The organism is Pseudoalteromonas sp. S2893 (assembly GCF_005887105.1).
Taxonomy (GTDB): Bacteria; Pseudomonadota; Gammaproteobacteria; order Enterobacterales; family Alteromonadaceae; genus Pseudoalteromonas; species Pseudoalteromonas atlantica.
The window spans coordinates 1-57,671 of record NZ_PNCY01000015.1 but is presented as its reverse complement, the minus strand read 5'-3'; the positions used below and the strand labels follow the sequence as shown (position 1 = coordinate 57,671).

The 57,671-nt window shown below is 41.3% G+C and carries 47 protein-coding genes and 3 pseudogenes (1 of these 50 running past the window's edge); 28 read left to right on the top strand and 22 right to left on the bottom strand.

All coding sequences use genetic code 11. From position 1 onward, the window contains the following. Positions 1 to 533, top strand: the end of a protein-coding gene (locus CWC04_RS09345; RefSeq protein WP_138685242.1) for a M20/M25/M40 family metallo-hydrolase. It extends 781 nt beyond the left edge of the window; only the last 533 of its 1,314 coding nucleotides appear in the window; its start codon lies beyond the left edge, outside the window; its stop codon occupies positions 531 to 533. A gap of 15 nt (positions 534 to 548) precedes the next feature. Here the strand turns inward: CWC04_RS09345 and CWC04_RS09340 are convergent, their stop codons facing one another. After that, complete coding sequence (locus tag CWC04_RS09340) at positions 549 to 1,481, bottom strand: LysR family transcriptional regulator ArgP (RefSeq protein ID WP_249326092.1); 933 nt, start codon at positions 1,479 to 1,481, stop codon at positions 549 to 551. A gap of 72 nt (positions 1,482 to 1,553) precedes the next feature. Between CWC04_RS09340 and CWC04_RS09335 the strand changes: the two genes are divergently transcribed. Continuing rightward, positions 1,554 to 2,156, top strand: coding sequence for a LysE/ArgO family amino acid transporter (locus CWC04_RS09335; RefSeq protein WP_138685241.1), 603 nt, complete (start codon positions 1,554 to 1,556; stop codon positions 2,154 to 2,156). A gap of 59 nt (positions 2,157 to 2,215) precedes the next feature. Here CWC04_RS09335 and CWC04_RS09330 read toward each other — a convergent pair whose 3' ends face one another. The 3 genes from CWC04_RS09330 to CWC04_RS09320 all read right to left on the bottom strand — a co-directional run bounded on the left by CWC04_RS09330 (position 2,216) and on the right by CWC04_RS09320 (position 4,864). Further along, positions 2,216 to 3,013, bottom strand: a complete 798-nt coding sequence (locus tag CWC04_RS09330) for a response regulator (RefSeq protein ID WP_138685240.1) — start codon at positions 3,011 to 3,013, stop codon at positions 2,216 to 2,218. Positions 3,014 to 3,134: 121 nt separating this feature from the next. After that, a complete protein-coding gene (locus tag CWC04_RS09325) occupies positions 3,135 to 3,851 on the bottom strand; it encodes an SIR2 family NAD-dependent protein deacylase (protein WP_138685239.1) in 717 nt (238 codons plus the stop codon). Continuing rightward, on the bottom strand, positions 3,848 to 4,864 hold the full coding sequence (locus CWC04_RS09320) for a Kelch repeat-containing protein (RefSeq protein ID WP_138685238.1): 1,017 nt from the start codon (positions 4,862 to 4,864) through the stop codon (positions 3,848 to 3,850). Before CWC04_RS09320 ends, CWC04_RS09325 begins: the two co-directional genes overlap by 4 nt. 427 nt (positions 4,865 to 5,291) lie before the next feature. Here CWC04_RS09320 and CWC04_RS09315 point away from each other — a divergent pair, with 427 nt between their 5' ends. The 3 genes from CWC04_RS09315 to CWC04_RS09305 are packed head-to-tail and all read left to right on the top strand — an operon-like array spanning position 5,292 to position 9,931. Beyond that, positions 5,292 to 7,352: a TonB-dependent receptor plug domain-containing protein gene (locus tag CWC04_RS09315; protein WP_138685237.1), complete on the top strand. Its 2,061-nt coding sequence runs from the start codon at positions 5,292 to 5,294 to the stop codon at positions 7,350 to 7,352. An 8-nt stretch (positions 7,353 to 7,360) separates the two neighbouring features. Beyond that, positions 7,361 to 7,894, top strand: coding sequence for a YfiR family protein (locus tag CWC04_RS09310; RefSeq protein ID WP_126009467.1), 534 nt, complete (start codon positions 7,361 to 7,363; stop codon positions 7,892 to 7,894). A gap of 3 nt (positions 7,895 to 7,897) precedes the next feature. Beyond that, positions 7,898 to 9,931, top strand: coding sequence for a putative bifunctional diguanylate cyclase/phosphodiesterase (locus CWC04_RS09305; protein ID WP_138685236.1), 2,034 nt, complete (start codon positions 7,898 to 7,900; stop codon positions 9,929 to 9,931). A 1-nt stretch (position 9,932) separates the two neighbouring features. Here the strand turns inward: CWC04_RS09305 and CWC04_RS09300 are convergent, their stop codons facing one another. The 5 genes and pseudogenes from CWC04_RS09300 to trhP form a co-directional block, all read right to left on the bottom strand. Beyond that, complete coding sequence (locus tag CWC04_RS09300; protein WP_121638275.1) at positions 9,933 to 10,568, bottom strand: methyltransferase family protein; 636 nt, start codon at positions 10,566 to 10,568, stop codon at positions 9,933 to 9,935. Between the two features lie 98 nt (positions 10,569 to 10,666). Continuing rightward, positions 10,667 to 13,594, bottom strand: a complete 2,928-nt coding sequence (locus CWC04_RS09295; protein ID WP_138685235.1) for a TonB-dependent receptor — start codon at positions 13,592 to 13,594, stop codon at positions 10,667 to 10,669. A gap of 470 nt (positions 13,595 to 14,064) precedes the next feature. Beyond that, entirely contained in the window at positions 14,065 to 15,390 is a 1,326-nt protein-coding gene (locus CWC04_RS09290) for a methyl-accepting chemotaxis protein (protein ID WP_004586999.1), read from the bottom strand. Positions 15,391 to 15,511: 121 nt separating this feature from the next. Continuing rightward, positions 15,512 to 15,766: a YfhL family 4Fe-4S dicluster ferredoxin gene (locus CWC04_RS09285; RefSeq protein WP_138685234.1), complete on the bottom strand. Its 255-nt coding sequence runs from the start codon at positions 15,764 to 15,766 to the stop codon at positions 15,512 to 15,514. 8 nt (positions 15,767 to 15,774) lie between these two features. Next, a pseudogene (gene trhP, locus CWC04_RS09280) lies at positions 15,775 to 17,166 on the bottom strand (prephenate-dependent tRNA uridine(34) hydroxylase TrhP). A gap of 217 nt (positions 17,167 to 17,383) precedes the next feature. Between trhP and ndk the strand changes: the two are divergent. The 9 genes from ndk (at position 17,384) to der (ending at position 28,193) form a co-directional block, all read left to right on the top strand. Further along, on the top strand, positions 17,384 to 17,815 hold the full coding sequence (ndk, locus tag CWC04_RS09275; protein ID WP_004586996.1) for a nucleoside-diphosphate kinase: 432 nt from the start codon (positions 17,384 to 17,386) through the stop codon (positions 17,813 to 17,815). Between the two features lie 184 nt (positions 17,816 to 17,999). After that, entirely contained in the window at positions 18,000 to 19,130 is a 1,131-nt protein-coding gene (rlmN, locus tag CWC04_RS09270) for a dual-specificity RNA methyltransferase RlmN (RefSeq protein ID WP_004586995.1), read from the top strand. A 126-nt stretch (positions 19,131 to 19,256) separates the two neighbouring features. After that, on the top strand, positions 19,257 to 21,128 hold the full coding sequence (pilW, locus tag CWC04_RS09265; protein WP_138685233.1) for a type IV pilus biogenesis/stability protein PilW: 1,872 nt from the start codon (positions 19,257 to 19,259) through the stop codon (positions 21,126 to 21,128). Further along, the gene (locus CWC04_RS09260; protein ID WP_138685232.1) at positions 21,125 to 22,021 is read left to right on the top strand and encodes a RodZ domain-containing protein; all 897 of its coding nucleotides are present in this window, start codon (positions 21,125 to 21,127) and stop codon (positions 22,019 to 22,021) included. The genes pilW and CWC04_RS09260 overlap by 4 nt, the downstream gene beginning before the upstream one ends. Positions 22,022 to 22,026: 5 nt before the next feature. Then, complete coding sequence (gene ispG / locus CWC04_RS09255; RefSeq protein ID WP_004586992.1) at positions 22,027 to 23,145, top strand: flavodoxin-dependent (E)-4-hydroxy-3-methylbut-2-enyl-diphosphate synthase; 1,119 nt, start codon at positions 22,027 to 22,029, stop codon at positions 23,143 to 23,145. 397 nt (positions 23,146 to 23,542) lie between these two features. Further along, positions 23,543 to 24,823 (top strand): histidine--tRNA ligase, encoded by a 1,281-nt coding sequence (hisS, locus tag CWC04_RS09250; RefSeq protein ID WP_004586991.1) that lies wholly within the window; start codon positions 23,543 to 23,545, stop codon positions 24,821 to 24,823. 19 nt (positions 24,824 to 24,842) lie between these two features. After that, entirely contained in the window at positions 24,843 to 25,463 is a 621-nt protein-coding gene (locus tag CWC04_RS09245; RefSeq protein ID WP_096042705.1) for a YfgM family protein, read from the top strand. Between the two features lie 10 nt (positions 25,464 to 25,473). Further along, complete coding sequence (gene bamB, locus CWC04_RS09240; RefSeq protein ID WP_004586989.1) at positions 25,474 to 26,652, top strand: outer membrane protein assembly factor BamB; 1,179 nt, start codon at positions 25,474 to 25,476, stop codon at positions 26,650 to 26,652. A 74-nt stretch (positions 26,653 to 26,726) separates the two neighbouring features. After that, complete coding sequence (gene der, locus CWC04_RS09235; RefSeq protein WP_004586988.1) at positions 26,727 to 28,193, top strand: ribosome biogenesis GTPase Der; 1,467 nt, start codon at positions 26,727 to 26,729, stop codon at positions 28,191 to 28,193. A 109-nt stretch (positions 28,194 to 28,302) separates the two neighbouring features. On the opposite strand, the pseudogene CWC04_RS09230 reads toward der, so the two are convergent. From CWC04_RS09230 to CWC04_RS09220, 3 genes and pseudogenes are all read right to left on the bottom strand, one after another. Further along, positions 28,303 to 28,581 (bottom strand): annotated as a pseudogene (locus CWC04_RS09230) (TFIIB-type zinc ribbon-containing protein); the annotation flags it as partial. 272 nt (positions 28,582 to 28,853) lie between these two features. Further along, positions 28,854 to 29,069: pseudogene (locus tag CWC04_RS09225) on the bottom strand (zf-TFIIB domain-containing protein); the annotation flags it as partial. Between the two features lie 31 nt (positions 29,070 to 29,100). Then, on the bottom strand, positions 29,101 to 29,688 hold the full coding sequence (locus tag CWC04_RS09220; RefSeq protein ID WP_138685231.1) for a DUF4202 domain-containing protein: 588 nt from the start codon (positions 29,686 to 29,688) through the stop codon (positions 29,101 to 29,103). A gap of 218 nt (positions 29,689 to 29,906) precedes the next feature. On the opposite strand from CWC04_RS09220, the gene CWC04_RS09215 reads away from it, so the two are divergent. After that, positions 29,907 to 31,634 (top strand): DUF885 domain-containing protein, encoded by a 1,728-nt coding sequence (locus CWC04_RS09215; RefSeq protein ID WP_138685230.1) that lies wholly within the window; start codon positions 29,907 to 29,909, stop codon positions 31,632 to 31,634. 130 nt (positions 31,635 to 31,764) lie between these two features. Next, positions 31,765 to 33,072: a DASH family cryptochrome gene (locus tag CWC04_RS09210; protein ID WP_138685229.1), complete on the top strand. Its 1,308-nt coding sequence runs from the start codon at positions 31,765 to 31,767 to the stop codon at positions 33,070 to 33,072. Between the two features lie 27 nt (positions 33,073 to 33,099). On the opposite strand, the gene CWC04_RS09205 is transcribed toward CWC04_RS09210, so the two are convergent. Beyond that, the gene (locus CWC04_RS09205; RefSeq protein ID WP_138685228.1) at positions 33,100 to 34,176 is read right to left on the bottom strand and encodes a YeiH family protein; all 1,077 of its coding nucleotides are present in this window, start codon (positions 34,174 to 34,176) and stop codon (positions 33,100 to 33,102) included. 137 nt (positions 34,177 to 34,313) lie between these two features. On the opposite strand from CWC04_RS09205, the gene CWC04_RS09200 reads away from it, so the two are divergent. Beyond that, complete coding sequence (locus CWC04_RS09200) at positions 34,314 to 35,207, top strand: LysR family transcriptional regulator (RefSeq protein ID WP_138685227.1); 894 nt, start codon at positions 34,314 to 34,316, stop codon at positions 35,205 to 35,207. A gap of 93 nt (positions 35,208 to 35,300) precedes the next feature. Here the strand turns inward: CWC04_RS09200 and CWC04_RS09195 are convergent, their stop codons facing one another. Next, complete coding sequence (locus tag CWC04_RS09195; RefSeq protein ID WP_126009495.1) at positions 35,301 to 35,645, bottom strand: hypothetical protein; 345 nt, start codon at positions 35,643 to 35,645, stop codon at positions 35,301 to 35,303. A gap of 140 nt (positions 35,646 to 35,785) precedes the next feature. Further along, complete coding sequence (locus CWC04_RS09190; protein ID WP_138685322.1) at positions 35,786 to 36,244, bottom strand: TlpA family protein disulfide reductase; 459 nt, start codon at positions 36,242 to 36,244, stop codon at positions 35,786 to 35,788. Between the two features lie 128 nt (positions 36,245 to 36,372). Between CWC04_RS09190 and CWC04_RS09185 the strand changes: the two genes are divergently transcribed. The 4 genes from CWC04_RS09185 (at position 36,373) to CWC04_RS09170 (ending at position 41,590) form a co-directional block, all read left to right on the top strand. Then, on the top strand, positions 36,373 to 38,928 hold the full coding sequence (locus CWC04_RS09185; protein WP_138685226.1) for a CotH kinase family protein: 2,556 nt from the start codon (positions 36,373 to 36,375) through the stop codon (positions 38,926 to 38,928). 77 nt (positions 38,929 to 39,005) lie between these two features. Further along, entirely contained in the window at positions 39,006 to 39,923 is a 918-nt protein-coding gene (locus CWC04_RS09180; RefSeq protein WP_138685225.1) for a polyphosphate polymerase domain-containing protein, read from the top strand. A gap of 1 nt (position 39,924) precedes the next feature. Then, complete coding sequence (locus CWC04_RS09175; RefSeq protein ID WP_029772252.1) at positions 39,925 to 40,512, top strand: DUF4956 domain-containing protein; 588 nt, start codon at positions 39,925 to 39,927, stop codon at positions 40,510 to 40,512. Between the two features lies 1 nt (position 40,513). Beyond that, positions 40,514 to 41,590, top strand: coding sequence for an OprO/OprP family phosphate-selective porin (locus CWC04_RS09170; protein ID WP_138685224.1), 1,077 nt, complete (start codon positions 40,514 to 40,516; stop codon positions 41,588 to 41,590). Between the two features lie 118 nt (positions 41,591 to 41,708). On the opposite strand, the gene CWC04_RS09165 is transcribed toward CWC04_RS09170, so the two are convergent. From CWC04_RS09165 to CWC04_RS09150, 4 genes are all read right to left on the bottom strand, one after another. Next, positions 41,709 to 42,194 carry a hypothetical protein gene (locus CWC04_RS09165; protein WP_138685223.1) on the bottom strand — a complete coding sequence of 162 codons (486 nt, stop codon included), beginning with the start codon at positions 42,192 to 42,194 and terminating at the stop codon, positions 41,709 to 41,711. 435 nt (positions 42,195 to 42,629) lie between these two features. Further along, positions 42,630 to 43,076, bottom strand: coding sequence for a hypothetical protein (locus CWC04_RS09160; protein ID WP_138685222.1), 447 nt, complete (start codon positions 43,074 to 43,076; stop codon positions 42,630 to 42,632). A gap of 170 nt (positions 43,077 to 43,246) precedes the next feature. Beyond that, positions 43,247 to 43,780: a hypothetical protein gene (locus CWC04_RS09155; RefSeq protein WP_138685221.1), complete on the bottom strand. Its 534-nt coding sequence runs from the start codon at positions 43,778 to 43,780 to the stop codon at positions 43,247 to 43,249. A 163-nt stretch (positions 43,781 to 43,943) separates the two neighbouring features. After that, positions 43,944 to 44,441, bottom strand: a complete 498-nt coding sequence (locus tag CWC04_RS09150; RefSeq protein ID WP_002962781.1) for a GNAT family N-acetyltransferase — start codon at positions 44,439 to 44,441, stop codon at positions 43,944 to 43,946. Positions 44,442 to 45,158: 717 nt separating this feature from the next. Between CWC04_RS09150 and CWC04_RS09145 the strand changes: the two genes are divergently transcribed. Beyond that, positions 45,159 to 45,644, top strand: a complete 486-nt coding sequence (locus tag CWC04_RS09145) for a hypothetical protein (RefSeq protein WP_171038569.1) — start codon at positions 45,159 to 45,161, stop codon at positions 45,642 to 45,644. A gap of 27 nt (positions 45,645 to 45,671) precedes the next feature. Here CWC04_RS09145 and CWC04_RS09140 read toward each other — a convergent pair whose 3' ends face one another. After that, complete coding sequence (locus CWC04_RS09140) at positions 45,672 to 46,877, bottom strand: anhydro-N-acetylmuramic acid kinase (protein WP_138685219.1); 1,206 nt, start codon at positions 46,875 to 46,877, stop codon at positions 45,672 to 45,674. 147 nt (positions 46,878 to 47,024) lie between these two features. On the opposite strand from CWC04_RS09140, the gene CWC04_RS09135 reads away from it, so the two are divergent. The 3 genes from CWC04_RS09135 (at position 47,025) to CWC04_RS09125 (ending at position 49,385) form a co-directional block, all read left to right on the top strand. Next, on the top strand, positions 47,025 to 47,513 hold the full coding sequence (locus CWC04_RS09135) for a GNAT family N-acetyltransferase (RefSeq protein ID WP_138685218.1): 489 nt from the start codon (positions 47,025 to 47,027) through the stop codon (positions 47,511 to 47,513). A gap of 177 nt (positions 47,514 to 47,690) precedes the next feature. Next, the gene (gene curA, locus CWC04_RS09130) at positions 47,691 to 48,719 is read left to right on the top strand and encodes an NADPH-dependent curcumin/dihydrocurcumin reductase (protein ID WP_055255619.1); all 1,029 of its coding nucleotides are present in this window, start codon (positions 47,691 to 47,693) and stop codon (positions 48,717 to 48,719) included. 48 nt (positions 48,720 to 48,767) lie between these two features. Beyond that, positions 48,768 to 49,385: a glutathione S-transferase family protein gene (locus tag CWC04_RS09125; protein WP_096042688.1), complete on the top strand. Its 618-nt coding sequence runs from the start codon at positions 48,768 to 48,770 to the stop codon at positions 49,383 to 49,385. A 70-nt stretch (positions 49,386 to 49,455) separates the two neighbouring features. On the opposite strand, the gene CWC04_RS09120 is transcribed toward CWC04_RS09125, so the two are convergent. Both CWC04_RS09120 and CWC04_RS09115 read right to left on the bottom strand, forming a co-directional pair. Next, the gene (locus CWC04_RS09120) at positions 49,456 to 49,764 is read right to left on the bottom strand and encodes a YkgJ family cysteine cluster protein (RefSeq protein ID WP_004586962.1); all 309 of its coding nucleotides are present in this window, start codon (positions 49,762 to 49,764) and stop codon (positions 49,456 to 49,458) included. A gap of 45 nt (positions 49,765 to 49,809) precedes the next feature. Next, positions 49,810 to 51,738: a RecQ family ATP-dependent DNA helicase gene (locus tag CWC04_RS09115; RefSeq protein WP_138685217.1), complete on the bottom strand. Its 1,929-nt coding sequence runs from the start codon at positions 51,736 to 51,738 to the stop codon at positions 49,810 to 49,812. Positions 51,739 to 52,241: 503 nt separating this feature from the next. On the opposite strand from CWC04_RS09115, the gene CWC04_RS09110 reads away from it, so the two are divergent. The 3 genes from CWC04_RS09110 to CWC04_RS09100 all read left to right on the top strand — a co-directional run bounded on the left by CWC04_RS09110 (position 52,242) and on the right by CWC04_RS09100 (position 57,383). Continuing rightward, a complete protein-coding gene (locus CWC04_RS09110) occupies positions 52,242 to 53,546 on the top strand; it encodes an NAD(P)/FAD-dependent oxidoreductase (protein WP_138685216.1) in 1,305 nt (434 codons plus the stop codon). Positions 53,547 to 53,681: 135 nt separating this feature from the next. Beyond that, positions 53,682 to 55,772, top strand: a complete 2,091-nt coding sequence (locus tag CWC04_RS09105; protein WP_138685215.1) for a cupric reductase — start codon at positions 53,682 to 53,684, stop codon at positions 55,770 to 55,772. A 111-nt stretch (positions 55,773 to 55,883) separates the two neighbouring features. After that, complete coding sequence (locus tag CWC04_RS09100) at positions 55,884 to 57,383, top strand: phospholipase effector Tle1 domain-containing protein (RefSeq protein ID WP_138685214.1); 1,500 nt, start codon at positions 55,884 to 55,886, stop codon at positions 57,381 to 57,383. Positions 57,384 to 57,671: the final 288 nt, after the last annotated feature.

Sequence of the window (57,671 nt, the reverse complement as noted above, 5' to 3'; positions counted from 1 at the left end):
AGCAACTAGCTACACAACCTAATTTAACCTTTAACCCGGGGCTTATTGTGGGCGGCACAAATGCCAATTACGACAGTGCTAACTCGTCAGCCACGGCGTTTGGTAAAAGTAACGTAATTGCGCAAACCGTGCATGTAGCGGGTGATTTACGGGCGCTTTCGCCAAAGCAGGTAGAAGGCGCTAAAAAAGTGATGCAGCAAATAGTGGCTAAAAGCTTAAATGGCAGCCACGCTGAGCTTATTTTTGAAGACGGCTACCCACCAATGGGGCTCACCAAGGGTAATAAAAAGCTGCTTGCACTGTATAGCCAAGCAAGCCAAGACTTAGGCTATAACAAAGTGGAGGCTGCAAACCCACGTAATGCCGGTGCGGCCGATATTTCGTTTGCTGCAAACCATGTTGATATGGCGCTTGATGGCCTAGGCCTAATGGGCAGTGGCGCACACACTAAAAACGAAACCGCCGATTTAACCTCACTTAATAAAAACACCGCTAAAACAGCACTGCTTATTTACAGATTAGGGCAGTTATAAACACAGGCTTAGCCTTTATGGGTTAATAGGCTCTAACCGTTTGCCTGCTACTTGCAATGCAAACTTACGCAACGTTTTAAGCTGCGGGCTTTCGGTTTGCCAATAGTGCCAGTATAAAGGTGTATCAATATAATATTCTGGGAATAAATCGACTAACTCGCCTTTTATCAGCGAGTCTCCTAGCTGTAAGGTAGGTAATAGCCCATAACCTAGGCCTGCTATCATGGCTTGTTTAAATCCCTCTGACGAAGGGTAAATATGGGTAAACAGTGGGGCTGAGCCATTAATATCTTCTAAAAACTGGTGTTGTAGCTTGTCATACTCACTAAATACCAAGCACGGTAAATGCGCTAATTGCGAAAGCTCAGTAAGCTTATGTTGTTTTATAAAATCGGGGCTTGCAATGGCTTTGTAGCGTATGGCGCCAAGTGGGCTAACTAGGCCGCCATTAACGGGCTCGGGGGATGAGCTAATACACACCATAACCTCGCCGTCTTTCATTCTTTTATGGGCAATGGATTGATCTTCGCTAATGACTTCAAAGCGTAATTTGCACGCAAGCTCTGTATCTAATACGGCGAGTGCTTCGGGCAGCCAGGTGGCAAGCGAATCCGCATTAGCAGCAAGCTTTACGCTAAGCGGGGTGTTTAAATCTGTGTGTTCGTTAAGTGCCTCTACATTAAGGGCCACTTCTAGCTGCAATACTTGCTGTAAATGGTTAAGTAAACGTTTACCAAGTGCCGTGGGCGTTGGCGGCTGGGTTCTTATTAATACGGGCTCGCCTAGTTTGGCCTCAAGCTGATGAATACGCCTGCTCACTGCCGATTGGGTAATAAATAATTTTTTTGAGGCCTTTTCAAATCCGCCTTCACTTATAACGGCACTAAGCGCATTGAGTAACTGGTAATCAATCATGAGTTTTACGCATATAACAATAAATATATTCATTGGATTTGTAACAGAATCCCCCCTACCCTGCAAGGCATTGGGTAACAGGTTTTATTTGAGTGGAATAGAAATATGTCGTTTTTGTCGGGTGTGATGTTAGGGCTAAGTTTAATTATTGCCATTGGGGCGCAAAATATTTGGATTTTAAGCCAATGTATGGCGGGCGCTAACCGTTTTGTTTTAGCCGCGGTTTGTATACTTTGCGACGCCACATTAATTATTGTAGGTGTATTTGCCGCTAATGAGTTAAAGCTATGGCTGCCGGGGTTATTACCGTGGTTAACGTGGGGCGGTATAGCTATGTTACTTTACTTAGCATTTGGCTCTGCGCGCAGCGCAATTAAAGGCACATCGGGGTTAAAAGTAACTCAGGTAATAAAAGTGAGCTGGTGGAAAACGGCCCTTGCGGCCTTTGCTATAAGCTTACTAAATCCACATGTTTATTTAGACACCGTATTACTGCTTGGCAGCATTGGCGCATTACAACCCGCGCCTATTCACTTTGCTATTGGTGCTTGTGTGGCCTCTGTTATTTGGTTTAGTAGCTTAGTGTTGTTTGCGCCAAAATTAAAAAAGGTTTTAAGCTCCCCATTTAGATGGCGCGTATTTGATAGCTGTATTGCGGTTATTTTATGTTTTGTGGCGTTTCAGTTATATAACGTGCCAAGCCAATAAGCCAAAACAGCGGTAGTTATGTATTTAATTACCGCTGTTGTTAGCCGTTTTTTAAAAGACTAAGACATTATTTTATAAAGTAATTCTCGCACTGTGGCCGGTTCAAACGGTTTATCACAAATAGCATCAACTCCTGCTTGCGCAATATTAGCTAGGTGAGTGTCGTTTGCCTCTGAGCTCACCATTAAAATAGGAATATGCGAGTAAGCATTTGAGCCACGTACAGTTTCGGTTAGTTCGCGACCATCCATTTCTGGCATGTTGTAATCGGTAACGATTAAATCGAACGATTGCTCACTAAGGTGCGCTATGGCTTCTTTTCCGTTTTCGGCTTCTACCGGTTCGGGGATCCCCATGCCAGCAAGTACGCGTATTATGTGTTTACGAGCAAAGCGGCTGTCGTCTACTACAAGTACGCGAAGTAGCGTTACATCAAAATGATCAAGATCTACTTCTTCTTCGCTTATTATATCGAGCGTTGCTTTGAGTGCGCGAGTAATGGCTTTTGCGCTAAAAGGTTTAGGTAAAATAGCCAACACACCCGACTGGCGTAGTTGCTCAAGGTACTTTTTATTACGCTCGCTCGATATAAGCATAAAGGGTTGATATTCAGTAGCGGGGTTAAGTCTTATTTTTTGCAATAATGAGTCGGCGGTGCCGTCTGATAAGTACATCGAGCTTATTACTAGGTCTGGGTGGTAACTCTCAAGTAACGATAAAACCTGCGCTTGAGTAGCCGCAGTTTCTACTTGTTTAACACCACTTTCTGCAAGCGATTTTATTATTATTTTTTGCTGAACCTCTGAAGGCTCTACAAGTAAAATGGACAAGTTTGCTATTGCAGTTAGGTCGCTCATTCAAGTCTCTTTAGTATTGTTATAATAAGGATAATAATAACATTGTTGACTCGTTAATATTATATAAAGAGATTGTAATATTTAAGAAAACATTAGCAATCTCTTCAAAATATAGCACTTTCTAATTAGATTGGATGTATTCTAATGCATTCATTTTTTTGTACGTTACATTGCTGTGCATTATGTGAACAGGGTTAGGGTCTACCACTTCTACAGGTATGTCGTAATTACGGGCTACTTCTAATGCCATTTGGGTGATATTTACACTAAACGAGGTGCCCATAAATACAATTTTATCGGCGTTGAGCATACGCTGTTGTGCTTCGGTTATTCTGTAAAGCTCAGTGTAAAATTCATCGAACAACAACACAAAAGGCTTAAACGAATGATTAAGCTCAGGTGTTTGGTTTTGAATATTAAATAGCTCAAAAAGAGACTCTTGCAGGCGACTTTCATCTACACTATCCCACGGAGTCATAAGCGGTTTAACGGCTTCGCCTTGCTCATGAAATAACGTCATTTGATCGAGCCTGCCGTGTATAGCAATGTAATTTTTATTACCGGCTTTGCCATCAAGGCCATCTATATTTTGGGTTATTAAGTTTTTATCGCTCAGCCAATGGTGTACTTCATTCGGGCCATGGTTACGATAAGCAGCAAAACGATTGTAATACCAAGCTAAAAACTCGCGTGGATTATTTTGATACATAGCACGCGTGGCCATTTCCATGGGCGTATAATTTTTACTGCCTATAGTCCAAAAGCCATCTTCGCCTCTAAATGTAGGTATGCCACTAGCAGCACTTACCCCTGCACCGGTAATATAAAGTGTATTCACTGTGCTACCTCGTAACCTGTTACATCGCTTATTACTTGTTGTTGGTTGTTCATACCGCCAATACGATATAAAAAACCATTGTGCTCAAGTAGGCCGCGGTGATCCATACTGCCAACAGCTACATTAGGTAATACCTGCCACGTGTTTTGCTTTATATTAAAACGCCACACGTGTTTACTTGCCGGGGCGGGCTGTTTATTGTAGCCAATCCCATCGTAGTTATAGGGGTTATTAGAGCCGCCAATCATGTAAATATTGTTATTGTAGCTAGTAGCAGCCATACGGTAATGCGACTCCCCTGTAGGGTGGGGCAAAGTACGCCAATCTATTTTTAGTGGATTGTTGGCATTTATTGTGCCTTTTAAACACTGAGCAACACCTGCAAACGAGCGGCGAGAATCTGGATTTGCTTGGGTTTTAACGCCATCGCAAATAACAATAGTATTACCACTAATAGCAGCCGCTTGGCCAAATACTGGCTCACCTAAAAAAGGCGACGCCTGCTGCCATGTATTGTTTTTAGTATCGTACACTTGTACTAAATTTACGTTGCCATCGTTATGCCAGCCGCTAATAAGGTATATGTAACGCTCTTTGTAGCTTAGCGCTACGCTGTCATCAACCGGTACAGGCATACTTGCAAGGTGTTTATACGTGTTGCTTTTTATATCGAAACGGTACACATCGGGGCTTGAAATTTCAGTATGATCGCTATCTACCGTGTAGCCACCAAATATATAAGCGTATTCACCTAAGCCCACTGCAGTACTGGCTAAGCGCCCCGTTAATGGCAAACTTGAAGGCACACTCGCTTGTTGCTGCCATGCGCTGTCGCCCAGTTTTAGCGAAAATACCTTATTGTGTACATCGCTATGTTGTTTGTTTTTACCAAGCCCCATAAAACTCAAAAAATAGCGTTGGTTTTCAACAGTAACCTTAGCTACGGCATTGTTTGCAACGGGTTCGGGTAAAGCAGGAAGGCTTGCTAACGCAATAGAAAAAAGAAAGCTCATAAAAACAAATAATATAAAAGTGACTAATACACTTAGGGTAAATTATTTTACCTGTATGAACCAGCTAACTATAAGTAATTTACCTTATTAATGCGTGTGTTTAGGTGTGCTGCGTTTTACATACCATCTAATAATTAATGATATAGCCAGCGGGCTAAATTAGATAAGCGAATTTACAAGCAGCGCCTAATGTACACTGCCTTATTACTTGATTTTGAGGCTTTATTTGTTAATTTTATTTAAAAACTACAAAACTTTAATAATTTAGCGTTAAGTTTTAAAACACCCTTACTACTTAGTAATTTATGCGAGTTAGCCTAATAAAGTGTACTTTTAGCAATATAAAGTATGCTAATATTTTGTGGTAACAAATGTTTTACAAAAATATATCCTGTTTTTGATTTTTGATCCCTGTGGAGAAACCTAGGTGAAAATACCTAAAAAGTTATTGTGCTCACTTATTATTGCCTCACCAATACTTGCTGCAGAACCATTAAACGACGATGATTTAGACCTTGACGCGTTAATGGGGATGGATGTTCAAGCAACTTCTGCAATGAAACGAGCACAATCGGCCTTTAGCACCGCCTCTTCTATTTATGTGCTAAGCGAAGAGCAAATTACAAGTTCGGGCGCTACCTCTATTCCTGAGGCATTAAAAATGGTGCCAGGCCTTACCGTAAGACAACTTGATAACAATCAATGGGCTATTTCTGCACGCGGTGTTGCTTCACGGTATTCCAGCAAATTATTAGTAATGATAGATGGACAAAGCCTATATACCCCCAAATTTGCGGCTGTGTATTGGGAGTCGTTGCATGTGCCTTTATACGATATTGAACGCATTGAGGTTATTCGTGGTCAGGGCGGGTTGTTATGGGGTAATAACGCAAATAACGGCGTGATCAATATCATTACTAAAAATAGCTTAGATACACGCAATACTTACGCTAAAGCAATTACAGGTAATCAAATAAATGCCGACATAAGCCTTCGCCATGGTGGTGATATTTCTGATATTGGTAGTTACAGGGGCTACTATAATACTAAAAATACCGCCCCTTCTAAAAAAGGCAGCCGCATTAAACCTAATGACTTTACTAAACAGCACGCTGGCGGCTTTAGAGCTGATTTTACGCCAAGCGATGAGTGGTCAATCCTCCTACAAGGGGATCATACCCACACAGAGCACGGCCAAAACCTTACTGGGGTAGTAGATGCGTCTAACCGCAGTCAGCAGTTTCCAACTATTGCAGATAGGCGCGATACGCGATTAATGACCCGTATTGAGCATCGCCTTTCAGATAATGCAAACCAAATGCTGCAAATGTCGTGGCTTAAACAACATGGTGAACAACCCTATATAAATGAAGATTTTGAATCGATTGACGTTGATTATCAAATGAACTTTATTACCGGTGCACTCCAGGTAGATTGGGGGCTTAATTATCGATTTAATGATATTTCTTTTCAAGACAGCATTTTTATTAATAGCGATAAAGACCTAGAAGACCTTCATCAATACGGTGCCATGCTGCAAGCGCAATACAGTGTTATTCCAGATACGTTAAACCTCATTGTAGGCACAAAAATAGAGCATAACGATTTAACCGGTTGGGAAAACCAACCCCTTGCCCGCTTTACCTATCAGCCAAATAGCGAGCACCTAGCATGGGGTTCAATTTCACGAAGCGTGCGTATTCCTACTCTAATTGAATTTAACGATAACTTTAGAGTAAATGGCCAAAAAATCTCAGACGTAATTGGCATGCAGTCGGGTATTGCTGAAATAGATCAATACCATATAGCTACATTTTTAAATGGTAACGATAACGTAAAAGCCGAAAATTATATCTCGTACGAGCTAGGCTACCGTATATCAAAGGCGGAGTGGTCTTTAGATGTTTCTGCATTTAATACGCAAGCGGATGATGTGGCCGTAATTAGCTTAAACCCTCATGTAGAACAATTTATACCTGCATTAAACTTTTACTTAGCCGGGGAAGTATCACAAGCATTTGCGGCGCTTCAAACAACAAGCTTAGATTACGACTTTGTTTCGGTAGGTGAAACCACCACAACCGGCGGTGATTTATTGTTCTCGATGCAACTAATGGACAACTTAAGCAGCGAAGTTGGCTACAGCTATACAAAAATAGATTACGACTTACCTAATGCAACACGCCCTACTATTGGCTACGACTCAGTAAACAGACAATTATTTACTAAACTGAATTACCAATTAAGTGAGCAGCATTCTATTTTTGCCACGCTAAGAGCCGAAAGCTCAAATACTTACAATACAGATAACTACACCGCTGTAGACCTTACATGGAACTGGAAAATAAACAATAACTGGGCCACAGCAGTATCAGGCAAAAATTTATTTGCAGGCTCACACATAGAGTACGCCAATACTCGCGAAACATTTACGGTTCCTAATTACATAGACGAATGTGTAACGTTTTCTGTTAGTGCAACATTTTAAGAGAGCCAATGCTTAAGCCTTTAAATCGATTGCTTTACCTATTTTTTTGCCTTGCGCTTTGTACAAGCTCAAGCGCGTTTGCGGTGCAAAAAGAATATGTGCTTAAAGCAGGCTTTTTATATAACTTTGCCCGCTTAGGGCAATGGCAATCTGCACCCGAAAACGGCTCCGACTTTTTAATTTGTAGCCCCGACAGCCAATTTATAGCAATAGCAAATGCCGCCCTAGAAAACAGAAAAGTACATGAACGCCACTTACGAAATAAACTAACTCCCCTCGAGACAACTGCACTTGAGGGCTGTGATATAGTATTTATTACTGATAATACCTATAACATGTGGTTAGATGCCCACCCCGCGCTTAATTTAAAAAATACAATGATAGTTGGCGAAACCGATGGCTTTATAGCCGCACAAGGACATATTCGATTTTTCCTTTCAAGTAGTAAGGTGCGCTTTGAAGTTGCCCCAAGCAAGCTTAAAAAAGCAGGCATTACTATGAGCTCAAAAGTGCTGCGCCTAGCACGTGTAGTTGAGGGGTAAATAATGAAAAACTACTTCTCACTCAACTCAATGAGTAAAAAGCTGCTGTTTATTTTAATGAGCGTTGCGCTTATTTCTACGGCTAGCGTTACTGCTGTTTTTAGCGCGTATGAGCTAAAAACAGCAAAACAAGAACAAACACAAAGCCTAAAATCACTCTCGCAAATATTAGCCCCCAATATTAGTACTGCTTTAATATTTTACGACACCGCCGCAATAAAAGAGCTGATTGAGCCGTTATTAATGCGCTCCGATATTGTATCGGTAGAAGTGATAAACAATTTGAGCCAACAAATTGCAAGCGTGACCTCGACTAAATACAGCCAAGAAAGCTCAGCCCCGCATACAATAGAAGTAAAAACAGCATTAACAATTGACGCTCAACGCTACGGTACGCTGATTGTGCGCGCCGACGACAGTGACCTAAACGACAGAGCCGCTTTTTATGGCCGGTTTATTATTGTATTAATGATTTTTAGCTTTATTTTAAGTTTGCTTGTATCGCTAATGCTCAGAAAACGTTTTTTAAACCCCATTCTATATTTAGCACAAACAGCAGAGCAAATTACCTCATCTAACGACTATAGCTTACGTGCAAAAGAGCTTTCAAAAGATGAAGTGGGTAAACTAACTAGCTGCTTTAATACCATGCTGCAAACTATAGAACAGCGCGATAACCTGCTAGAAAACCAAGTAAAACGCAGAACAAAAGAGCTCGAAAATGCCAATGTTCAGCTGCATCAATATGCCTATCAAGATGGCTTAACCGACCTACCTAACCGCCGTTATTTTTATGAGCACCTGCAACAGCTTGTAAGCACACCTGAACAACCATTTTCTTTGGTATTTATTGATTTAGACGGCTTTAAAGAAGTAAACGATAGCTTAGGCCACGACTTTGGTGATTTATTACTTCACGAAGTGGCTAAGCGACTTCGCCGCTGCTTAAAACAGCAAGACATAGTGGCGCGCTTAGGCGGTGATGAGTTTACCCTAATACTCAAAGGAATAAGCGATACAACAGCGGTTTCGCACATTGCACACGATGTAATGAAAAGCCTGACCCGAACAATAACCATAAAAAACGAACATGTGCAGGTAACCGCGAGTATAGGCGTGGCGTTTTTTCCGCATGACGGCATATCGGTCGAAACCTTAGTTAAACGAGCCGACCAAGCGATGTATTTGTCAAAAAGTAAGGGGCGAAACAGGTTTGAGTTTTTCTCATACGAAATGGAAGAACTGGCGATTGAAAAGCGCCGCCTTATAGAAGAAATACGCATTGGCTTAAATAACAACCAATTTGAACTTTACTATCAGCCAATATGGGACCCCCATTCACGTACGCTAAAAAAAGCAGAAGCGCTGATCCGTTGGAACCATCCAGAGCGAGGTATTATTGGCCCTGTCGAATTTATCGATATAGCAGAGCAAAATGGCTTGATAAAAGAATTAGGTGAATGGGTTAAATCGCAAGCTGTTCGCGATGCGGTGCAGTTTAATAAACTAAGCTATACACCGGTGCAAATTAGTGTAAATACCTCACCTTTAGAAATTGATCGCGACGGTGTTTGGGTTACCCAATGGGTAGAGGCGTGCAAACTTTATAATTTGCCACCTCATACTATATTAATTGAGATAACCGAAAATAGCTTAATGGACCCAGATAATGCTATTCAGCACCATTTAAAACGCCTTAATGCGCTTGATATAGACATTGCCATTGATGATTTTGGTGTTGGGTACTCATCGCTTGCGTACTTGCAGCAGTTAGACATTGATATACTTAAAATAGATCAATCGTTTATACAAAATATTGAAGCAAATAGCAGTAGTATAGCGCTAATTAAAGCCATAATTACTATGGCGCATAACTTAGGGGTAGAAGTGGTCGCAGAAGGGGTAGAAACACCAACCCAACAAACACAATTAATCGCGTTGGGCTGTGATTACATTCAAGGCTACTTATATTCTAAACCGCTTTCAAAGCAAGATTTTATAAATAGCCATTTGCAAATAAAAGCAACCGTTGAATAACCTACAACCAGCGCGGTACAGTTTGCTTATATTTTAGGTAGTCATTATTAAAACGCGTGACTAAATGCGCTTCTTCAACGGCTATTTGTTTATAAAGCGCATATAGGCCCACAGCAAGGCAAATTAAGCTAAATAAGCTTGGTAATGCTAAAAAGAACCCCAACTGAGCAGTTGCCACACCAACATACATAGGGTTGCGCGAAAAACTATATAACCCGGTAGTTTTAAGCGTTTGAGGCCCATTTGGGTCTATACCCGAGCGCCAAAGTGACGCCATATGAAAATGAACAACCATACTGAGCACAAAGCCCGCCGTGAGCATAATATTGCCAAACATAACACCCGGCCACCCATTTAAGGTATAAAACATACCTAAGTAGTTATCGGTGGCAGGCACAAACACACGCAGCACACACACAAACCATATAGCAGCTCTAAAAAACTTAAACGCCATATGATTCCACCAGCTAGTACAAAACTTAGCGCCAGGAAAAATAACACCCGCAGGCGTTGAACGGTTTTTATAAATAATTCTAACGGTGTAAAACCCCGCCACAAACGTATAAAAAAGCGCTAAATACACACGCGTAAATTCGATTAGTGAAGCAGAATCATCTATCAACGGTTGGTAACTCATTAATTTATTTTCTTCATCCTTTTATAATAATTTCATCATAATGGTCATGCTATTCATTAACAAGGTTAGTGTGCTAAAAACGTATAGTGGGCTTTTATTTAAAAACTATAATTTATACCCGCGTAGTAGCGCCTACCTGAGTAACTTGAACTTAATAAACGCGCATCGCTATCATTACCTAAACGCGTAACAGTTTCCGATTTAGTTAAGTTAATAACAGAGGCTGTTAAACTTAAGCCATCAGATATATTAATGGCGGCATTTACATCAACTTGCTCATAAGGGTCTTGGTATACATTTAAACCACTGTTTAAGCCAAGTACTGTTTCGCCGCGTTTATTGTACGACGCGCGAAGAGTAAAGTACTCGCCTTCGTAATAAGCAGAGGTGTTGTACTGGTATTTAGCGCTTCCAATTAATGGCGATTGGCCAAATTCTTCACCATTTACACTTACATCGGCTTTATTGGTTTTGTTATAGGTGTAATTAGCATAAAAACCAAAACCACCTGCAAATGCATGTTGAATAAATACTTCAGCCCCTTTTGATACCGCATCGGTGCCGTTACCCACTGTGCTGTATGGCGCAACAGTAATTACACCGCTTTCTACTATATTTTCTTTGCCTGCAAAATCTTGCTGCATATCTATTACCAGCGGCACAACAAAGTTATCAACCTTTTTATGAAACAGCGCTAACCCCAATGCAGAGCCCTCGGCGTAATAATATTCAATAGATAAATCGGCCTGCACTGATTCAAAAGGTTTTAAATTTTTATTACCGCCACTGCCACTAAAGCCTGCAAGCTCGTTGAATGCCGCTCTGTCTTCTGCCCATTCATTTGATACAAACGTAATACGCTGCTGCGAGCCTAAATCGCTGTAATCTGGTCGCGCCATCACTTTAGCAATAGCGCCTCTAATTACTAAATCGTCGGTGGCATCCCACGCTATGTTAAAACTTGGTAGAATTTGTGTGTCGGTATTTTTTTGTGTAACCAACTGATAGTCTTCTACAAAACGCGCATCGCCAGTTACCGGCTCGCCTGTTTCATCATTGGTGTGATCAAGTTGATAAGTGTATAAATCGGTAGAAGAGGTTAAGGTTTTAGTTTGTACTACGCGCACACCTAAATTACCTCTTACTTCACTAAATTCAAAATCGCCTTGAATGTAAAACGCTGATATTTTTTCTTCAATATCGTATACAAAGTTATCTTCTATGCGGGTATAAGGCGTGTAGTTGTCGGTTATTAAGTCTCGGTATTTATCCCAATCTATGCTGGGCATTTGGTTTATATTAAACCCGCCAACTATATTGGTTTGATTAATAAACACATCCTCGGCAAGTGGCATACCGCCATTCCATTGGTAGCTATCAAATTGCGTTATACCTTGCTCACTCGCTTCACCTGCAGCAATATCAAAGTTAGGATCTAAAAAAAACGTATTGCCGGTCTCGCGGTGTAAGTTGGCATGGCGATATTTAGCTCCGGTTCTAATCGTTTTTAAAAATCCCCAATCAACATAAATGTCGATGTCGGCTTGATAATAATTCTCTTCGAGTTCGCTGCGCACAAAGCTTGAATTTGACGAACCCGCATCACGCCCACCGCCCAAGCCACTTTGCAAGTTAGCTAATGTGTTCGGATCAATACTCAGCGATACATTATTTTCATTTAAAGACCACGCTGCGCTTTGCGATGCGTTTTGAATAACGGTTTCGTTTTCACCGGCGTTTGAGCTTTTATAAGCGGCTTCCCAGCTTTCTTCAGGGCCGCCCTCAGATTGAGTGTTACCAATAACAAAGCGGGCTTTAAAGCTATCGCCTTCGTAGGTTAAATTAAAATCGATAGTATCGGAGGTAGACTCTTCTCGTACATAACTGCCACGCATCCACGGAAATTGCATATCGTTTTCAACACCGCTAGCACTGGCATTGTATTGCATACCCGTTGCAATAGTGCCTGTTTCATCCAAGTTTACTGCGGTTAAAAAATCAGGATTGAGTGACCACTCGGGGATATCAATGACTGATTCGGTTCTGTCTTGCCCGAGTGTAAAACCAAAGTAGTTAAACCCTAGCTCTAAGCGATTAGTCGGGCGCCATTGTGTACTAAATTGAATACCTTCACGCTCACGTTTTTCATTAAGCACAGAGCCACGTACAACTTGCGGAAACCACACGCCATCATAACGATTACCGCTGGCATCACTTATCGTATCCCACCCGTTATTGTTATCAACGGCATTACCATTAATATCAGTAGGTTGACCGTCACCCGTGTAACGCCATACATTTGCATCGGTGCTGCCTGTTAAAGTGCGATTAGTACGCTCTTGATAGGTATAACCTAGTAATACGCCAAAGGTGTCGTCGTCATTTTTCCACGAATATAAGCCACTAAATTGCGGCTCGTACTCTTTTGTCACATCGGCGTAAGTAGATTCAACGTTAAATACACCTGAGTTTGCCTCCATGCTTAAAGGCTTGCGGCTATGCATTAATACTGTGCCGCCCACGCCGCCTTCATCTAAACGCGCTTCTGGCGATTTATACACTTCTACGCTTTCTATCATGGCAGAGGGCAGTAAAGTGTAATCGAACGAGCGTGAAGGCTCCCCAGGTGATGAGGCTATAAAATTGCCATTAAGCTGAGTAAATGTGAGCTCAGATGATAAACCACGAATACTCACCGATGCCCCTTCTCCGCCATCGCGTTCAATAACAACGCCAGGTACTCGCTGCAACGAATCCGCTACATTTTTATCAGGAAATTTGCCAATATCTTCGGCTGTAATTGCATCCACCACAGAGCCAGACATACGCTTAACATCTAAGTTCTCAGCCATGCTTGAGCGTATACCCCGTACCTCAATTACTTCCATATTTTTTTTAGGCAGAGTTTTAGCGTTTTGTGAGGCAGCATCATCAGCTAAGCTAAATGGGCTTGAGGTAATAAGTGATGCGCAAAATAAAGATTTATATACTTTAGATAAAGGGTAATGACGTAGGCAATTAATCATTTTTTACAGCTATTCCATTTACATTGCTTAGGCTAAGCAAATCAGTGATCCATTAGCGTATTGCAGTACGTAATGGCAAATTGCTGCAAAGTTTACATGGCGAAACTTAATGTATTGTTAACGCCTGGCTTAATTTAGTCTCAACTGTGGTTAAAAAATGACTCACACCTTACTATTTAACTTAACTAGGGTTTATGCGCCCGTTTTTAAGCTATTTAATGCTAGCTAAAGTGGAAATAACCCCTTTTAATAAAAATATTACCCGCCGCTTTACTTAACCTAAACTCCGGTTAAGAGACTTACTAACAAATTAAATTACAGTGATAGTTAAATTTATTTTCTCTAGCCAGAGGTAGGTATATTACCCACAGTTCAAATTACTTAATATGTGCCAGTACGCATTCTTGTTAAAGCAAAAAACCGCTTTCGCGGTTTTATTTTATGCTTGTTGTTTAAACGTATTTACTCAATCAGTTATTAGAGTTTAATTGGCTGGTAAATTGGCCCACCGCATTTACCACTTTTTGGGCTCCATCTTGAATTTCTGCCATAACCTCACCCGACTCTTTAGAAAGCGCTAAACCTTGCTCTGCTTTTTCTTTGCCTTGCTCAATAACCGCTACCGTACTTTGGGTTTGTGACTGATTACGCTGCACCACTTCCACAATTTCTTCTGTTGCTTTTGATGTTCTTGACGCTAAATGCCTTACTTCATCAGCAACCACAGCAAACCCGCGCCCTTGCTCTCCTGCACGCGCAGCCTCTATTGCAGCATTGAGTGCAAGTAAGTTGGTTTGCTCGGCAATACTACTTATGCTTTGTACTATGCTGGCTATTTGTTGAGATTGTTGATCCAGCGCCGAAATTTCGTTAGCTGCTTGCTCCATGTTTACAGCCAGCTCGTTCATAACAGATACGGTTTCTTGTAATACGCAGCTGCCACGCTCTGCGGTTTTATCTGTTTCTGTAGAGGTGCCATAGGCTATTTCGGCTGCTTGCGAAATAGCAATTTCACGGTTTACTTGCTCAGTAATTACGGTGGCAAATTTCATTACTTTATAAAGCTGATCCGCATCATTCGATATAGGGTTGTAGGTAGCTTCTAACCAAATTACATTGCCATATTTATCTATGCGTTTAAACCTGTCGGCAATAAATTGGCCTTGCCTAAGCTTGCTCCAAAACTGTTGGTATTCAGCCGAATTAGCTTCTTCGGTTTCACAAAACACCCGGTGATGCTGGCCAATTATTTCTGATTCATTGTACCCCATGGCTGACAAAAACTGATCGTTTGCCGTCAACACATGCCCCTGTAAATCAAATTCAATCACAGCCATAGAGCGATAAATCGCTTTTATTGTGTCGCTTTGTTCTCGAGAGGTTGTAATGGTTTTAGTAAGTACGGTGCCAAACACCGAAAAATACAATAACTGATTTTGCTCGCCCACCACAGGGTGCACAATTAATCTTAGCCACTCTGCATTGCCATCTTGGCGAACAAATTCAATAGCCCCACTCCAGTGGCCTTCTTTTTGGAATGCTTTTTCAAGTTCTGCGTATTCAGGTGATAGCCGCGACTGATCAGCAATAAAATCGCCTAGCTGATTATTTGTTAAATTATCTTCGTTATAACCTAATGCGTTTAAAAAGTTATCGTTAGCATGCGAAATTCGCCCATCATAAAGTACATTAAGTACCAGCATTTCTTTGTAAAGCCCTTCCCACACTTGCTCTAAAGGGTACAACTGGGCTTTTAAAGCGGCTATTTCGTTTTGCTTACCTTTTGAAAAAAACATTAACTTCCCTACCAAAAAACACTAAATCAAGTTACTTCCAGTATAGGAGGTATTAATGATAACGCGATAATTAATAAGTAGTTTAAGCTAAATTTTTAAGCATATGTTCCTTTTTATGTGCTCAGCCTTCACTTTCAACTAGGTTTACATACTTTTGTGCGAGCTGCTCAAGTGACTCCCTATTTAAAGGATCGCTTTTAATGCAATTAATGGGGCACACTATGGCACACGTTGGTTTATCGTAATGCCCCACACATTCAGTGCACTTATCTGGGTCTATTTGATAAGTTTTTGACCCCATAAAAATCGCGCTGTTGGGGCACTCATCTACACATACATCGCAGTTAATGCATTTATTATTTATAAATAGTGCCATGCTAGCGCTTACTCACTTGCTACTTTTTTATAGGGGTTGCGGGTATCTTGGTGCTCATCTAAATTGCGCATTAATATTGCGTGCTCTAAATTAATGCTCTCATCTAATGAGATTTTTACAATATGCCCAGAGCCTTTTGCATCACTAATACTTTCGCCCTTTTTGTTTTGCATATATTCAAGCTCAAAAGTAATGTTCCCTTGTGGTGTCATCAGTTCAAGTGAGTGGCCTGTGCAGAATTTATTTTTTACCTCTATTTCAACTAAACCATCAGCATGGCGCCCTATTACTTCCCCAACAAATTGCTGCTTAGTTGATACAGAGTGACCGTATTCGTAGTTTTGATAATCTTGATGGGCATGGCGCTTTAAAAAGCCTTCGGTGTAGCCTCTATGTGCTAAGTTCTCAAGTGTTTTGAATAAGTGAGTATCAAATGGTTTACCTGAAGCCGCATCATCAATGGCTTTACGGTATACCTGCGCTGTGCGTGCTACGTAATAAAACGATTTAGTCCGCCCTTCTATTTTTAAACTATGAACGCCCATTTTTGTGAGATGTTCAACATATTGCACGGCACGTAAATCTTTTGAGTTCATAATATAAGTGCCATGCTCATCCTCAAAGGCTGGCATATACTCCCCTGGGCGCCCTTCCTCCTCAAGCATGTAAATATTATTTGTTGGCGCACCTTCACCCAGAGTTGGTATAACTTGGTTAGGGTCAATTTTATGCACCATGTCGCCCGTTTCGTTTTCAACGCCCGGTTTTATATCGTAATTCCAGCGGCAGGCATTCGTGCAGGTGCCTTAGTTTGGGTCACGCTTGTTAATATAACCCGAGAGCAAACAGCGCCCTGAATACGCCATACATAACGCCCCATGAACAAACACCTCAAGCTCAGTATTTGGGCAAAGCGTGCGTATTTCCTTAATTTCTTCAAGCGAGAGCTCGCGCGATAAAATAACTCGCTCAATACCTTGTTTTGCCCAAAACTGAACACTTGCATAATTAACTGCATTTGCTTGCACCGATAGGTGAATAGGCATGGCTGGCCACTTTTCACGTACCAGCATAATGAGCCCAGGATCTGACATAATCAGCGCATCGGGCCCCATAGCAATCACTGGTTCTATATCACGTAAATACGATTTAACCTTTGCGTTATGCGGAGCAATATTTGAGACCACATAAAACTTTTTATTTTGCGCATGGGCTTCATTAATCCCTATTTGTAATGTCTCTAAATCAAACTCATTATTACGTACCCGCAAACTGTAGCGAGGCTGGCCGGCGTAAACAGCATCGGCTCCATATGCAAAGGCGTAGCGCATGTTTTTTAAACTCCCCGCAGGGCATAACAGCTCGGGAATAAAAGAAGTGACAGAAGAAACAGCTGGCATATGCGCTCCATACAGCTAACCGAGTATAAGTCGGTTACATGATTAATTAATTTACAAGCGCGGCATTATAAATGCGCTAAACATTGTGCTTTTGATCAAGATCATAAAACTGCAACCAAACTGGTTTTTAATAAAATTAGGTTTTTTCAATTAAAACGCGTATAATTCGCGCCCGTAAATATTCACACTTTTATTTAAAAATTATTGGAGCATAAAGATGGCTTTAGAGCGTACTTTCTCAATCGTAAAACCTGATGCAGTAGCAAAAAACCACATCGGCGCAATCTACAACCGTTTCGAAACTGCGGGCCTTAAAATCGTTGCAGCTAAAATGGTTCACCTTTCAAAAGAGAAAGCTGAAGGTTTCTACGCAGAGCACAGCGAGCGTCCTTTCTTCGGTGCTTTAGTATCTTTCATGACATCTGGTCCAGTAATGGTTACCGTTCTTGAAGGCGAAAACGCTGTTCTTAAAAACCGTGAAATCATGGGTGCTACTAACCCTGCTGAAGCACTAGCTGGTACTTTACGTGCAGACTACGCTGATAGCATCGACGAAAACGCTGTTCACGGTTCTGACGCTGTTGAATCTGCTGCTCGCGAAATCGCGTACTTCTTCGCTGACGAAGAGCTTTGCCCACGTACTCGTTAATTCGAGTTTTACAGTTAACGCTGTAATGCAAAGTAAGAAAAGGGCTTTCGAGCCCTTTTTTAGTCATTACGTAAAGTATCCTTAAGTGCATTTTTGATATTTTACTTAATGATTAAAGTGGGTGAATTGTGTACAATTCGCCCTTGTAAATTTTATCTCCACCGTCACCGATTGAGGTTGTTTCATGACCGAGCAAAAAAAGATTAACTTATTAGATTTAAACCGAGATGCAATGCGCGAGCTATTTGTATCATTCGGTGAAAAGCCATTTCGTGGCGACCAGGTGATGAAATGGATTTATCATTTTGGCGTTGATAACTTTGACGACATGAGCAACGTTAATAAAAAGCTTAAAGAAAAGCTTAAAAACGAATGCGAAATTGTTGCGCCAGAAATCTCTGTTCGCCAGCAAGCAAGCGACGGCACAATTAAGTACGCATTAGTGCTTGATGGCGGCCAAGAAGTTGAAGCTGTATGGATCCCAGAAAAAGACCGCGCGACTTTGTGTGTATCTTCGCAAGTGGGTTGTGCCCTTGAGTGTACGTTTTGTTCAACTGCGCAACAAGGCTTTAACCGTAACCTTAAAGTGTCTGAAATTATTGGCCAAGTTTGGCGTGTAGCTAAAGACATAGGCCTTGATGGCAATAGCGAAAAACGCCCAGTTACCAACGTAGTAATGATGGGTATGGGCGAGCCCCTGCTTAATATTAAAAACGTAGTGCCGGCAATGGAACTAATGATGGACGACTGGGGCTTTGGCTTATCTAAGCGCCGCGTAACATTAAGTACCTCAGGGGTTGTACCTGCGCTTGATTTATTAAAAGAAAAAATAGACGTAGCACTTGCTATTTCACTTCACGCTCCCGATAACGCTCTGCGTGACGTACTTGTACCAATTAATAAAAAGTACCCTATTGAAGAATTTTTAGCCGCGTGTCGTCGTTATATCGATGGCTCTAAAGCAAATAAAGACGTGACCATTGAATACGTTATGCTAAATGGCGTTAACGACAGCACCGACCAAGCACATGAGCTGGTTAAAACGCTTAAAGGTACACCTTCTAAAGTTAACCTTATTCCGTTTAACCCGTTCCCGGGTAACGAATACACGCGCTCTAGCAACAGCCGTATTGACCGTTTTTCTAAGGTTTTACAAGCTGCGGGTATTACGTGTATTGTGCGCCGTACTCGTGGTGACGATATTGACGCCGCCTGTGGGCAATTAGCCGGCGATGTTGTTGACCGTACTAAACGTATGGCGAAAAAGAAAATGCGCGACGATAACGCAATTAGCGTAAATATCCAGCAAGCATAAGCCTGTAACCACCCTGCGTATATTCCCTGTGCAGGGTGGTTAAGTTGTTTATTTTTAAATAAATGATGCAACACTAAGGGTTTTAGGTAAGATAGGCGCTATGGATAGAAAAACAGAGACAAGGTAATGCGATCTTTACTTGCTTTAACACTTTCAACACTTGCCCTTACAGGGTGCGTAAGTGAAAGTAGTTATAACGGCAGTGACAAACCCGTCGTCGAAAACAAAATCAATAATGCAGGCGCAGCACGCACTCGTATCGCCCTCGCTTTACAATACTTAGAAACTGGCAACAACTCGCAAGCAAAGTATAACCTTGAGCGAGCTATAGAATTTGCCCCAAATCTACCTGAAGTACATTACTCCCTTGCTTATTATTACCAACAAGTAGGCGAAAAAGAGCGTGCCGATAAAGCCTATCAAAAAGCATTAGCAATTAAGCCTGACGATCCGAACACGCTTAATAACTACGGTGTGTTTTTATGTAGTATTGAAGAGTATGACCGCGCGACCGATCAATTTTTAAAAGCAATTGATATTCCAAGCTATATTCGCGTTGCCGAAAGCTACGAAAACCTTGCATTATGTGCCATAGAATTTAACGACTTTGAAAATGCAGAGAGTTACTTTAAACAAGCACTTAATCACAGCTCGCAACGTACATCGACCCTAATAAGCTTAGCCGCCCTTTTTTATGCTAAAAGCGATTTACATAAAGCCAGCGAAGTATTAAAGCGTCATGACGACACCGGCCGAGTGTCTGCACGGGCTTTATTGCTTGGTTATTTAATTAAGCAGCGCATGGGCAGAATAGAAGAAGCAGAAAAAATTGCCGCCACCATAATGCAAACTTACCCAACAAGTAAGCAAGCCTATGCCATTCGCGATAATCGTACTAAACAAACTGAGTTTGAAATACTGCGCGAAAAATACCGTAAAGCGCAGCTCGAAGAGCTTCAGGAGCAGTATGGCGAAGAGCAAATCAGTGTTGAGCAACCAAAAATTAAAATTATCCGAAAAAAGCGCCCAACTACCGATAATTCGACCAGCTTAATTTCTCCAGGGGTTGAGCCTTCAAGCCCAGTATTAAATGAGACGGCAAAAGCACAGGCAACCATTGCCGCAGCAAACAAACAAAAAACCGTAGCTGAGCAAAGTGATGACGCTGCCACTCTCACGCCTGCGGCTCAACCAACGCAGGCTAAAGTAGCGACAACAACTAAAGCAGTAGTGCCAGCTGTGGCAGCCGCTCCAACCGTAACAAATACTGCCCAAGTAGCAACTACAACTACAACATCTGTGCCTGCAGAGTCTAAAACAGATACCGCAGCGGTGCTTTTGGCTTTAACAACGGATCACCAAGCGCAACAAACGTCTACACCCACAGCTGAGCCGCCAAAAGCCGTCGCTAAACAAACACCCAAAGATGATGACGAAGTAAAAATAATTTCATTTGGTGCGCCAAAACAAGCTAACTTTAACACCCCACAAAATACACGCCCTGCTGCAAATGGCCCACAAAATACGGGCTTAAATAATTCGGTAGTATTTTATGAGGCTAAAAAAGACAGTGCGGTATTTAGTAATAACCCATACAGCGACAGTAACGACATTACACTAAAAAACTACCAACCAAGTGTAAAACAAGAGCCTCCCATGCTTAATCCAAAAGTCCCCCCTTTAAAGGTGCCTTTTCATATTATTGAGTTTGGTGAAAACCTATTTAGCATTTCAGTGCGATACAATGTTAAACTACAAAAACTCCTGCAGTGGAATGGTCTAAAGGAGTCGGATCGTGTTATCAACGGAAGTAAAATTTATTTAAACGATCCTAATATTTATTACGAGATTAAAGCTGGCGATACCCTTTACGACATAGCTACCCAGCGGCATGTATTAATTGATGAATTAATGCGATGGAATAAATTAAGCCCAGATATAGAACTTACACCTGGGCACAGACTATTACTAGTGGATCCAAATTCGTACCTATTATGACAGAAGAAACTACGCAACAAAGCGATGAGCCAAGTGTTGGGCAACTATTAAAAGCGCACAGAGAGCAAGCGAATGTAAGCTTAGAGTCACTTACTGGCCCACTTAAGCTTTCTATTTCTCAGCTGCAACGCTTAGAAAGCGATCAGTACCAAACGTTAGGCCCAATTACCTTTGTAAAAGGCTACATTAAAAACTATTGCCGTGAACTACACGTCGATAGCGCCCCTATATTAGCTAAATTGCCTGCACCGCCCGAGCCTACAAAGCCGGCTAACATGCAAAGCTTTTCGCGCCGCACAGAAAAAGAAGCCCATGACAGCCGTCTAATGCTGGTGAGCTACATTATTTTAGCCATTGTTATTGGCTCATCTGCCTTATGGTTTTGGCAAAATGCTACGCCTATCGATGAGCAAACAAGCACAATCAATATTGAAAATTCAATTTTAGATAACCAGCAAAATAACAACGCGCTAAATAACGAAAGCGAGAACACCTCGCAAATGCAAGCAACACAGGCAGTTGAGCGCACACCGGCTGTAATGCCGATAAGTGCTGAACAAGTCCCCTTAAGTGAAGCCGTTAATGCCACGGCGCCTATTGCCGCTAGCACCCAAACAGCCACTAACAAGCCCGACACGCAAAGTAACACCAGTACAATTAACATGGTGTTTAACGATGAGAGCTGGGTAGAAATACACGATGGCGAAGGTGAGCGTATTGCATTTGGCGTAAAAAAAGCAGGCTATAAAATGGCTGTAAGCGGTACCCCGCCTTTTTCAGTTGTGCTGGGTAAGCACGACGTAGTTAGTGTTTCTCTAAACGGCGAACCAGTTGATATTTCTGGTTATCCTAAAAATCGTTTAGCCAAATTTAAATTACCATTAGCAGAGTAGTCGCTATGTTTTCAGAATCTCCAATTAAACGCAGAAAATCAACCCGCATCAATGTAGGCAACGTGCCTATTGGTGACGGTGCCCCTATTGCCGTGCAGTCGATGACCAATACCGACACCATGGATATAGATGCCACGGTAGCGCAAATCCAAGCAATACAAGATGCCGGCGCCGATATAGTGCGCGTATCTGTACCAACTATGGATGCAGCAGAAGCGTTTAAAAGTATAAAAGAGCAAGTTAGTATACCGCTTGTAGCCGATATTCACTTTGATTACCGCATAGCGTTAAAAGTGGCAAAATACGGCGTGGATTGCCTACGTATAAACCCAGGAAATATAGGCAGTGAGGAGCGTATTCGAGCCGTTGTAGACTCAGCACGCGAGCATAATATTCCTATTCGTATTGGTGTAAATGGCGGCTCATTAGAGCGCGACCTACAAGAAAAATACGGCGAGCCAACTCCCGAAGCATTACTTGAATCAGCAATGCGCCATGTAGATATATTACGCCGCCTTGATTTTGACCAATTTAAAATATCGGTAAAAGCATCAGACGTATTTTTAGCTGTAGGCGCTTATCGTTTACTTGCTAAAGAAATAGATCAACCCCTGCATTTAGGGATCACCGAAGCCGGCGGCATGCGCTCAGGTTCGGTTAAATCGGCTGTAGGCTTAGGCATGTTACTTGCCGAAGGTATTGGCGATACGCTACGTGTATCACTTGCTGCCGACCCAGTTCAAGAAATCAAAGTAGGTTTTGATATTTTAAAATCGCTGCGTATACGCTCTCGCGGTATTAACTTTATTGCCTGCCCTAGCTGCTCACGTCAAGAGTTTGATGTAGTGAGCACCATGAACCAGCTTGAAGAGCGCCTAGAAGATGTTGTTGAGCCAATGTCTGTTTCAGTTATTGGCTGTGTAGTTAACGGCCCAGGCGAAGCCCTAGTAAGTGATATTGGCCTTGCCGGTGCAAACCGCCGCTCAGGTTTATACATTAATGGCGAGCGTCAAAAAGCGCGTATTGATAACAACAACATTGTTGACCAGCTTGAAGGTTACGTGCGCGACTTTATTGCTCAAAAAGAGCAGCAAACACCTATCGACATTAAAATAGTCGAATAAATACCGTATAAAGCGCCAAACCACGCTGTTTGGCGTTTACCTTTATAGCTAGAGGATACCCAAACGACCCCAAGATACAGAATTCAGCGTTTCACAGGCTCTTAATATCAAGGCGTTACTTTGCAAGAATGGCAATCAGTTTTAAAAAAGTAACAACGATGAGAGTAAGTGTCTGTGAACCGCCCAACGGGTTGGTTTAAAAGCGATTTATACTGCGTTATTGATTTTAACAATAGAACCACTATTACTTTCAATCAATGCCTTGCCTAAATCGCTTTTAATTCCAACGACGCTCGCATCATGGGGTCATTTGGGTATATAATGACGGGTCAATTTTTAGCATTCTTGTTGTGTAAGCATTTTTTTATTACACATAAACAGTAATTAGGATTTATCAGTGGCAAAACAAATTCAGGCAGTTCGCGGTATGAACGATTGTCTGCCGGGCGACACGCAAGTTTGGCAGAAAGTAGAAAACATTTTACGCGAGACAGTAGCATCGTTCGGTTATCAAGAAATTCGTTTTCCTATTGTAGAATCAACCGACTTATTTAAACGCTCTATTGGTGAAGTAACCGATATAGTAGAAAAAGAAATGTACACCTTTGCCGATCGTAACGGCGACATGCTAACCCTTCGCCCAGAAGGCACCGCAGTGTGTGTACGTGCAGGTAACCAAAATGGCTTGCTTTATAACCAAGAGCAGCGCCTGTGGTACATGGGCCCGATGTTTCGTCATGAGCGCCCTCAAAAAGGCCGCTACCGTCAGTTTCACCAATTTGGTTTAGAAACATTTGGTATTGCCACAGCCGACATAGACGCAGAAGTTATTTTACTTACCGCGCAATTATGGAAAGCATTTGGCATTAACGAACACGTACGTTTAGAGCTTAACTCGTTAGGCTCAAACGAAGCACGTGCTGATTACCGCGATGCACTCGTTGCTTACCTTGAACAGCATACCGACGTGCTTGATGAAGATTCAAAGCGCCGTATGTACTCAAACCCATTACGTGTACTTGATAGCAAAAACCCAGACGTGCAAGCAATCTTAGTGGATGCGCCTAAATTGTCTGAGCATTTAGATGCTGAATCAAAAGAACATTTTGCAAATTTATGTGAACGTTTAGACGCAGCTGGCGTCATATACACGGTTAATGAAAAGTTAGTACGTGGTTTAGACTACTACAACCGCACAGTATTTGAATGGGTAACAGATAGCCTAGGCGCACAAGGCACAGTGTGTGCTGGCGGACGCTACGATGGCTTAGTTGAGCAACTTGGCGGCAAAGCAACGCCCGCAGTTGGTTTTGCTATGGGTCTAGAGCGCTTAGTACTGTTACTCCAAGCACTTGAGTGTGTAGGTGACATTCGCCGCAATGCTGATGTATATTTAGCGGCAATGGGCGACAAAGCCAGCGTACAAGCCCCTGCCATTGCAGCGCAACTGCGTAGCGACGTACCCGGTTTACGCGTTATGGTGCATGCTGGCGGCGGTAACTTTAAAAAACAACTAAAACGAGCTGATAAAAGCGATGCACTAGTGGCTGTTATTATTGGCGAAGATGAATTAGAAAAAGGCGTTGTGACCATCAAATATTTACGTGAGCGTAAAGAGCAAGTCACACTAGAATTAGAACAAGCTAAAGCGCTATTAGCTGAGCTTATCAATAGCTAAGCTAACTTAAGAGGTAATAATGGACATTTATTCAACAGAAGAACAACAAGCAGAAGCCATTAAGCGCTTTTTTCGCGAAAACGGTATTTCACTTGCGCTAGGTGTAATTGTAGGTTTAGGCGGCTTATACGGTTGGAAAGCATACAACCAAAACCAAATTACAACCGCTGAGCAAGCGTCTGACGAATATACAACACTTGTACAAAGCGACGATGTACTTGGCGCAGCTGATACATTCATTAAAAACAACCCAGACACAAGCTATGCAACTTTAGCCGCTTTTGTTGCGGCAAAAGACGCTGTTGATGCAAAAAAATTAGACCTTGCTAGCGAAAAACTTAGTTGGATTGTTACAAACGCCCAAAGCGAAGAGCTTAAAGCCATTGCCATTACGCGTTTAGCACGTATTCAACTTGCGCAAAGTAAATTTGACGAAGCCCTAAGTACATTAAACTCGCCACTACCAGAGGCATATAACGCCAATGTAGCTGAGCTAAAAGGCGATATTTACATTGCACAAGGTAATAAAGACCAAGCTCGCACTGCGTATCAAGCAGCTGCCGATGCAGGCGGTTTAACAACAAACCCTTTATTACAAATTAAATTAGACGACCTAGCAGTAACTAGCCCAGCGGCATAAGGTTTTAGGTATGAAAAAAATAACAACAGCAACTCTAGCACTGTGCATGGCAACGCTAATGGGTTGTTCATCAAGTGATGACGAAGACGAGTTAGTACTTCCTGAAATTGTTAATCAATTTGAAACAGACGTAGTGTGGCAAGAGTCGGTTGGCAGTGGTGTAGAACATTATTTTTCTCGCTTATCGCCTGCTGTATACAAAGACACTATTTATGTAGCTAGCCGCGAAGGCCAAATTGAAGCGCTTTCGCTTACCAATGGCGACACGTTATGGGAAACCGACGTACGTGAAGACTTATCGTTTTGGCCATGGTCAGATAACGGCACAGCTAAATTATCAGGCGGTATATTACAAGCTTATGGTAAAATTTACGTCGGCTCTGAGCACGGATTTATTATTGCCCTTGACCGCGAAACGGGTGAGGAAGTATGGCGTAAAAATGTGCCAGGCGAAGCGTTATCAAAACCAGCTGCGGGCGATGGCCTAATTTTTGTTAATTTAGGCTCGGGTAAACTATTAGCACTGCACCCAGATACAGGCGAAGAACGCTGGAACTTCGAACAAGAAGTACCACCGCTTACATTGCGTGGCCAAAGCTCACCAACAGTTGCAAACGGTGGTGTGTTAGTAGGCTTAGAAACAGGTAAATTAAGTGTACTCATTTCTGAGAGCGGTTATTCAGCATGGAGTGCAGAAATTGCCGTTGCTAAAGGCGCATCAGAATTTGAGCGTTTGGTTGATGTAGACACACAACCAATTATTAGCGGCCCTTACGCTTATGCTATTGCATACAACGGTAACCTAGCAGCGGTAGATATTCGCTCAGGCAATGTTGTATGGAAACGTGAATACAGCAGCTACCGCGAAATAGCGATGGATGCACAAACTATTTACCTAGTAGATAGCGAAGGCGTAATTTACGCATTAGATAAAAATTCAGGTATTGAACGTTGGAGCCAACCCGCTCTACGTGGTTGGTACCTAACAGGCCCTGCAGTTGCAGGTAGCCACTTAGCTTTAGGTGACCAAGAAGGTAACCTACATTGGCTAAACAAAGACACTGGCGAGTTAGTATCTCGTGAAGAATTTGACAGCTCAGGCTTTTTTGTTGAGCCGGTTGTAGCCGACGACAAGCTAATTTTATACACCCGTGATGGTGAAGTTAGTGTGGTAAACACCCCTAACTAACTAGCTAACACTTAAAGGTTTTTTGTAAGGCTTCGCACTGCGAAGCCTTTTGTTGTTTTTTAAAGAGGTAGTTTATGCTTCCCGTGATCGCTCTAGTTGGGCGACCCAATGTGGGCAAATCCACATTATTTAACCGTTTAACACGTACTCGTGATGCACTCGTAGCCGATTTTCCAGGTTTAACACGAGATAGAAAATATGGCCAAGCTAATTACGATGGCTATGAATTTATCGTGGTAGACACGGGTGGTATTGATGGCTCTGAAGAAGGCATCGAAACCGAAATGGCCGACCAGTCGTTACTTGCCATTGAAGAAGCCGATATTGTGTTGTTTTTGGTTGATGCCCGCGTAGGCATGACCGTTGCTGACCAAGCCATTGCTAATCACTTGCGCAAGCAAGAGAAAAAAAGCTTTGTGGTTGCCAACAAAACAGATGGCATTGACGCCGACTCAAACTGTGCAGAATTTTATCAATTATCATTAGGTAATATTCACCATATTGCAGCAGCACATGGGCGTGGTATTACTCAGCTTTTAGAGCACACTTTACAGCCTGTAATTGCAGAGCTTGCAGCACTAGATGAAGACGTTGCTGATGACGATGAAGAGTTAATCGACCTTTATCAAGAAGCCGAAGGCGACGATACAGACCATCAAGCATTTGCAGATAAACCTGTAAAACTGGCTATTATCGGCCGCCCTAACGTAGGTAAGTCAACACTTACAAACCGTATACTCGGTGAAGAACGTGTAATTGTATACGATATGCCGGGCACCACTCGCGACTCTATTTATATTCCGATGACTCGAAACGACAAAGAATATATTTTAATAGATACCGCAGGTGTTCGTAAGCGTAAAAAAGTAAGCGACGTAGTTGAAAAGTTCTCAGTAATTAAAACGCTTCAAGCCATTGAAGATGCAAACGTTGTATTACTGGTTGTTGATGCTCGCGATGGTATTTCTGATCAAGACTTAAGCTTATTAGGTTTTGCGCTTAACTCAGGTCGTTCATTGGTTATTGCCGTGAACAAATGGGATGGGCTTGATGATTACGTTAAAGATCGCATTAAAACAGAGCTTGATCGCCGTTTAGGCTTTATTGACTTTGCACGCTTACACTTTATATCTGCACTTCACGGTACAGGTGTTGGTCATTTATTTGAATCGGTTGATGAAGCGTACGAGTCAGCAACTAAACGTATTAGCACCGCAATGCTACGCCGTATTATGGACATGGCACAGGCCGATCATCAGCCGCCACTTGTTCGTGGTCGTCGTGTTAAGCTTAAATATGCGCATGCCGGTGGTTATAACCCGCCACGTATTGTAATTCACGGTAACCAAGTTCACGATTTACCAGATAGCTACAAACGCTACCTGATGAACTACTACCGTAAAGCCCTTAAAATTATGGGCACCCCGATCAAAATTGAATTTAGAGAAGGTGATAACCCATTTGCAGGGCGTACTAACAAAGTAACGCTTTCGCAAAAACGTAAAATACGTGCCTTTGCCAAAGAAAACCGTAATAAATAAATTCGTTAGAATTAATTTACTACAAAAAAACGGCGTACTTTTTAGTACGCCGTTTTTTTATGCTTTATACCAATTAGCTTAATTAAGTGATTTATTTTGAGGCTTGGTATTAAAGATTAAGTAATGCCAATTGCACCAACCGTTCAACGGTGGTGTCTTGGGTATTTTTAGGCGCTTTGGGGTAATACTTAGATTTTGGCGGCTTAATAGATATAAACCCATGATTGGTGGCCATTTCGTGAGCTAACAGCTTACGCTCTTTGGGTGTTAAATGGTTTTCGTGTATTTTTGCAAGCTCGCCGCTATCAAGCCATATGCCAGCGCAACCTGGGCACTCGTCTATCTCAACCACTTTGAGCGGTGAAAAATACCGGCGCATCATCACAATATCTAGGGTCTGTTGATCTTTCAAGGTTAAATTTGCAGCAGCCTGTTTGGTATTTAGGCAAGGCAGAGCCTATGTAGTGTGGTTATTCCCCATAAATAGGCGATAACGTAGCATTAATGCCAAACAGGCGCTACCCAAAGGGTTCTTCCTAGGGACTATTTACTCTTTGTTGCTCGGCTTTTACTTAGTCCACTAGGTTACAAACCTCGCGCCGTGATTAAATAGCCCCTAGTTTGAACAAATTTTAATCCGCAAAGTTCAACAGACCCTAAGCACTTTGGGCAATTTACTCGCGATGATACATCGCCCTCACCTTCAATGTAATTACTCAAATACTTAAGTAATACCTGACCATGCTTTAACTCTGGCGAGCTAAACTTAAAAATTTGGCTGTTATCAAAAAATACGCCGCCTTGCGCTGACGTAAAAACAGTAATTCCGCCAACAAGTAAAGGTTCAAGTGGCGTATTACTACGAGGACAATACATTTAAAATTCCTTTTTATTTATTTATGTTCTTTTACTCAAGCGCTTTATGAATAAGCCCAACAAGCGGCGCTGGCAATGTAATATTACCTGCAAGTACAAACTCATGCGCGTCGTCTGACATTTTTTGCCATGTACGGCGAATAATACCTATCCATTTCTCTTCATTGTAATCTGGTTTTGCATTTGCAAACCCGAGCATGTAATGCTCAATAAATACCAGGCTTGCTACATCTTCTACTAATTGGCTATCTGGGTTACGTTTAATATTTTTTTTAGCAACTGCATCGTACACTCTGTTTTGCTCAGCATCGCTGTACCCAGCTTGCTGCATAAGCGCAACAACGCTACTTGCATGAAATATATAAAGCGCACTGCGCCATTGATGATAGCCCTGCTTGTTCATTGCAAAGTCGCTACGCGGCGACTTCCAACGTTGTATATGCTGCCCACGCACTGCAATTTGCATAAGTTCATCAGCATCGGGTTTAAATCGGCTAAGCATATCGCTCATACGCTGTGAGTATAAATACTCTTTAGGGACACTCTCCCCATTAAATTGCTCACTGTTTGGGTCTTGGTTGTTTGCTTCATCAATTAAGGCGATTACTTTATTAAACATGACGGTCATTTTTTTATAATAAGTTTTAATCATTCTAAACGCTGATAAAACAATAAACTAGTGCGCCACTCAGTTACGCAGTGAAATTTGTTCAATCAAAAAGTAAAGCCAATTAATACAGGTTATAAAATTAAGCGCATTAATTAAGTTAACTTGGTACTATATTGAGCACAAATTAAAATAAAAAAGCGCGACTAACTCGCCAATAACGGATCACTATGTTTAAAAAACGTATTTTAGCTATTTGCTTAGCAGCCACCTCGCTATCATGCCTTGCCGACAGCAACAGCGATTTAAAAACAATTATTGATAACCACTGGCAAAATGCCAAAGCTGAAAAAATATTTTTTCGAACCGATCCAGACGGTTGGAAACCAAACGGCACATTACCAAATTGGAGCGAGCAAGCCATTGCAAAGCGCCAAGCTTATAACAACAGCGTACTAAAAAGCTTAGCCAACATTGATCCAAAAACGCTCAACAAGGATCAGCTAATGAACTACCGCTTATTTAAATATGAGCGAGAAACCGAGCAGCAAAGCTACCTTTATCAAGATAAGTATTTTCCGGTTAATTTTTTAAGTGGCTGGCATACTTACTTTGCAGAAGCGCCCGCTAATATGGCTTTTTTAACAGCTGATGATTACAACGCATTTTTAATCAGCCTTGCCGACTACCCGCGCTTTAATCAGCAAAATATTGATTTAATGAAAGAAGGGATAAAAACAGGATTTACCCATTACTGTAAAACCTTTGAAAATTACAGCCAAAGCATTAGCGCGCACATAGTCAAAAACCCCGAAAACAGCGCCCTTTACGAGCCCTTTACACGTATACCTAATACCTTTAGTACAGCGCAAAAAGCAAACTTAAAACAAAAAGCCCAAGCCGTAATTAAAGATAAAGTAATTCCTGCGTATCAGCATTTTTACGACTTTTTTGAAAATGACTATATGCCACATTGTAGAGCGCAGCCGGGCATAGCAAGCGTTAAAGGCGGGCTTGACTACTACAAGTACACGGTTAATTACTACACCACAACAAACGCCACACCCAAACAAATACACCAACTAGGCCTTAAAGAAGTCGCGCGTATTAAAGCGCAAATGCAAAATATTATTGATGAAGTAGGCTTTGATGGCACCTATAGTGAGTTTTTAGAATTTTTAGCAACCGATGAGCAATTTTACGCAAAAGACGCGCAAGACTTGCTAGAAAAAACCGCGTTCATTACGCAAAAAATGTATGGTAAATTGCCCACTTACTTTGGCCACTTACCGCGTAACACCTTTACTATTAAGGGCTCAGCAAGTCGTGGGGCGTTTTATATGCCACCGCCAGATAACCGCTCACCAGGTACTTATTTTTTAGCCTCAACACCTAAACTGCAGCCTTTATATAATTTAGAAGCACTTAGTCTGCACGAAGCCATACCCGGGCACCATTTACAAAACGCCATTGCTATGGAGCTAAATGTCCCCGAATTTAGACGCACACTTAGCCACTCTGCATTTGGCGAAGGTTGGGCACTATACACAGAACGCTTAGGTAAAGAAGCTGGTTTTTATCAAAGCCCGCACAGCGACTTTGGTCGTTTAGGTTACGAAATGTGGCGTGCAGTGAGGCTTGTTGTTGATACCGGTATTCATGCCTTTGGTTGGAGCCGCCAAAAAGCAATTGATTACTTAGCCAGTCACACTGCTTTACCACAAAGTGCGGTGGAAGATCAGATAGATCGTTACATTTCATGGCCAGGCCAAGCGCTTTCGTACAAAATGGGCGAAATAAAAATACGAGAGCTGCGCGCAAAAGCCGAAAAAGAGCTTGGTGCTCAATTTGATATACGCAGCTTTCACGACACTGTTATTGGCCAAGGCTCATTGCCTATGGCAGTGCTTGAAGACGTTATAAACGATTGGATAGCAGAGCAAAAACCAGTAAGTTAAAACAATACTTTTAAACACTGAAGGGCGGTAAGTTTATCGCCCTTTTCAAAACTGCATTAAACACCTCAAAACTAATCCCTAGCCGCTTTTGCTTCGTAAACTTAATGATTACAAAGACCAGAGCATAAGTATGAGCAAACGCATTTTATATTGGCTACAAAACGATTTACGCCTAACCGATAACCCAGTTTTTAGTGACCTTGCTACTAGGCAGTGCGCGCTTGATGTTGTATTTGTTATAAACCCGCACTGGTTTAAAAATAATAATTACCAACAAAAACCTTACGGCATACACAAACAGCAATTTTTAATGCAAAGCTTGTACGAACTACAACAAGCACTTATTGAGCGCGGGCAAACCCTGCATGTGCTTGAGGGCGAACCCGTATCGCTTTTAAAAGCGCGTATTAATGAGCAAAATATTGATGAAGTTGTATACAGCGAACAATTTGGCGTGTACGAGCAACGCCAAATAAGCTTACTCAAAGCACATTGCCTCAATACACAATTTACAGGGTCGCAGCAAGACACGCTCTTTAAGCAAAATGACCTCCCCTTTGATTTAAGCGAATTACCCAAACACTTTACCCCGTTTCGTAAAAAGGTAGAGGCCGCTAATAGCCCTATTACACCAACAACTTTGCCAAACGGCTTGCTGCCTAAGCCAATAACTTTATGCGCAAAAAAACCTATAGAACGTATAACAAATAAAGGCGCAATGCATGGCGGGTTTAACAGTGCGCAAGCTCATTTAAAGCAATACTTTGCAGGCGCAATGCCAAGTACTTATAAAACGACTCGCAACGAACTTGATGGCTTTAACAACACCACCAAATTTAGTACTTGGCTTGCCTTTGGCTGTATAAGTGCAAAACAAGTTTACAAAGCAGTAGAAAATTACGAGCAATGCAATACGGCAAACGAGTCTACTTATTGGATTAAATTTGAACTGCTATGGCGAGAGTATTTTAAATGGCACGCACTTAAAGCAGGTAACACCCTGTTTAGCTTTAAAGGGCAAAAACAAACTAAACCGCTTACTACTTTTACACCTACACGCTTTGCTGCTTGGTGTAACGGCACAACGCCTTACCCGCTTGTAAATGCCATTATGAAAGAGCTAAACACTACGGGTTACATTTCAAACCGAGCAAGGCAAATTGCAGCAAGCTGTTTAGTAAACGAGCTTGCCCTTGATTGGCGATACGGCGCAGCCTATTTTGAGCAACAATTGATTGATTACGATGTAGCAGCAAACTGGGGCAACTGGCAATACATAGCCGGTGTGGGGGTTGACCCGCGTGGCGGCCGCCACTTTAATATACAAAAGCAAACGGCGCAGTTTGATCCAAATGGTGTTTATACCAATAAATGGCACGGGCACAGTAATAAAACGCAGCAGCTCGATCACTTAAACGAAGTAGACTGGCCTATTTAAGCCAATCTCCCTCCACCAGGTTATATTTTAAAACAGCTGCGCAATGCCTATATTAATGGCAAAGCCACCTAAGGTTAAAAACAAAAATAAACAACCTGCTAATAACAGTGGCTTTATACCCGCTTGGCGAATAGCGCCAACGTGGGTACGCAGCCCAAGTGCGACCATGGCAATGGTAAGCAATATATTATCAAACCATATAATAGCGCTTGTAGTACCTTGCGGAATAACCGATAACGAATGCACGCCACTTGCCACTATAAATAACACTGCAAACCAAGGGATTGTAATACCCGCTTTTTGCTCGCCGCCATGTGCGTTTATGTTTGCATGCTTTTTACTTTGCCAAAACGATAAGCCTACTAAAAATGGCGCAAGCATCATTACGCGTAGCATTTTTTCTATCACGGCGGTGTCGGCCGCATTGGCACTTACCGCAGTCCCTGCTGCTACCACTTGTGCAACTTCATGAATGGTTGAACCAACAAAAATACCGTACGCATGCTCACTCACACCCATATATTCAAACATAATTGGGTAGGCAAACATACTTAACGTGCCAAACACCACAACCGTTGCCATCGCTACAGATACTTTATGCGCTTGTGCTTTTATAACCGGCTCTGTTGCCATTACCGCTGCGGCGCCACAAATAGAGCTACCCGCACCTATTAGTATGGTTGTTTGTTCATCAAGCCTAAAAGCTCGCTTACCTAGCTGTACTGCTAATATAAACGTACCTAGCAGCATCACCACATCGGTTAATAGGCCATGCCAGCCTACACCCGCTACTTGCGCAAAAGTAATCCTAAACCCAAATAAAATAACGCCCGCTTTGAGTAATATACTTTTAGCGTAATCAACGCCTACATCTGTACGCGTAGCTATACGCGAAAACACACTGTTACCCACAATAATGCCAAGCACAATCCCAATTGTTAAGGAGCTAAATTGCGCACTTTGCATTATAGGTAACTTACTTAATGCAACAGATGCCCCCGCTAACACAACCACCAGCAGCATACCTAACCACCAGCGCGTATCGCCGTATTGCTTAGTATTAATACCCAAAGGCTGAAAACTATTTTTAATAGCGCTAAGCATAATATTCCCTCACTTAAACCAAGTTGATGTGTTGACTTAATTGTAAGAAAGCTCAAAATATAACTCCAATATATTAAAATCATGATTCGATAACTTAAAGTTATACAGTTTAGAGTTATGCAATTTAAGGTTATACAATGAACTTACATGCGCTTAGGGTGTTTTATACAGTGGCTAAATTGGGTAGCTTTTCAGGCGCAGCCGAAGCGCTTTTTATAAGCCAGCCCGCTGTTTCTAAAGCGCTAAAAGAGCTAGAGCATCAGTTAAATATGCAACTTATTGAACGTGCATCTAAGGGTAAAAAGCTCACCTTAAGCGAAGGCGGCCAAGCTTTGTATGATCACGCCCGCAGTATTTTTGCTATCGAAAAAGCCGCCATTGACGATATAAAATCGCGCACAGGGCTTAAGCGCGGTACATTAGTTATAGGCACCAGCACCACCATTGCCAGTTATTGGCTACCGCCTTATTTAGCCAAATTTTGTGCGCAGTACCCGCATATAAAAGTAGAAGTACAAGTGGCTAATACCGCGCAAATTGAGCATGCCTTACTTGAATGCACTATAGATTTAGCACTGGTTGAAGGCACACCTACCGAGCCGCATATAATAAGTAAGCACTGGCAAAATGATTTAATGAGTGTGGTTATACCGAGCAACTTTAAGCCCACTAAAGACTTAAAAGCATGGTTAAACGAGCAGTTTTGGTTATTACGCGAGCCAGGCTCTGGCACGTTAGAAATGTCTGTAAAGTTATTAGCACAACATGGCGTACAAGCTGAGCAAAGTATGCAATTAGGCAGCAACGAAGCCATAGCAAGAGCTGTTGCTCAAGGTATGGGGGTCGCTTTATTGCCAAACGTAGTCACAGAGGATTTAGTGCAGCTAGGTAAATTAACGCGCCTGAGCCAAAAAAATAACGAGCAACTCTCTCGGCCGCTATACCAACTGCATTATAAAGACAGACCGTCTTCGCATGCTGCGCAAGCATTCGAAAAAAGTTTATTTAGTGCTCAATTTTTAAATGAGTGAATTTAACGCGCGTCGTAAATTTACATAAACGTTAAAGCGAGCGTTGATAACTCGTGATGTGTGAGACAGTTTGTCCTCTACCGCTTATGTTTGTTAGGGTTTTGTGAGCTCATAAGCACGAGCTATAACTAAAGGAAAAAAATCTCCGCCTAAAATTACTGCCCATTGCCCACAACCAAAACGTTCAATACGATTTGCATCTGTCAATACATTACGTAAATTATCAGGGGAAGCATTATCTATATTTGAAATGATATTTTTTACTTCTTTTGGGTCATAATCAATTTTTAACCACGGAGGGGAACATAGACTATTCATAAATTCAGAAATAACTTCAGGATAATTAGGGTAGCCACTAGAACTATCAATATCAGGTAATGCCTGCTTAGCTAACCTAAAGTTTTCTTCAAGCTTTTCTACATCACTTTTTAAAAACATACTTCCTCCTTAAAAAAAACAAAGGGGTAAAATCCTGACCTCTCATATTAAAATACTAAGAGATCATTCATAACAGTCCACCAGCTAACTTATAAGTCTATTAGGCTGAATCAGTAAGCTCTCACAGCCCCAAGCTCTACTCACAAACCCTGCGTTAAATCTTGCGCCAATGAACCCGTTGGTTTTTCAATTACGCGTACTAACTCTTTTCCATCGTCTTTTACTATAAACGTTGGCGTGTATTGCAAGTCGTGCGCCTGTGCTATTCCGGCGTCGTCTTGCTTGTTGTAACCCACGGCCACATATTTAACGCTTGCAAGCTCTACCTTTGATTCATCAAGTAACTTAATAAGCTTTGGTACTTCGCGTTGGCTGTCGTGACACCAAGTGCCAAATAATACAACTAACGCCTTGCCTTCTAGCTTTTGCATTAAGGCTATATCTTGCTCGGTTGGCGTAAATGCGTTGTACTGCTTATTAAACTTATCGTAATCACTTAATAGTACATCAGTTGTAATATCGCCCGAAAATGGCGCAGTAGCGGCATTACTTACAAGCGGCATGCTTAACGCGCACAATAAAATTAATTGTTTAAACATAAGGTTAAAGTAACTTTTAAAGTGAGTAATTAAGCTCACTATACTGAATATTACTGAATGTTTACACATTGTTTGCACCTTCTATTTTTATAGTTTGCCCACTTTAATAAAATAATAAGCGTGCATACATGAATATAAAACCTTTTATATTTTATTCAGTTATCGCCTCTACTACATTTTTATATGGCTGTGGCGGTACTGAGCAAACAACCGATAGCAGCACAGAGCAAACTGACTCATCATCAACAACCACCTCCACGGGCTTAGTTATTAACGAAATTGTCGCAAGCCCAAGCGATACCACCTACGATTGGATTGAGCTATACGCCACTGAAGATATTGCCGACTTATCGGTATTTTCGCTCGTTGATGATAACGCCGATAGAGTGCCTCAAGCTTTACCCGCAGTAGCGCTTTCGCAAGGTGAGTTTATTGTTATTCAAGCCATTGATGAAACCGACACGCCGCCCGATAACGGTTATTACGTTACCTTTAAACTAGGGAGTGACGATGCGGTTACATTATATGAGGACGGCACTGCGGTGTCTGTACTTGATTGGGAAGAAGGCGAAGCCGCAGAAGGTTTTAGTTACGGCTTATACACCGATGGCACCGGCACCGCGCAAACCCTAACGCCCACAGAGGGCGCAGCTAACCAAACAGCCGATACCTCTACACTTGTTACAACGCTAATTGCTGAAGATGCACCACTTCGTATAAACGAAGTAGTAGCAAAAGACAGCAGCGGCGGCGAGGACTGGATAGAGCTTTATGTAACAAGCAGTAGCGATGTTTATTTAGCCGACTACACACTAAGTGATGACAATAACGAGCAATTTGCTCTACCTGATATTACTTTAGCGCCTGGTGAGTTTTACCGCATTTACGCAAGCACCGATGATTTAGGCGACCTGCCAAGCGTAGCGTTTAAATTAGGCGCAAGCGATACCGTAAGCCTTTACAGTAACAATGTAATTATAGAGCAGTTATCGTGGAATAAAGGCCAAGCGCTAAGTGGTTACAGCTATGGCCGCTACCCAGATGGCAGCGATGCAACTGCGGTACTCACTCCAACAGAGCTTAGCTCAAACAGCCAAGCAACCCACGGGCCACTCGTTATTAACGAAATAGTGGCAAGCGCCGCAGATAATGGCAACGACTGGTTTGAGCTATACAACAACAGCGAAAATACAATTAACTTAGCCAACTACCACGTTATTGATGAAAGCGACGACATAGACCCCGTAACCCTGCCCGACATAGATTTATACGCAGGTGAATACATTACTATTTATGCCACCGATGAAGACCCAGGCACTTACTACGTCCCGTTTAAACTAGGCAAAGAAGACGAGCTAAGCTTAATACTCAACGATGAAGTAATTGACTATATTGACTGGGACGAAAGTGATGTAGCCACAGGCTTTAGTTACGGCCTAAGTAGCAGTACAGGCTTTACTCATGCGTTTTTAACACCTACCCCAAGTAGTGAAAATACAGTTGCAACCGCCTTTACACCTTCGGCCGTTAATACGCTTTCTATTACAATTACCGACGAAAACTGGCAAGACATTCTAGATAACCCACTTGATGAGGAATACCACGAAACCGCTATTACCTTTAATGGGGTAACACTCGATAGCGTGGCTATTCGCACAAAAGGCGGCTCAAGCTTAAGCAGCGTTGCCAACTCTAGCAGCGACCGTTACAGCTTTAAGGTTGATATTAACGAATATGTGTCGGGGCAAAAGTTTTTTGGGCTAAAAAAATTCACACTACAAAACTCGTTTAACGACCCGTCGTACATGCGTGAAGTAATCGCCTACGAGCTTATGGATGAAATGGGCGTGCCAACGCCTGAGCATGCTTACGTTAACTTTTATGTAAACGGCGAACTATTTGGTTTGTACTTAATGGTAGAAGCCGTAGATGGCGAATTTGTTGAAAAACACTTTACCAACAGTAATGGCGATTTATACAAGCCAGATGGCACAGGCAGCGATTTATTATGGCTAGGTGACGACATACAAAGCTACACCGATATAAACCTGCAAACCAACGAAGACACCACCGATAACGGCGCCTTTATTAACTTTGTAGAATCGCTTGATAAAGGCGAAACCAGCGCCATAGATATAGACACACTGCTGCGTTATATGTCGGTAAGTACTTCACTGTCTAATTTAGATAGCTACCACGGCCCGCTTGCACATAACTATTATATTTACGATGACGATGGCGTATTTAGCATTTTACCGTGGGATTTTAATGAGTCATTCGGCACCTTTAACATGGATTGTAATGGCGTAGATGTAAGAGAGCTCTACATTGATGAGCCTGTAAGCGGCGCATTAAGCGAGCGCCCATTAATTGCTAATGTATTTGCCGAACAAAGCCACCTCGATACGTACCACAGTTATTTAACACAGCTTATTAATGGCTCACTTTCAAGCGACACATTTAACGCACGCGTAAATGAAATAGCCGACTTAATCCGTGAGCACGTACAAAACGACCCCACTAGTTTTTATGGCTCAACCTACTTTGAGCAAAACCTAACCTCTACTACGGGGCAGTTTTACGGTTTAACGTCGTTTATGCAGTACCGCGTAGCAAATATGGCCGCGCAGCTTAATGGCACATTGCCCTCAGCCGGCGATGGCAGCGGATTTTGCTCTAGATAAACAACCCATCCTTCATGCAGTGTCAGCACGCTGGCACTGCACTCTATTACTTTGCAATTTAATAATCTGAGAAAATTATGACAATTCAAGCACGTTTTAAGGATGAACTTTTTGAAAAGGATACTTCAATCTCACCAGTAGCAATTACTGCAATAAACACTAAAAATAAGCAGGCTCAACCTCAAGAGTCAAACGCGCATGGCTCACTAACAAGCTTAATTAACGAGTTGCTTATTCCGTTTGAAGGTTACGGATTAAACGATCTTAATAACGCTAATTTAATGAACCGTGTAGATAGCAAGTTTATGCTACCGCTGTCGTTTTTACCTGAGCTACTTACTCATATACAAGGCCAGTATCGGGTACTTGATATACAAGGTAAGCGTTTATTCTCTTATTATAATCAATACTTTGATACGCCCGAACTTGATTTATATAAAGCCCACCATAACGGTAAGCTTAATCGCTACAAAGTACGCCAAAGGCGCTACGTTGATACCGCCACCGAATACCTAGAAATAAAACTAAAAAACAACCAAAGCCGCACAGTAAAAACACGTATAAAGCTCGCGCAAACTAACAACGAGCAAGCTAACAGCACGGCGTTTATTAAAGAGCAAATGAAAAACAGCTTTGCACATTTAAATGTAACCCAGCAAAGCGGCTATAACCGCATAGCCCTAGCTAACGAAGAAAAAGCCGAGCGCTTAACGCTTGATTTTAACCTGTGGTACAACACCCCAAAAGGCGATAACAAAATAACCTTACCGGGCTTTTTTATTGCCGAGCTTAAACAAAGTAAAAAAACAAAACGCTCGCCATTTTATAAACTTATGAGCAAACACCACATATTCCCTGCCTCGTTTAGTAAATACTGCATTGGCTGTGCTTTGCTCTACCCCGAGCGTTTAAAAGTAAACCGCTTTAAACCTGTTTTAGCCCGTTTAAAACACCTTAACCGCACTAACCCACTTTTACCTTTAGAGAATAATTAAAATGACCAAATTAGATCTTATTTTTCTTTCCCGCTTTTTAGTAAACATCCTATCGCTGGCGGTACTTTGCTATGGCTGTTATTTTCGCGTAAGTAAAAATGCAGTGGTAGCAGGCTCGTTTATTTTATTTGGCGTAGGCGTTTTTATTATTACCTTTTTGCTGCACGGCGTTGATATGTCGATGGAATTTGCATTTGGCCTATTTGCCGTATTTACCATGCTAAGGTACCGCACTGAGTCTATTTCGATTAAAGAAATGACCTACTTATTCCTTGTTACTGCCATTGCTTTACTGACCTCTGTAGGGCAAATGAGCCTAATTGAGCTAAGTATTCTTAATGGCATTATTTGCTTAATTGCCTTTTTGATTGACTCAAGCGTATTTGTAAAACGCTACGAAGTACAAAGCGTTTGCTACGAGCGCATAGAAAACATAACCCCACAAAACCAAGCCATTCTCATCAATGATTTAAAACAGCGCACAGGCCTAAACGTAGTTGCTGTAGATATAGAGCACATCGACTTTTTAAGAGACGTAGCGCAACTAAAAGTAAGTTACTTAGCCGAAAAACAAACAAAGGCAGCCTAACATGACCTCTAAACAAACGATGACTTATGCGGCACTTTCAGCGCTTTGCCTTGTTAGTAACGCAAGCTTTGCCAAAATTAACGACGATATAGACCTAAGCGGCTATATCATGCTCGACTACAACAAGTTTGATACCTCATTGTTAGAGGGGCAATACGACAGCAGCAGCTCAGAAAGTACCTCTGAAATACGCCGCGCACGCCTAAGTTTTAAATCAGACATAAGCAAAGACTGGAAAAGTAAATTTCAGCTTGGCTTTGCCGATGGCGAAACCGAAATAAAAGACGCCTACCTAGAATACTCTGGCTGGAAATATGCCGATTTAACCATAGGCCAACAAAAAGAAGGTTTTGGCCTAGAAAAACTAACTAGCTCGCGTAAATTACTAATGCTTGAGCGTAGCATGATAAGCGAAGCGTTTTCACCAGGACGCAGCTTAGGTATTAGCCTTTCCGGGGACATAGCCTCAGTAAATTGGCAGCTAGGTTATTACGAGCCCGATGAAGACGAAGCAACATCAGCTATTACAGGGCGGGTAGCTTGGGTGCCATGGCAGCAAGATACCAACCTTTTACACCTAGGCATCGCCTTTAGTGAAAGGCAGTACGACGGTAACGAATTTAGAGTGAATGAACCTCTTGAGGTTTATACCGCCGACTCATTAATAGAAGGCGATAAAATTAATGCAGATAGCCTCTCGCAACAAGGCGTAGAGCTACTATGGCTTAAAGATAGATTTACCATGATGGCCGAGTGGCAACAAGCACAAGTAACCAGTATTGAAAATACAACCAATGATTACGAAGGCGGCTATTTGCAATTTGGTTATCAGCTATCAGGCGGATACCGTAAGTATAAAAACGCAAAACTAGGCGCAAGCTCAGAGCCAGGCTGGGAAGTTACAGGCCGCTACAGCCTACTTAAGCTCAAGCAAGAAAACCAAGACGCAAAAACCTACGCCCTCGGCGTTAACTACACCGTAAACAAAAACATAAAGTTTATGGCCGACTACTTTGAAGCAGGCGGTACTATCACATCGGGCAATGCAATCTCATTAAGGCTGCAGTATTCGTTTTAATGCGTTTGCGTGTTAAGCCAGTTAATCTAAAACTATAAAGCCCCTGTGTTAAACGTTACGTTTAACACAGGGGCTTTATAGTTACTTAGTAAATAATATTTAAGTTAGTTTTTAAATACTAATTACCAGCGCCTGCAAATTGTATTGGGTAATCCATATCGCCGCTGCGGTTAATACTGTTACACAGGTTTTTATTAAAACTGGTCAGTGATGGGTCGATGGTGTGCTCATTCACTACAATACCGTCACTTCGCCTTTTAACCTCAATAGATCCGATTGTTTTAATCGCTGATAAATTATCGCCTACGTTTTTAAATATAAAATACTCTATGTGTTCAGTAATAGACACCGCGTTTTCGATATCTCCCTTAACGGCAGGCACTTGGTAGTTAACACCATTACACGTTAAATCATAAACTTTTACTAATTCTAGCTCGTCAGCTCCTTGCACATCAGCAATAACTTTAATCGTGGGCTGCGCTGCTGTTTCAAGTAAGTATTGTGTTTCACTCATTTCGCTTAAAGAAAACGAATCAACGCTTTTAGCTATAGAACAGCCCGATAATAAAGTAAAAACTAAAAACACGGTTCTATTAAAAAACACCTATAAATACCTTATTTCTAAAATTTATTTGCTTAGTATTACCATAACACTAAGAGAGGTTCTAAATATAACCTCTAAACAGCTAAAACAACCTCACTTATATTCTTTCTCATTCAAGCTTGGAACAGGGCTTTATATAAGGCGAGGCTTTAATAAGTGAATTTCCAATAGGAATTTGGAATATTTCCCATTCAATGCTGGAATTGAGCTTATTTCTCAATTAACGCTGGAAGGGATCACCCGTACGTTGCTAGCCACTCAAGTACATTAAAGGTTTAAGGATATAGTTAATTTGATAGGCGTACTCTGGCAAACTTCGCTAGTGCGACATCAGCAGGCACTGGCAAACCTTGATGTATGAAGTCAAAATTTGACTCTTTTGACCCAAAAATTGTTGGCTAAAATAGGCGACGCAGGAGCAAAAGCCGACTGTTTTTAGTCCTTATTGATTTTCTTGTTAGTTGAGCTTTTTAACAAATCGAATTTCGTAATGATATAAATAGGTTCTTTTTTATATTCGACTTTATAAAGATATTGATTTTTAAGAAAATTAGTTTTCTCTTTTATTAAGCTAATTTGCTCCCATGGTATAAAAAAACTCTTGGGAAATAGTAGAATCAGCATCCGTTTTTGGCTTATAAATACCCCTTGCTCAAATGATTTGATATTTAGCCAAGTCCTATATTCACTGTTTTTCTCACGAGAAATATCTGCAATATTTGTCAGGTACATACTGCGTGATTTAAAAATAGATGAATCCGAAATGCTTAAATCCGTTTTATATTCTCTAGCTAGTTTAGGGTAATACCCAATAGTGCTTTGGATATAATTCACTAAAACATAGAACAATAAAAATGGAATTAAGCCTATAACAAAGTCCACTTTTAAATACTCCGAAAACTTGTTCCGTGCTGCTGACTAGGTTGAAGCCAACTAACATCCCGCTTAGGGGGAATAACACGTGGGCTAAAATTTGGAGCGAAGCGACTGAGTCCACGTATTACTGTCCCAGGGAGCTTGCGACCGACTTAATGTGATTTTTCAACGTTTAATTACCAATCAGCTGCATACTGTTTATTTGCTTTAAAAGCCTCGACTTCTAAAGGTGCTTTGTCATAACCAAATTCAGCTATGTCAGAGAAGTGCTGAGTTATCACTTGGTCAAGACTAGATCTTTCGATTTGTAGCACATGAACCAATTCATGAGCCAATTTTGGCCTATTGAGCTCATATCCATTACGAACATAAATAGAATACCCGAAAGCCTGAGCGTTATTGGTAATACCTTCACCAATAAAACCTAGTGCTTCACCTAGTGTTTTTAGAGCGAAGTTTTTGAATGGAAAGGGTACTTCTTCAACATGTACAATCCTGACTTTCTCTGGTTTTTGAATTCCTATATCAGCTGCCAAAGCTAATTCTCGTGAATTTAGCGGAATTCCTGACTCCGAGCCTTTTCTTTCAGTTTCATAAGCCCAGTCAACATACTGTGGTATCAATATGTCTGTGATGATTTTCTGGTATGACAGTGCTGCACCAATAATTAAAGCAAATAATATTATCACTGTAAGTTTGAAAAATTTCATTCAATTCAAATCCCTTTAAAAATTCCTACTAACTTGCAAAACAACATAACGCCGCGTTAAGTAGTGAGCGACGCCTACGTCTAACCTAAACCATTAAACCGTAAACACAAAACTCATTTGAACCAAGAATGCCATGCGTTGCGAATCTGCCTTAAACGCTTTGTTATGCGTTCATTCCATGTGCAGGGCTGATTCTGGACATGATAACCATATCTATATACCGTCCACTTTTGAATGTACTCAAACGCTTAATGCCCTCAGTTTCAAAGCCTACCTTTTCATACAGAGCTTTGGCTGAAAGATTATCAGCATGAACCTCTAATTCAACACGAACTAAATTAAGCCAATTATCAGCTTGATTGATTGCTTCATGCATCAAGGCTTTTCCGACACCTTGTCCGTGACTTTCAGGGTGAACAGCGATGGCAATAGAAGCAGTATGCTTATCCCGAACTTTATCCGTTAGGAATAGCGTCACGTGTCCAACCACCTTACCATCAACTTCTGCGACTAACGTGTATTGATTTGATGCTGAAAAGAGATTTGAAACTTGCGAAGAGCTCAAAAAAGGAAGTTGTGATGTATTTGCCATTACTTCCGTAAAGCTATAAATATTATGAAGATCTTTATGATCAAATTCTTCTAAGTGTCTAATTTTCAAGTTATATCCCTACTGTAAGATCTGCCGAACACCTAGCAATTTAATAGTACGCTCATCAAGCATATTTCTGCCGACATAACGCTCATCTATCTACTTTATATAGTTTTAGCAAATTACCTAAGGTATTACTATAACTAAGTTTTCTAAAGTTTTTAGGTGAAGTTAATAATCCAATTTGCGCGCAGCGCTCATTTTCATGAATATATGCGCAAAGTGCAGTTTAACCAATCAATTAACGACGATATTTAGCCAATCTCAATGACCTGTTATCGCTCATAAAGGCCTTACTACATTTTTAGCATAAGATAGCTTGGCTTGTGGGGAACTCTTTTAATACGGGCTACAACATTCAACCGCAATGCATACCGTATTAAATCAAAAAAGATAAGTATGAAATTTTAATTTGGAATCTCTATTTAATGCTTTGATTAGGTAAAGCCTAAAAAACCAAATTCTATTCCCTATGAAGAGAAGCCTATGAGGAAAACCCAAATAAGGAACGACAGCACCATCCCTACAAGCCTTGCCACGTAAGGCTCTTTATTCCAGATGTGTGACAAATTATTCCAAAGTTGAATGAGAAAGAACATATAGCGATCTTTTTTGATCAAAATACAGCGATTATCCGATTAAGTGCAATTTGTCATAAAACTGCAATCAAAATAGGTGATAATTTAAACTCGAACTGTATTTTTTATAATCTAGAAGTTGAAGTAAATGAGCACACCAATGACGCAACTCACATTTGCGTTACAATCGTTTGAAGATCCTCTCTCTGCGGCTATGGGCCACACAATGGAATACGAGCAGTTAACCTTGCAAGCCAGTGCTATGCATGAAATAACGCTGCAATGCGTATTGCCTGACGACGCCCACGAAAACGATATTATTTCGCTGAGCGCAACATATCCCAGTGCCCGTGATGCACAATACTTTACTGAAAAAGTACTCACTAACGCCGACTTAGAGCGTGGTTATGTGTATTTAACATTAAGTAAAATTACCCAAAGCCACTGCTTAGTAATGCAATTGATTCTGCATGGCTTAAATGCCACTTTAAAAAATAGTTTACAGTTTGATATGCAAGTAAATGCGTTTGAGGCTGGTTATAAAAATCAGCAAGCCCTTAAAAGCCAAACTAAGCCACACGGCGTTAAAAAATACTTTCGGAATATGAGCTCAAGTTTATTTTCGTTTTTTTAATGTGTTGGTATACAAATTTATAAAAACTTAATCAGCAAAACTCACTTTACCCATAGTGACCCCAGCAATACCCTGCGCAGTATTATTTAGGTGCTGCTGCTCACCTGCTAGGCATTCGTTGGCTAAAATGGCAAATAGTACGGCTTCTTTGGCATCGGGGTTTATGCCTAAATCGTCGGTATTTTTAAACGCTTTAATAGTCGGGCACAGCGCATTAAGGTGCGCCATTAATAATGGGTTATGAATACCGCCACCACTTGCGTACACCACACACTCTTTAGCACTTTGCCCGCATTCATTTAACGCGTTTGCAATTACCCTCGCGCTAAACATATTTAAAGTTGCCATTACATCTTCATGGCTTAAGTGCTGTGTATTTGTTTGCTGTTGAGCAGCATATAAATAGCCTAAATTAAATACCTCAGGCCCTGTTGTTTTAGGCAGCGCAAGCTCAAAAAAAGTGTTGCTACACATTGCATTTAATAAGGCTGTATTTACCTTGCCAGCTTTAGCTATTCTAGCGCCATCATCAAAGTGCATACCTTTAAAATTCTGCTGTACGTACGCATCCATAATGGTGTTACCTGGGCCTATATCGCTACTAAATACGCTATTTGCATCACCGCTTTTAGGTAAAAACGTTAAATTAGCAATACCACCCATGTTTAATAAAATGCGGTTCTCATTGGGGTTTGCAAAAAATAAGTAATCGCCATATACCGCAAGCGGTGCACCTTCCCCTCCTGCGGCTATGTGTTTTTGCCTAAAGTCGCCAATCGTTGTAATACCGGTAGTAACGGCTATTTGGTCGCTATCGCCAATTTGTAATGTGCCATTAGTAAAGCTTTTATGATTATGCTGCGACTGTGGGCAATGGTAAATTGTTTGCCCGTGACTGGCTATTACATCAATACTTGCTGGATTTACCTGCCAAGTATGTAAGCACTGATTAACCATATCGCCATGGAGTTTACCAACCCACGGGTGTAATAAAGTAACAAGTTCTAAATCACACTCTCGTTTAGCAAATACTTGCTTTATTTTGCTTTTATACTCGTTGTTATAGTCAACGGTGGTAAAGTTAAGCACTTCAATTTGCGTATTTATACCTGCGCCCGTTACCTTACACAGTGCTACATCGAGCCCATCTAACGAGGTACCACTCATTAAACCTATAATTAAACGGCTTGGTTTTTGGGCACTATTATAAAGGGCTGCTATGTGTGGGTGCATAAAGGTATCTTAAACAGGTATCATATTTTGCTTATATTAGAGTACTTTAAAACAAAGTTATAGCCGTAAACGGTTAATCTTTGTGATTGTGCAATCTCTAATTGCTTGCTAAGTTGACCCGTATGCAACAGACACTTAATTAAAACAATGATCACCCTAAGAGACTTTAAACCAAAAGACGCGCCACACATTATTAATACCTTAAATGATGAACAGGTTACGCGCTTTTTATCCTCTAAAATTCCATTTCCGTATACTCAAGCCGACGCCGACTGGTGGATAAACCAAGGCTCTAAAAGTGGAATAGTTAAGGCCATTGTTGTAGATGAGCAATTTGCGGGGTGTATTGGTATCACCCCCGGAGAATTTGAATATAGCCGCAGTGGCGAAATAGGCTATTGGCTTAATAGCCACTTTTGGGGGCAAGGAGTAATGAGCCAGGCTATTTCGCAAATTTGCGATGACGCATTTAAAAGCTCAAACCTAAATAGAATTTTTGGCGCTGTATTTGCTGGTAATACTGGCTCTGTAAAGGCACTCACTAAATGCGGCTTTAAAGCTGAAGCCGTTCTCAAACAGGCCATTTATAAAAATGGTGTGTTTTACGATAGCCATATTTTTAGCAAGCTAAAATAAACCGTTTAGAATAAATACTCTGCAAAGCTTGAATTACCAGCCTCGCGCCCAAAGCTCGTGTATTAAGGTACAAATTTTTATTTTCGTAAAACTTAGCGCGCATTATTGTTTAGGCTCAACCTGGTTTTAAACGCGTAAACATTCGCTAAGTAAATTCACTCTTAAGAGGAGATTTTTATGTCTGCAACTAGTCGTCAACTTACTTTAGCATCACGCCCGCACGGTGCCCCTACCGATGAAAACTTTGAACTTAAAACAGTAGATTTACCAGCGCTTAAAGATGGCGAGGTGCTGCTGCGCACTATTTACCTATCACTTGACCCATACATGCGTGGCCGCATGAGCGATGCAAAGTCGTATGCCGATCCGGTTAATGTGGGCGATGTAATGGTAGGCGCTACCGTATGCCAAGTAGAAGAGTCTAAAAACGATAAATACAGCGAAGGCGAATGGGTACTTGCTTACACCGGTTGGCAAGATTACGCCATTACTAACGGCGAAGGCCTTATGCAATTAGGTAAAGAGCCAGAAAACCCATCGTACGCACTCGGTATTATGGGTATGCCAGGCTTTACAGCCTACATGGGCTTACTTGATATTGGCGCACCTAAAGAAGGCGAAACCGTCGTAGTAGCTGCAGCAACAGGGCCGGTTGGCGCAACCGTTGGCCAAATAGCCAAAATTAAAGGCTGTAAAGTGGTAGGCGTTGCTGGTGGCAGCGAAAAATGTACACATGCTGTTGAAAAGCTGGGCTTCGATGCCTGTATTGATCACAAAGCGGATGACTTTGCAGAGCAGCTAGAAAAAGCCTGTGATAACGGCATAGATGTTTATTATGAAAATGTGGGCGGTAAAGTGTTTGATGCCGTATTACCTCTACTTAATACCGCAGCCCGTGTGCCACTGTGTGGTTTAGTATCGCAATATAATTCTACCAGCCTTCCAGATGGTCCTGATCGTATGGGTATGCTTATGGGGCAATTGCTTACTAAACGTATTAAAATGCAAGGCTTTATAATTTTCGACGACTACGGCCACCGCTACGACGAATTTGCACAAGACATGCAAAAATGGCTTAAAGAAGGCAAAGTACAGTACCGCGAACACATGGTAGAAGGTATTGAAAACACCATTAGCGCATTTAACGATATGCTAAATGGTAAAAACTTTGGTAAAACCGTTGTTAAAATTAACGAGCCACTTTAAATTTTACAAAGCGTTACTGCACATGCAGTAACGCCAACAAGGACTGACATGATTAAACTACACCATTTAAACAAATCGCGCTCAAAACGTATTATTTGGCTTTTAGAAGAGCTTGATGTTGATTACGAAATTGTTGCCTACCAGCGCAACACAGAGACCTTTTTAGCGCCTGACGAACTTAAAAAAGTACACCAATTAGGTAAGTCACCAGTGATTGAAGACGATGGCTTAATTGTTACCGAATCTGGCGCGATTACCGACTATTTAATTACTAAATACGGTAACGGTAAATTTGCGCCAAAAGCAGGCACTGCCGAATATGTTGAGTATCAACAATGGCTTCACTTTGCCGAAAGCTCTGCTATTTTGCCGCTACTGCTTAAAATGTTTGTTTTAAAAGATGGCGCTAAAACAGAGTTTTTAGAAAATTACGCCGATGCAGAAACCGTAAAAGTAATTAGCTACTTTAACGACCGACTCCAAGGTAAACGTTATTTAGTCGGCGACACGTTAACCGGTGCCGATATTATGATGTCGTTTATTGTAGAAATAGTTAAAAACTCAGGCCAGCTTGTCCACTTTAAACACCTTGTAAAGTACGATGAGCAATTACAAAGCCACGAGAAGTTTCATACAGCTAATGAGCTAGAAGCTAAATACGATTAATTAGCTTAGTACAAAACACAGATAAACCAAAGGGGCTTTTTGAGCCCCTTTTTTAGTGCATATGTTTTTATTAAATACCCGCTATTTCGCGCTCAGTAATACACTCATTTGAGGCCATTTCGAACTCGCGACACGTAAGTGGGCGGTTTTCGTAAATAGTACACATTAGCGTGTTACGGTCGAGTGCTTGGCACCAGCCGTCGTCTGCACGTTTCATTACTTCGCTGCCCCATTTGTCGTAATCAATGTACTGAAAAGGCACGCCCGTGTCGGTCACTATGCGCACTTCTAATTGGCAGCAACATGCCTGGCAATTAGCGCAGGTTACGGGCTCTGGTGTAGAGGAAATAGTTTTACTTGGAATAACAGTATTAGGCATAGTGACTTACTTTTTTTAATAAGCCACTAGGATACAGTAACTAATTTAACGCGCTAGTAGTTTTGCTTTTATATCGCTGTAACGCATCTGCTCACAAAGCGCAAAACCACTCAGTTGGCGCACTTTATTACGTGCAAATAATGGCACGCTCATGCCCGCTAAAAAGCGGCACTGAGTTTCAATACCTACACTGTGAATACCTTTTGTCGCCATGTGCGCTAAAAACTCATCCACTTTTTGATAAACAACGTCATCGGCTATGTGAGCAGGCTCTATTGAATACTCAAGCTTTACAGCATTACCACGGCATACACTACAATGCCCGCATTGCGCTGGCGCATTTTGGTCGTCAAAATAGCGCGCCAAGTTATAGCTTAAGCAACTTTGTAGCTCAAAAAAGCGTACCAATGCAGCTATACGTTTAATCTCGGCTTGTTCTTTTTCGATAAAATAACTGTGTAATTGTTTTGCAAGTTCAGGGTTATTTATAACCTCACTATGCACTTTGTAAACTTGGGTAATACGTTTGGTTTCAAGGGTTATTAGGTTTTTTTCGGCTAAGTAGTCAAGCGCTGCCACTACGCGTTTACGGTCAACTTGGGCGGCTTGGGTAAGGGTGTCGAAATTAAGCGTGCCCCATATTTTTTTAAAATCGGTGTGGCTAAATATTTGCGTTAAAAAGGCTTGGCGCTGCTCGTCAAACTGGCTAAGTAGCTCGTTTTTATCAACCAAAAACTTGTATTTAAAATCGGCATAATAGGCGTACTGCGGCGTTATTGCACCTTGCATTTCTAGTTGTACCAGCAAGGTTTTAAGCGCTAATTGGCGAATGTTACTTTCGCTTGAAAGACTGTATTCTTGCATTTCCCATTGCTGCGACTGGGCTTTAATATCGTTAATTACGTATTCAATGCCGCTCAGCTCAGGGGTGTCGCCATACACAAAGTTTTCTACTGTGTTTAGGCCATCTAAATTAGCCAAGGTGTAACAGTTTGATGGGTTGCCATCGCGCCCTGCGCGGCCAATTTCTTGGCTGTAGTTTTCAATTGATTTTGGTAAATCGTAATGAATAACAAAGCGAATATCTGATTTATCAACACCCATACCAAAAGCTATTGTTGCCACAACAACGTTAATTTTACCCGCCATAAAATCATCTTGAATTTGCCAGCGTAGTGTATCTTTAAGCCCCGCATGATACGCAACCGCCTGAATACCTTGCGCACTTAGTGTATTAGCCACTTGCTCAGCACTTTGCTGAAGCGTTACATACACAATACCTGGGCCATTTTGCGCACGCACTATGTTTGTAAGCTCAGTGTTTTTATCAGCCGTTTTTACACTTAGCACGCTTAAATCGAGGTTAGCGCGGTAAAAGCCGGTTTGTACAATACACTCAGGGGCAATATTAAAACGCTCGCTCATGTCGCGTTTTACTTTTTTAGTGGCTGTGGCGGTGAGTAATAGTACCAGTGGAATATTTAGCTCTTCGCGGTATCGAGGTAGTTTAAGGTAGTCGGGTCTAAAGTTATGGCCCCATTCAGATATACAGTGCGCTTCGTCTACCACCAGCATAGACAGCGCAACTTGGCTTATAAACTCTCTAAAACGCTCGTTTTTAAAACGCTCAACCGACACCATTAATACTTTAATTTTACCATTTCGCACATCGTTCATTACGGTGCTGCTTTGCATTTGGTCTTGGCTCGAATCAAGGCTTGCCGCGTAAATACCTTTGCTATTTAAAAAGCTAATTTGATCTTTCATCAATGCAAGTAAGGGCGACACCACCAAGGTTAAGTTTGGTAAATGCATAGCTGTTAGCTGATAACACAACGACTTACCCGAGCCCGTAGGAAATATAGCCAATGACGACTGCCCATTTAAAAGCTGCTCAATGGTTTGCTGTTGCCCTGCTCTAAATTGGCTAAAACCAAAATGCTGCTCAAGTGATTTAATTAATGGCGTGGTCATAAATATCCTTTTTGGCTAGGGAATAGGCTTTAACAGCAAAAGTGCAACGTAAATGAAATATTTGCATATACCCCAAAGCATCTCAATATAAGAGTGTCTGTTGGCATTAAAAGCAATTTAGATAAAGCATAGGTTGCAAGTATTAGCGGCTTTATTGCAATAATCAACAAAGCACTAAAACCTACTTTAAATCAATAGATTAAAATAATTAAAAGCATTTAGTGTCAGCGTTATACCCTATTAAAAGTAAGCTGCCTTTTATGTAAAGTAACGCCTTTATATTAGGCCCCTGTAAAGCGCTAAATTTTTCATATTGAGGCAATTTAGACCTTAGTATACAACAAATAAGCTTATCAATTGCTGACATATGTTTTATTTAGGCGCAAAATACGCAGCAGATGCTCAATGGTGCTAACAGCCAAGCTAATTTTGTATACCCAAGTGATTTTTTATAAGCGTTATAAGCAGATTATTTGGGTATATTATTTTTTAAGGGCATTGCTATGAATATAACTAAACCTAAAATCGTCGTTATTGGCGGTGGCGCAGGCGGACTAGAGCTAGCAACACAATTAGGGCATAAATTAGGGAAGAAAAAACAAGCCGAAATTCTTTTAATCGATAAAAACCGCACCCACATATGGAAGCCGTTACTACACGAAGTAGCGACAGGCTCTATTGACCCCGATTTAGATGGCGTTGTGTATTCAGCTCACGCTGCAAAACATCATTATAATTTTCAGCTTGGTACATTTTGCGATATAGACCAAAGCAATAAAACCATTACCCTTGCACCGCACCTAGATGAGCTAGGCCACACTATTTTGCCAAAGCGCAGCGTACGCTACGACCACCTTGTTATTGCCATTGGCAGCGTAAGCAACGACTTTAATACCCCAGGCATAAAAGATCATTGCTACTTTTTAGATTCAAATCAGCAAGCTGAGCGTTTTCAGCATTCTCTACTCGACAGCTTTACTCGCCTTCACCAAGACGATAACCAACAGCAATCATTAAATATTGCCATTGTGGGCGGCGGCGCAACCGGCGTTGAGCTCTCGGCAGAGCTTTACCATGTATCTGAATTATTAAAGCTTTACGGCCTTACAAATATGTCGTCTAAGCGTTTACATATTCATTTAATAGAAGCAGGGCCACGTATTTTGCCCGCCCTACCCGAGCGCATAGCCGATAGCGCAAAACGCGAGTTATTAAAACTCGGCGTAAACGTACGAGAGCACACACTGGTAAAAGAGGCCACCGAGCAAGGGTTTATAACAAAAGACGAAGAACACATAGACGCCGATATAATGGTATGGGCAGCAGGTGTAAAAGCGCCAGACTTTATTAAAGATTTAGGTGTTTTTGAGCTTACCCGCAGTAACCAAATTCAAGTAAACGAGTTTTTACAAAGCACCGTAGATGAAAGCATTTTTGTTATTGGTGATTGCTGCGCCTTTACCCAAGAAGACGGAAAGCTCGTTCCACCGCGTGCTCAATCGGCGCATCAAATGGCGCTATGTGTAGAAAAAAACCTCATTGCCACGTTAAAACAACAGCCATTATGCAGCTTTAAATATAGCGACCATGGCTCTCTCGTTAACTTATCGCGCTACAGTACGGTAGGTAATTTAATGGGTAACCTAACCAGCAATACCTTTTTTATAGAAGGTAAAATTGCTCGCTTTATGTATATATCACTGTATCGCATGCACCAGCGCGCCATACACGGCAGCGCAAAAACCTTTGCATTATGGATAAGCGAAAAAGTACTGCGCGTAGTGCGCCCTAAAATGAAACTGCACTAGTACATAAACAGCAGCTAAATAGTCAAAAAGCTTTAATAGGTAATGTAAATTATCCTTTAAAGCTTTTTTGCTTTATGCGTATCTAAAATAGTACCATGCAGTTAGATGTAATTGTAATTCAAGGGATTGACGCTAATGAAAAAAGTACTTTTTGGGATTGTAATAATCACTGCTTTAGCTGTTTATTTTTTTCAAACTCAACCGCACTCTGTAGCTGTAGAGCAAGCAGAACAAGTTAAACCAACCACCTCTCAGACCAGCGTAGTTAATAAAAAGCAGCCAAATGAGGACTCACCGCTACAGGTAGTTAATAAACTAAAAAAACAGATTAGCCTGTGTAGAGATCAGTCACAACAACAAAGCAATAAAGTACAAACATTGAATCAGTCGCTTGTTTCATTTTTTGTAAGTGAACTTAAAAAAGGGACATCGGTATCCACGCTTTTAAAGTATACAGATTTATCAAAAATCAATCAGCGTACATACATTGCCCTTTTAAAAGATGCCATTATTGCAGAGCAAAAGCAGCAACTTAACATTACTAGCTCTTTAAACGAGTTAGCTAATTGGCAAGGTATTGAGGCAATTAAGGGCTTCACCAATGATAAAGTAAAAGAAATGATTCAACAGCTTGGAGATAATAAGCATAACCCTCCAGGACTTACTCTGAGTGTACCCCTTGATGAAAATGTACAAAAAGAAACCCTTTATGCTTTATTAAACAACACAGATACATTTACCACTTACTCTAAAACGTTTATTAAACTTGAAGGCAGTGAGGTAATTTCTCCGGCGACATTGTTTGTGCTTAATGCAAATAAATTTACGCCAAAAGAGTTTGAGCAGGCTATTTCATCTAACCAATTTACAGTGAATGAAGTGGCTACCGCTATAAAAAACGATATTCCTAATGAGTATATTATTGCGCTTTTACAGCAAGTTCCCGTGCTAGATGCCATGCCGTTATACGAAAAAAACACTGTTTTATATAACTTAGCCGATATTGCGGTCAGTAAATTTAATTTACCTCTTGTAAAAGCACTGCAAACAAAAGGCGTTACGCCAACCAACGAGCCAGGCCTATTTACAGGTTTAGACGTGGCTATTGTAAACCTGCCTAAAAGCGGTAACTTAACCCTAGCCCCATTAGATACTAAGCACACCCAGCTTTTAGATTATCTTAAAAAGCGTGGTTACAAAGCACATAGCGGCAATGCGAATGAAGACCTAAATAGCAAAGGGGTATTTTTTGTAAATGACTTTATTTACCAGCAAGGGGCCTATATTAATAAGCAGGACAACCCAGCACAATACGCTTACTTTAGCCCTATTAGTAAAATTAACAATAACGCGTTACCCCAAATAACTGCGCCTGATAATTCTGATGTTGCCCTTTTTTTAGTAGATTTAAAGCAGCAAAAAGCGCAGCTAAACAATAAAAGGCAAAACTGTGAGCTGTTACAACAACAGTTAAAAGATACAGAGCAGCTGCACACAGTAATGCAAGCTTATGACAAAGTTCAACAGGTTAAAAATAAGCACGGTTCTAACTTTGTACGTGTTTTGCACGATATAGACCCTGTTTTAGTCAATTATTGGTGGAGTAGTCTGAGTAACCAGCTTTCAAACGATAGAAGCCAAAGCACATTTAACGAATATTTATCTAAGAAAGAATATCAAAAAGCTTATGAATACAGCCTCAGTACGGTATTAACTCAAGCCGAAACCGATACGCTTTTTTCTTTATTACTCTTAAACCCTGATGATTTAATCACTACTTGGCAAAACCGCATAAACCCTAAGCCACCGCGTGAGTTAACACGATTAAGCCGCTTTTCGCTAAATCATTGGCAAGCACTCGCACAGGCGGGTTTTGATTTTTCGATTACCGATATACATGGGCGCGACGTTTATACACAAGCTGCATCGTCTTCTTCTGAGGCAGTACAATTTTTAATTGATAATAAAATACCGGCTGATCCAAGTAAGCTTGGCGTAGATATACTCGACTTAGCACTAGAGCAAAGTTACACCAAAGGGGAGTTAAGCCCAATGATTCCTTTAGCTTTGCAGCTTGTGGAAAAATTTGAGCCAAACCACTTAGCCCGCGTAGCACGATTAAAAATGTTTTACCCTGAGGTTTATCAGCAGTTAATTCAGCTAAACCCAGCGCTTAAGCCTGCCCAGGGCACAGAGCTAAATCATTATATGTTTGATAATCACTAAATAACCCGCTAAGCACGCTAACGCCACTTAGCGTGCTATTTGAAAAATTAATGTCTTTAATATTTAACATTGCCTGTGTAGAGTATTTAAAACAATTAAAGGATTAGGGCTATGACGGGTAAAACGCTAATTTTTAATTTTGATGGTACTGGTGGCGAGCCTCGCGATGCAGAGCAATTTAGCTCAGACCATTTTAAAGAAGACAGTAGTATTTCTAATATTCTAAAGCTGCATTTATTATTAGGCGGCAAACTCGATGACTCCCCCACCACCCCATTTACAAACCAGCTTAGTTTTTATTATCAAGGTATTGGCACAAAAGGTAGCCGCTTAAAACGTATTTTAAACCAAACTTTAGCGCCACGTGGTGACGATGTTGCCAGTATTTTAAATCAAGCCATGAGTGATTTTAAAGCGCATTACCAACTAGGCGATACCCTTTTACTTACCGGTTTTAGCCGAGGCGGCGCACTCGCTAGGCGTTTTGCAAAAATCCTAGAGCCTTTAATTAGCGATAATGTTTACGTATGTGTATTTGATACCGTGGCCTCAATAGGTTTATCAAAAGTCAGTAAAGCAACGCGCGGTGCCGAGCATGTAATATTTGAAAACCACACCATTGCTAATAATATTTCGCAGGCACTACACTGCGTAGCGCTTGATGAAAAACGCCGTGCGTTTGAACCCACCCTAATGAACCATCAAAATAATATTACCGAGCTTTGGTTTGCAGGGGCGCATTCAGATATTGGCGGCGGTTATTACCGCGATGGCCTAGCTGATATTTGCCTGCGCTATGCGCTTGAATGGTTAATTGAGCAACCACTTAATATTAGCTTATTAACCAGCCACGATATTGACTACGAAACCTTATTGCCTGGCAGTAAATTAGTTGACCAAGACGATGTAACCGTAACGCCCGATCCTCTAGCTTTAAGCCATCAGCAAAATTACTTTTGGTTTAATCCCTTTTTTAAATTGGTGGATAGGGAGTGCTATGTACTTATTGATAACGAAGCCAGCAACTTAGAACCACATATACATCAAAGCGTAGCTACACGAATTAATAAACTAACTAGTTATCGCCCAGAATCGCTTAAAAACCTGCATTACAAAATTAGGTATAACGATAACAGCACATTAAGCTTTACTGGTTTAAGCCAACACATTGCCCTTGAAAACCAAAACATGAGCGTATTACAAGTTTCGCAAAGCCAAGATGTGATGGTGTTTGCCAGCGAGGCACATAACAATACCGGGCTTATGTTAGTTGAAGGCGCAACTTATAAGTTTAAACCCTACCCTAATCAATTTTGGTATGACGACGGCATAAAATGCACTGCAAGCGGCTGGCACCGCGATAATGTGCAATTAGGGGTTAAAGAAATCCCCATGGCATTGCTTGAACCATTTAGACGACTTCCAAGAGCGCAGTGGTTCTCTTTGGTTGGCGCAATTAACAATAACGACGAATATTTATTTGAAATAGCCAATGGCGCTACAGTAACCATTACTAAATCAGGTGAATTTAGCCCCTTTGCCAATGACTTAAGCCGATTTTACGGCGCCAATGCAGGGAAAATAAAAGTAAAAGTAACCCGCATAAGTTAAATGGGCTGTAATCGCGCAGCTTACTGGCGTTTAAAAATAACGCTTTAACCGAGGTATAAAGTGAGTGTTTCACCACCGAGAAGCGAAGGAGAACACCTAGAGAAGTGACTAAACGTTACGGGTGTTTTCTCTGTGTAGCGCGAAGCGCCTCGGTGTACTCGGTGGTGATATACAGATAACTTATACTAATTTACTTTGGCTGCTCGTTTACTTCTCTCTCTTCTCTTTGTGCATATTGTATTAAAGATCAATTAATCACAAAGAGGTTTAGAGGCGCTTCGCTTTTAG

Bases quoted from the DNA above. Each gene is read 5' to 3' on its own strand.
- CWC04_RS09205 (WP_138685228.1), bottom strand. From the start codon at position 34,176: ATGCTTAGCGCTATTAAAAATAGTTTTCAGCCTTTGGGTATTAATACT.
- ndk (WP_004586996.1), top strand. From the start codon at position 17,384: ATGGCTTTAGAGCGTACTTTCTCAATCGTAAAACCTGATGCAGTAGCA.
- CWC04_RS09195 (WP_126009495.1), bottom strand. From the start codon at position 35,645: ATGTTTTTAAAAAGTGATGTAGAAAAGCTTGAAGAAAACTTTAGGTTA.
- CWC04_RS09135 (WP_138685218.1), top strand. From the start codon at position 47,025: ATGATCACCCTAAGAGACTTTAAACCAAAAGACGCGCCACACATTATT.
- CWC04_RS09180 (WP_138685225.1), top strand. From the start codon at position 39,006: ATGACAATTCAAGCACGTTTTAAGGATGAACTTTTTGAAAAGGATACT.
- CWC04_RS09215 (WP_138685230.1), top strand. From the start codon at position 29,907: ATGTTTAAAAAACGTATTTTAGCTATTTGCTTAGCAGCCACCTCGCTA.
- CWC04_RS09300 (WP_121638275.1), bottom strand. From the start codon at position 10,568: ATGAGTTACCAACCGTTGATAGATGATTCTGCTTCACTAATCGAATTT.
- CWC04_RS09210 (WP_138685229.1), top strand. From the start codon at position 31,765: ATGAGCAAACGCATTTTATATTGGCTACAAAACGATTTACGCCTAACC.
- CWC04_RS09125 (WP_096042688.1), top strand. From the start codon at position 48,768: ATGATTAAACTACACCATTTAAACAAATCGCGCTCAAAACGTATTATT.
- CWC04_RS09285 (WP_138685234.1), bottom strand. From the start codon at position 15,766: ATGGCACTATTTATAAATAATAAATGCATTAACTGCGATGTATGTGTA.
- CWC04_RS09175 (WP_029772252.1), top strand. From the start codon at position 39,925: ATGACCAAATTAGATCTTATTTTTCTTTCCCGCTTTTTAGTAAACATC.
- CWC04_RS09170 (WP_138685224.1), top strand. From the start codon at position 40,514: ATGACCTCTAAACAAACGATGACTTATGCGGCACTTTCAGCGCTTTGC.
- CWC04_RS09220 (WP_138685231.1), bottom strand. From the start codon at position 29,688: ATGTTTAATAAAGTAATCGCCTTAATTGATGAAGCAAACAACCAAGAC.
- pilW (WP_138685233.1), top strand. From the start codon at position 19,257: ATGCGATCTTTACTTGCTTTAACACTTTCAACACTTGCCCTTACAGGG.
- CWC04_RS09295 (WP_138685235.1), bottom strand. From the start codon at position 13,594: ATGATTAATTGCCTACGTCATTACCCTTTATCTAAAGTATATAAATCT.
- CWC04_RS09185 (WP_138685226.1), top strand. From the start codon at position 36,373: ATGAATATAAAACCTTTTATATTTTATTCAGTTATCGCCTCTACTACA.
- CWC04_RS09100 (WP_138685214.1), top strand. From the start codon at position 55,884: ATGACGGGTAAAACGCTAATTTTTAATTTTGATGGTACTGGTGGCGAG.
- CWC04_RS09200 (WP_138685227.1), top strand. From the start codon at position 34,314: ATGAACTTACATGCGCTTAGGGTGTTTTATACAGTGGCTAAATTGGGT.
- curA (WP_055255619.1), top strand. From the start codon at position 47,691: ATGTCTGCAACTAGTCGTCAACTTACTTTAGCATCACGCCCGCACGGT.
- CWC04_RS09320 (WP_138685238.1), bottom strand. From the start codon at position 4,864: ATGAGCTTTCTTTTTTCTATTGCGTTAGCAAGCCTTCCTGCTTTACCC.
- CWC04_RS09140 (WP_138685219.1), bottom strand. From the start codon at position 46,877: ATGCACCCACACATAGCAGCCCTTTATAATAGTGCCCAAAAACCAAGC.
- CWC04_RS09305 (WP_138685236.1), top strand. From the start codon at position 7,898: ATGAAAAACTACTTCTCACTCAACTCAATGAGTAAAAAGCTGCTGTTT.
- rlmN (WP_004586995.1), top strand. From the start codon at position 18,000: ATGACCGAGCAAAAAAAGATTAACTTATTAGATTTAAACCGAGATGCA.
- CWC04_RS09245 (WP_096042705.1), top strand. From the start codon at position 24,843: ATGGACATTTATTCAACAGAAGAACAACAAGCAGAAGCCATTAAGCGC.
- CWC04_RS09260 (WP_138685232.1), top strand. From the start codon at position 21,125: ATGACAGAAGAAACTACGCAACAAAGCGATGAGCCAAGTGTTGGGCAA.
- CWC04_RS09290 (WP_004586999.1), bottom strand. From the start codon at position 15,390: ATGTTTTTTTCAAAAGGTAAGCAAAACGAAATAGCCGCTTTAAAAGCC.
- CWC04_RS09120 (WP_004586962.1), bottom strand. From the start codon at position 49,764: ATGCCTAATACTGTTATTCCAAGTAAAACTATTTCCTCTACACCAGAG.
- der (WP_004586988.1), top strand. From the start codon at position 26,727: ATGCTTCCCGTGATCGCTCTAGTTGGGCGACCCAATGTGGGCAAATCC.
- ispG (WP_004586992.1), top strand. From the start codon at position 22,027: ATGTTTTCAGAATCTCCAATTAAACGCAGAAAATCAACCCGCATCAAT.
- CWC04_RS09105 (WP_138685215.1), top strand. From the start codon at position 53,682: ATGAAAAAAGTACTTTTTGGGATTGTAATAATCACTGCTTTAGCTGTT.
- CWC04_RS09310 (WP_126009467.1), top strand. From the start codon at position 7,361: ATGCTTAAGCCTTTAAATCGATTGCTTTACCTATTTTTTTGCCTTGCG.
- CWC04_RS09145 (WP_171038569.1), top strand. From the start codon at position 45,159: ATGAGCACACCAATGACGCAACTCACATTTGCGTTACAATCGTTTGAA.
- CWC04_RS09340 (WP_249326092.1), bottom strand. From the start codon at position 1,481: ATGAATATATTTATTGTTATATGCGTAAAACTCATGATTGATTACCAG.
- CWC04_RS09155 (WP_138685221.1), bottom strand. From the start codon at position 43,780: ATGAAATTTTTCAAACTTACAGTGATAATATTATTTGCTTTAATTATT.
- CWC04_RS09330 (WP_138685240.1), bottom strand. From the start codon at position 3,013: ATGAGCGACCTAACTGCAATAGCAAACTTGTCCATTTTACTTGTAGAG.
- bamB (WP_004586989.1), top strand. From the start codon at position 25,474: ATGAAAAAAATAACAACAGCAACTCTAGCACTGTGCATGGCAACGCTA.
- CWC04_RS09190 (WP_138685322.1), bottom strand. From the start codon at position 36,244: ATGTTTAAACAATTAATTTTATTGTGCGCGTTAAGCATGCCGCTTGTA.
- CWC04_RS09115 (WP_138685217.1), bottom strand. From the start codon at position 51,738: ATGACCACGCCATTAATTAAATCACTTGAGCAGCATTTTGGTTTTAGC.
- CWC04_RS09110 (WP_138685216.1), top strand. From the start codon at position 52,242: ATGAATATAACTAAACCTAAAATCGTCGTTATTGGCGGTGGCGCAGGC.
- CWC04_RS09335 (WP_138685241.1), top strand. From the start codon at position 1,554: ATGTCGTTTTTGTCGGGTGTGATGTTAGGGCTAAGTTTAATTATTGCC.